General features: G+C 51.6%; 52 protein-coding genes (2 of these 52 only partly in view). 4 read left to right on the top strand and 48 right to left on the bottom strand.

Annotated features, from left to right (window positions below):
* Together NSQ46_RS14510 and NSQ46_RS14505 are read right to left on the bottom strand one after the other, a co-directional pair.
* Window positions 1-728, bottom strand: partial view of a hypothetical protein gene (locus tag NSQ46_RS14510; RefSeq protein WP_342576905.1) — the 5' portion only. The gene continues 496 nt to the left of window position 1, outside the view; 728 of the gene's 1,224 nt are visible here — the first part of the coding sequence; its start codon is at window positions 726-728; its stop codon lies off the left edge, out of view.
* Window positions 725-1,471, bottom strand: a complete 747-nt coding sequence (locus tag NSQ46_RS14505) for an ATP-binding cassette domain-containing protein (RefSeq protein ID WP_342576996.1) — start codon at window positions 1,469-1,471, stop codon at window positions 725-727. The genes NSQ46_RS14510 and NSQ46_RS14505 overlap by 4 nt, the downstream gene beginning before the upstream one ends.
* A gap of 289 nt (window positions 1,472-1,760) precedes the next feature.
* On the opposite strand from NSQ46_RS14505, the gene NSQ46_RS14500 reads away from it, so the two are divergent.
* Entirely contained in the window at window positions 1,761-2,192 is a 432-nt protein-coding gene (locus NSQ46_RS14500) for an N-acetyltransferase (protein ID WP_007128230.1), read from the top strand.
* Between the two features lie 118 nt (window positions 2,193-2,310).
* Here NSQ46_RS14500 and NSQ46_RS14495 read toward each other — a convergent pair whose 3' ends face one another.
* From NSQ46_RS14495 to NSQ46_RS14475, 5 genes are all read right to left on the bottom strand, one after another.
* Window positions 2,311-3,240 (bottom strand): NAD(P)-binding domain-containing protein, encoded by a 930-nt coding sequence (locus tag NSQ46_RS14495; protein WP_028405117.1) that lies wholly within the window; start codon window positions 3,238-3,240, stop codon window positions 2,311-2,313.
* A gap of 124 nt (window positions 3,241-3,364) precedes the next feature.
* Window positions 3,365-4,228 (bottom strand): NAD(P)-dependent oxidoreductase, encoded by an 864-nt coding sequence (locus tag NSQ46_RS14490; RefSeq protein ID WP_007128232.1) that lies wholly within the window; start codon window positions 4,226-4,228, stop codon window positions 3,365-3,367.
* A 263-nt stretch (window positions 4,229-4,491) separates the two neighbouring features.
* Window positions 4,492-5,067, bottom strand: coding sequence for a TetR/AcrR family transcriptional regulator (locus NSQ46_RS14485; protein ID WP_034273151.1), 576 nt, complete (start codon window positions 5,065-5,067; stop codon window positions 4,492-4,494).
* A gap of 75 nt (window positions 5,068-5,142) precedes the next feature.
* Complete coding sequence (locus tag NSQ46_RS14480; RefSeq protein WP_342576904.1) at window positions 5,143-6,135, bottom strand: formylglycine-generating enzyme family protein; 993 nt, start codon at window positions 6,133-6,135, stop codon at window positions 5,143-5,145.
* A 90-nt stretch (window positions 6,136-6,225) separates the two neighbouring features.
* Window positions 6,226-7,686 (bottom strand): sulfatase, encoded by a 1,461-nt coding sequence (locus tag NSQ46_RS14475; protein ID WP_342576995.1) that lies wholly within the window; start codon window positions 7,684-7,686, stop codon window positions 6,226-6,228.
* Window positions 7,687-7,936: 250 nt separating this feature from the next.
* On the opposite strand from NSQ46_RS14475, the gene NSQ46_RS14470 reads away from it, so the two are divergent.
* Together NSQ46_RS14470 and NSQ46_RS14465 are read left to right on the top strand one after the other, a co-directional pair.
* Entirely contained in the window at window positions 7,937-8,719 is a 783-nt protein-coding gene (locus NSQ46_RS14470) for an AraC family transcriptional regulator (RefSeq protein ID WP_341341934.1), read from the top strand.
* A 64-nt stretch (window positions 8,720-8,783) separates the two neighbouring features.
* Window positions 8,784-8,891, top strand: coding sequence for a YjcZ family sporulation protein (locus NSQ46_RS14465; protein ID WP_232239309.1), 108 nt, complete (start codon window positions 8,784-8,786; stop codon window positions 8,889-8,891).
* 158 nt (window positions 8,892-9,049) lie between these two features.
* On the opposite strand, the gene NSQ46_RS14460 is transcribed toward NSQ46_RS14465, so the two are convergent.
* The 5 genes from NSQ46_RS14460 to NSQ46_RS14440 all read right to left on the bottom strand — a co-directional run bounded on the left by NSQ46_RS14460 (window position 9,050) and on the right by NSQ46_RS14440 (window position 15,252).
* On the bottom strand, window positions 9,050-10,177 hold the full coding sequence (locus NSQ46_RS14460) for a GntR family transcriptional regulator (protein WP_007128237.1): 1,128 nt from the start codon (window positions 10,175-10,177) through the stop codon (window positions 9,050-9,052).
* A 183-nt stretch (window positions 10,178-10,360) separates the two neighbouring features.
* Complete coding sequence (locus NSQ46_RS14455; RefSeq protein WP_341341933.1) at window positions 10,361-11,953, bottom strand: extracellular solute-binding protein; 1,593 nt, start codon at window positions 11,951-11,953, stop codon at window positions 10,361-10,363.
* 74 nt (window positions 11,954-12,027) lie between these two features.
* Window positions 12,028-12,924, bottom strand: a complete 897-nt coding sequence (locus tag NSQ46_RS14450; RefSeq protein WP_007128239.1) for a carbohydrate ABC transporter permease — start codon at window positions 12,922-12,924, stop codon at window positions 12,028-12,030.
* Window positions 12,925-12,964: 40 nt separating this feature from the next.
* Window positions 12,965-13,924 (bottom strand): ABC transporter permease subunit, encoded by a 960-nt coding sequence (locus NSQ46_RS14445; RefSeq protein ID WP_341341932.1) that lies wholly within the window; start codon window positions 13,922-13,924, stop codon window positions 12,965-12,967.
* Window positions 13,925-14,202: 278 nt separating this feature from the next.
* Window positions 14,203-15,252, bottom strand: coding sequence for a 2,3-butanediol dehydrogenase (locus NSQ46_RS14440; RefSeq protein WP_341341931.1), 1,050 nt, complete (start codon window positions 15,250-15,252; stop codon window positions 14,203-14,205).
* A 382-nt stretch (window positions 15,253-15,634) separates the two neighbouring features.
* Between NSQ46_RS14440 and NSQ46_RS14435 the strand changes: the two genes are divergently transcribed.
* On the top strand, window positions 15,635-16,663 hold the full coding sequence (locus NSQ46_RS14435; RefSeq protein WP_007128242.1) for a LacI family DNA-binding transcriptional regulator: 1,029 nt from the start codon (window positions 15,635-15,637) through the stop codon (window positions 16,661-16,663).
* 515 nt (window positions 16,664-17,178) lie between these two features.
* On the opposite strand, the gene NSQ46_RS14430 is transcribed toward NSQ46_RS14435, so the two are convergent.
* The 36 genes from NSQ46_RS14430 to NSQ46_RS14255 all read right to left on the bottom strand — a co-directional run.
* Window positions 17,179-17,799, bottom strand: coding sequence for a flavin reductase family protein (locus NSQ46_RS14430; RefSeq protein WP_007128243.1), 621 nt, complete (start codon window positions 17,797-17,799; stop codon window positions 17,179-17,181).
* Between the two features lie 117 nt (window positions 17,800-17,916).
* The gene (locus NSQ46_RS14425) at window positions 17,917-19,197 is read right to left on the bottom strand and encodes an FG-GAP-like repeat-containing protein (protein WP_007128244.1); all 1,281 of its coding nucleotides are present in this window, start codon (window positions 19,195-19,197) and stop codon (window positions 17,917-17,919) included.
* Between the two features lie 76 nt (window positions 19,198-19,273).
* Window positions 19,274-20,071 (bottom strand): polysaccharide deacetylase family protein, encoded by a 798-nt coding sequence (locus NSQ46_RS14420; protein WP_007128245.1) that lies wholly within the window; start codon window positions 20,069-20,071, stop codon window positions 19,274-19,276.
* A gap of 101 nt (window positions 20,072-20,172) precedes the next feature.
* Complete coding sequence (locus NSQ46_RS14415) at window positions 20,173-22,431, bottom strand: rhamnogalacturonan lyase (protein ID WP_007128246.1); 2,259 nt, start codon at window positions 22,429-22,431, stop codon at window positions 20,173-20,175.
* A complete protein-coding gene (locus tag NSQ46_RS14410; protein WP_007128247.1) occupies window positions 22,415-23,185 on the bottom strand; it encodes a DUF1961 family protein in 771 nt (256 codons plus the stop codon). Before NSQ46_RS14410 ends, NSQ46_RS14415 begins: the two co-directional genes overlap by 17 nt.
* An 81-nt stretch (window positions 23,186-23,266) precedes the next feature.
* Window positions 23,267-25,867 carry a hypothetical protein gene (locus NSQ46_RS14405; RefSeq protein WP_342576902.1) on the bottom strand — a complete coding sequence of 867 codons (2,601 nt, stop codon included), beginning with the start codon at window positions 25,865-25,867 and terminating at the stop codon, window positions 23,267-23,269.
* 262 nt (window positions 25,868-26,129) lie between these two features.
* Window positions 26,130-28,454, bottom strand: coding sequence for a helix-turn-helix domain-containing protein (locus tag NSQ46_RS14400; protein ID WP_007128249.1), 2,325 nt, complete (start codon window positions 28,452-28,454; stop codon window positions 26,130-26,132).
* 325 nt (window positions 28,455-28,779) lie between these two features.
* On the bottom strand, window positions 28,780-30,375 hold the full coding sequence (locus NSQ46_RS14395; protein ID WP_007128250.1) for an extracellular solute-binding protein: 1,596 nt from the start codon (window positions 30,373-30,375) through the stop codon (window positions 28,780-28,782).
* A 118-nt stretch (window positions 30,376-30,493) separates the two neighbouring features.
* Entirely contained in the window at window positions 30,494-31,378 is an 885-nt protein-coding gene (locus tag NSQ46_RS14390) for a carbohydrate ABC transporter permease (RefSeq protein ID WP_007128251.1), read from the bottom strand.
* A gap of 20 nt (window positions 31,379-31,398) precedes the next feature.
* Window positions 31,399-32,361, bottom strand: a complete 963-nt coding sequence (locus tag NSQ46_RS14385) for a sugar ABC transporter permease (RefSeq protein WP_028405132.1) — start codon at window positions 32,359-32,361, stop codon at window positions 31,399-31,401.
* A gap of 225 nt (window positions 32,362-32,586) precedes the next feature.
* A complete protein-coding gene (locus NSQ46_RS14380) occupies window positions 32,587-33,585 on the bottom strand; it encodes a hypothetical protein (protein WP_007128253.1) in 999 nt (332 codons plus the stop codon).
* A gap of 259 nt (window positions 33,586-33,844) precedes the next feature.
* The gene (locus tag NSQ46_RS14375; RefSeq protein WP_341341928.1) at window positions 33,845-35,164 is read right to left on the bottom strand and encodes a HAMP domain-containing sensor histidine kinase; all 1,320 of its coding nucleotides are present in this window, start codon (window positions 35,162-35,164) and stop codon (window positions 33,845-33,847) included.
* Window positions 35,165-35,181: 17 nt separating this feature from the next.
* Complete coding sequence (locus tag NSQ46_RS14370) at window positions 35,182-35,859, bottom strand: response regulator transcription factor (protein WP_007128255.1); 678 nt, start codon at window positions 35,857-35,859, stop codon at window positions 35,182-35,184.
* A 185-nt stretch (window positions 35,860-36,044) separates the two neighbouring features.
* On the bottom strand, window positions 36,045-36,593 hold the full coding sequence (locus tag NSQ46_RS14365) for a cysteine hydrolase family protein (RefSeq protein WP_342576899.1): 549 nt from the start codon (window positions 36,591-36,593) through the stop codon (window positions 36,045-36,047).
* Between the two features lie 61 nt (window positions 36,594-36,654).
* Window positions 36,655-37,029: a helix-turn-helix domain-containing protein gene (locus tag NSQ46_RS14360; protein WP_007128257.1), complete on the bottom strand. Its 375-nt coding sequence runs from the start codon at window positions 37,027-37,029 to the stop codon at window positions 36,655-36,657.
* 145 nt (window positions 37,030-37,174) lie between these two features.
* Window positions 37,175-37,786, bottom strand: a complete 612-nt coding sequence (locus NSQ46_RS14355; RefSeq protein WP_342576898.1) for a GNAT family N-acetyltransferase — start codon at window positions 37,784-37,786, stop codon at window positions 37,175-37,177.
* 4 nt (window positions 37,787-37,790) lie between these two features.
* Window positions 37,791-38,402 carry a TetR/AcrR family transcriptional regulator gene (locus NSQ46_RS14350; RefSeq protein ID WP_342576897.1) on the bottom strand — a complete coding sequence of 204 codons (612 nt, stop codon included), beginning with the start codon at window positions 38,400-38,402 and terminating at the stop codon, window positions 37,791-37,793.
* A gap of 329 nt (window positions 38,403-38,731) precedes the next feature.
* Window positions 38,732-39,400 carry a DUF998 domain-containing protein gene (locus tag NSQ46_RS14345; protein ID WP_342576896.1) on the bottom strand — a complete coding sequence of 223 codons (669 nt, stop codon included), beginning with the start codon at window positions 39,398-39,400 and terminating at the stop codon, window positions 38,732-38,734.
* Complete coding sequence (locus tag NSQ46_RS14340; RefSeq protein WP_342576895.1) at window positions 39,393-39,824, bottom strand: hypothetical protein; 432 nt, start codon at window positions 39,822-39,824, stop codon at window positions 39,393-39,395. Before NSQ46_RS14340 ends, NSQ46_RS14345 begins: the two co-directional genes overlap by 8 nt.
* Before the next feature lie 36 nt (window positions 39,825-39,860).
* Complete coding sequence (locus tag NSQ46_RS14335) at window positions 39,861-39,989, bottom strand: hypothetical protein (RefSeq protein ID WP_007128262.1); 129 nt, start codon at window positions 39,987-39,989, stop codon at window positions 39,861-39,863.
* Window positions 39,990-40,455: 466 nt separating this feature from the next.
* Window positions 40,456-42,222 (bottom strand): sugar-binding domain-containing protein, encoded by a 1,767-nt coding sequence (locus NSQ46_RS14330; protein ID WP_342576894.1) that lies wholly within the window; start codon window positions 42,220-42,222, stop codon window positions 40,456-40,458.
* Window positions 42,223-42,258: 36 nt separating this feature from the next.
* Window positions 42,259-44,733, bottom strand: coding sequence for a family 43 glycosylhydrolase (locus tag NSQ46_RS14325; RefSeq protein ID WP_342576893.1), 2,475 nt, complete (start codon window positions 44,731-44,733; stop codon window positions 42,259-42,261).
* A 5-nt stretch (window positions 44,734-44,738) separates the two neighbouring features.
* A complete protein-coding gene (locus NSQ46_RS14320; RefSeq protein WP_007128265.1) occupies window positions 44,739-45,575 on the bottom strand; it encodes a carbohydrate ABC transporter permease in 837 nt (278 codons plus the stop codon).
* An 11-nt stretch (window positions 45,576-45,586) separates the two neighbouring features.
* The gene (locus NSQ46_RS14315) at window positions 45,587-46,483 is read right to left on the bottom strand and encodes a sugar ABC transporter permease (RefSeq protein WP_028405137.1); all 897 of its coding nucleotides are present in this window, start codon (window positions 46,481-46,483) and stop codon (window positions 45,587-45,589) included.
* A 93-nt stretch (window positions 46,484-46,576) separates the two neighbouring features.
* A complete protein-coding gene (locus NSQ46_RS14310) occupies window positions 46,577-47,962 on the bottom strand; it encodes a sugar ABC transporter substrate-binding protein (RefSeq protein WP_007128267.1) in 1,386 nt (461 codons plus the stop codon).
* A 129-nt stretch (window positions 47,963-48,091) separates the two neighbouring features.
* On the bottom strand, window positions 48,092-49,168 hold the full coding sequence (locus NSQ46_RS14305) for a GntR family transcriptional regulator (RefSeq protein WP_007128268.1): 1,077 nt from the start codon (window positions 49,166-49,168) through the stop codon (window positions 48,092-48,094).
* Between the two features lie 193 nt (window positions 49,169-49,361).
* Window positions 49,362-50,267 (bottom strand): metal ABC transporter permease, encoded by a 906-nt coding sequence (locus NSQ46_RS14300; protein WP_007128269.1) that lies wholly within the window; start codon window positions 50,265-50,267, stop codon window positions 49,362-49,364.
* Window positions 50,268-50,270: 3 nt separating this feature from the next.
* Window positions 50,271-51,203 (bottom strand): metal ABC transporter permease, encoded by a 933-nt coding sequence (locus tag NSQ46_RS14295; RefSeq protein WP_007128270.1) that lies wholly within the window; start codon window positions 51,201-51,203, stop codon window positions 50,271-50,273.
* Window positions 51,204-51,206: 3 nt separating this feature from the next.
* The gene (locus tag NSQ46_RS14290) at window positions 51,207-51,935 is read right to left on the bottom strand and encodes a metal ABC transporter ATP-binding protein (RefSeq protein WP_007128271.1); all 729 of its coding nucleotides are present in this window, start codon (window positions 51,933-51,935) and stop codon (window positions 51,207-51,209) included.
* Between the two features lies 1 nt (window position 51,936).
* A complete protein-coding gene (locus NSQ46_RS14285) occupies window positions 51,937-52,905 on the bottom strand; it encodes a zinc ABC transporter substrate-binding protein (RefSeq protein ID WP_040738227.1) in 969 nt (322 codons plus the stop codon).
* Between the two features lie 388 nt (window positions 52,906-53,293).
* Entirely contained in the window at window positions 53,294-53,890 is a 597-nt protein-coding gene (locus NSQ46_RS14280; protein WP_007128273.1) for an AAA family ATPase, read from the bottom strand.
* A 23-nt stretch (window positions 53,891-53,913) separates the two neighbouring features.
* Window positions 53,914-54,126, bottom strand: a complete 213-nt coding sequence (locus tag NSQ46_RS14275) for a GNAT family N-acetyltransferase (RefSeq protein ID WP_312889613.1) — start codon at window positions 54,124-54,126, stop codon at window positions 53,914-53,916.
* 197 nt (window positions 54,127-54,323) lie between these two features.
* A complete protein-coding gene (locus NSQ46_RS14270) occupies window positions 54,324-54,521 on the bottom strand; it encodes a hypothetical protein (protein WP_007128276.1) in 198 nt (65 codons plus the stop codon).
* Window positions 54,522-54,809: 288 nt separating this feature from the next.
* The gene (gene csaA, locus NSQ46_RS14265) at window positions 54,810-55,139 is read right to left on the bottom strand and encodes a chaperone CsaA (RefSeq protein WP_007128277.1); all 330 of its coding nucleotides are present in this window, start codon (window positions 55,137-55,139) and stop codon (window positions 54,810-54,812) included.
* Between the two features lie 148 nt (window positions 55,140-55,287).
* Window positions 55,288-56,202, bottom strand: a complete 915-nt coding sequence (locus NSQ46_RS14260) for an arylamine N-acetyltransferase (protein WP_040738127.1) — start codon at window positions 56,200-56,202, stop codon at window positions 55,288-55,290.
* Window positions 56,203-56,350: 148 nt separating this feature from the next.
* Window positions 56,351-57,671, bottom strand: the 3' portion of a protein-coding gene (locus tag NSQ46_RS14255; protein WP_342576892.1) for a PLP-dependent aminotransferase family protein. 107 nt of this gene lie beyond the right edge of the window; the window shows 1,321 of its 1,428 coding nt (coding positions 108-1,428); the start codon falls outside the window, past its right edge; it ends in the stop codon at window positions 56,351-56,353.

Below are 57,671 nucleotides of genomic sequence, written 5' to 3'. Positions count from 1 at the left end.
AGCATAAACGCCATGAAACCCGCAAATATACATAACGCCAGCGTATTGTATAAATAGCTTTTATGCGAGATTAGATACCGTACAATGTACCGCAGGAACGAAGAGCTTCGAAGCGGTGCCGCTTGGTTATCCTTCATCCTCGAGACCTTGTAGAATCGGTAAGAATCCGTCCGATGCAGCACGAGCCCTTGGAGGATGGTGCTGATCAGCAGTCCCGTCAACCGATAGGACGGCTCGGGGAGAAGACAGAGGGCTGCTTGGATGAGCAGCAAGAGACTGGCAGTTATCCTTTTACCGCTGTTCATCTGGGCGAATATTACGAAAGCAGTCAGGCCCGCATTCAAAAAGCTAAGCAGAAATGCCGGTATATAAATAGCCGTAAAGGACGAAAATGCCATGTAAAATACGAGAATGTACGAAGTCTTGGTAACCAGGGTGTATAGAGCAACCGCATAAAAATAGGCTGCATTGAACATGCCTGGCGCAAATGGAAGCATGAACGCTCCTTTCAGCTTCCTCCGGTTATCGTCCGATGCCAAGGTCTTCAGTACGATACCAAACGTAAATACGGTTATGGCCGTCATAAATACGAGCAAGGACACCTCATAATGGCGATCCAGGCTGCTCAGCGCCGCAAAGATCGCGGCTAAGGCTATGGCATGCTTCCACAATCGGTCGTAACGCGCCCCGAGGAGCTTTTTGGCGAATCCATGAAATGTCGAGATCACTTGTTCAGTACACCTCTAATGTGCTCGGGATCCATCTCTCCTTGCAGGAAAGTGTGACGGATTGATCCGGCTTCCAAAATGATGATGCTGTCCGAGGTTAAGCACAGGCTCTCAAGTACGTGGGAAGAAAACAAAATCGTCCCATAGCTCCTGTATTCATTCATCAACCGGTACAAAAACTCCGTGCTCTCAAAATCCAGCCCGTTGACCGGCTCATCCAGCAGCAGCAGCTCCGGACGCAGTGCAAATCCCGTGATCAGATAGGCCTTCCTCCGGCTGCCCATCGATAATTGGCCCAAGAACGCGTTCCGGTATTTCTGAAAGTTGAATCCTTCAACAAGTTCATCCAAGGTATCGTGACGAACTTCTCGTCCGTAGGACCGGAACACATGTCTCACATATTCCTCGAACGTGAAATACTCAAACGATTCGTCCTCCGAGAACACGGTATACCGGTTTCGCTTAAACGCAAGGCTGGTCAGCGATGCATCCTCGTTCCTCCACTTCAGCCGCTCAAGCGAATAATGCCGGTGAATGCCGCTCAGAACATGGATCAACGTGCTCTTGCCGGCTCCGTTCAATCCTACCAAACCGATGATTTGATTAGGGCCGATTTCCAAATGAAGGTTCGAAATGACGGCGTCCGTTTCCGTCCGGTACCAGGCGCAAAGTCCGGTCATGCTTAACAAATGCTGCTGCTTCCCGTCATTGATTGCGGAATTTCCAACTTCTCCAGCCTGCATAAACAAATAGAACGCCTCCTGCTAGAAATAATAGAGCCAGCGGATACGATTGTTGGATAATACGTTGAATGCCAATCCCGATCCAGAGCAGGCCCATCCCGATACGAAGAACCATTTTCATCCCGATCATTCCTCTCAGATGTGATTTATTTGTCTCTTTATGTGATAAATATATCACCTTTTATGCAGATGGTCAAATGGCTTCCAGGTTTGACACGGTGCAGGAAAGGTTTTACAATACGGGGCATGTGTCCTAAAATACGATGTTTTATACTGGAGTGAATACGATATGCAGATTCGATTGATGACGGATAACGATATGGACAGCGTTATCGACATTTGGCTGGCTGCCTCGAAAGAAGCCCACCACTTCATTCCCCAGGAATACTGGGAGTCCAAAGAAAAGGACATGCGGTCCGTGTATTTACCAATGGCCGAAACGTATGTGCTGGAAGAAGCAGCCGGAATAGTCGGCTTTATATCGACCGTTCAGCATGCCTTGGCTGCTTTGTTCGTTCATCCTCGCGAGCAAGGCAAGGGGTATGGGTTGGCCCTGCTTCAATCCGTCAAGGAACGCGGCCCTAAGCTCGAGCTTAAAGTGTATAAAGAGAATGAGAACGCCTTTCGTTTTTATTCCCGCCACGGCTTTTCTGTTGTTGAAGAAACGGTTGATGAGGATACCGGTCATGCGGAATACGTCATGTCCTGGGAAGAGCGTTAATCGGGTATATTCCCCTTCAAATGCTTCTTCGCTTCATTCGCTGATCTTCGTGAATGGAACCCATCAAATAAACCCACTGATCCTGAGTGATCAGTGGGTTTAAATAATTCGGATTTATTCAGGCCGATGGAGCGGGCTTCTTGAATACTTCGATCAGACTGGTGAAGCTATTCCCCGCTTGACCATTAGCCACACCTCGCTTGAACACCTCTAAGACAGCTGCGGGAAGGGATGCGTCGATGCCGGCATCCTTGCTCGTATGTACAATGTGATCGACACTCGCCACGCCCATGCCGAGCCGGTCTACATCCCCTGGATGCTCGCCAGCATCGATCCGAGGCGTATAGAACTCGATGAACATCGGCAGTGATTTCATCGTCTCAATGGCATATGGGCGGATCTGCTCAGCCGTGAGGCCATTCGCGCCAGCAAGAGAAAGGGCATGCAAATAACTGAGCATAGAGGTCCAGAACATATCCATCTGAATCTGATAGTACAGCGCTGCAAGCCCCGGATCCTCGCCCCGATAGTCGGCCCCCGTCAGGACCTCAAGCGTCTTTTTATGGGCATCAAAAACCTCTCTTGTACCGCTGTAGTATGTTGAGGATTCCGCTTTGCCGATACCCGATGGCGGGACCTGAACGCCGCCCGTTAGGTGGCGTGCTCCGCGCGCTTCGAGCCACTTCGCCGCCTCTCTTGCTTTTTCCGGAGTGTCTGAGCTCAGGTTGACGAAGACTTTACCGCTCAAGTCCCTTGCAGCCTGTTCTAGGATCGCGTACATCGCGTCATAATCCGTGAGGCTGAGGATAATTAAATCATTCGCAGCTATCGCCTCGTCAACACTAGACGCTTTAATGGCACCCTTAGCTGCTAAAGCGTCCGATTTGCCGGCAGTCCGGTTCCACACGGTTACCTCATAGCCCCGATCCAGGAATACGGCTGCCATCGCCTGGCCCATCGGGCCCAGACCAATTATGGTTACAGATGGACGGTTACGTTCCCCTGCTGACGTCGCTTCATGTCTTGAACGTCGATCATTTTGATTCATACAACATAGCCTCCTTAAATATACTAATCAAACAAAACAGTTTTGTTTCCACTTAGGCGAGTGTTCCCCTATTTTTGATCTCAACCCAGAGTGTTTCCACGCAAATTCAAACATTTCATTTCACTTAACGCAGCACTTTGACAAGCGCGCCAAGCTCTTCGTTTCCATATCCTGAATCCACAGCTTTTTGGAAGAGGCCCAGGGCGAATGTTGGAAACTCAGCGTTGATTCCGGCCTCCCGCGCTTGTTCCACGAACATTTTTACGGTTACCAAACAGGTGTTAAGTGAACTTTGCGGCTGATCAAACGTATTGGATTGAATCATATCCCCTTCGTATTTGATCATTTCTCCCATTGCTGGAGAGATCGCAGAGATCATGGACCCGAATTCATCTACGCGCAGGCCATCGGATTCAATGATGCGCGCCGCATGAAAGAATCCCATCATGGAACCGAATAGCGTAGACAGAAATGCCAGATCCGTTGTGGATGCTGCGCTGACCTTTTCTCCCAGGTAGGGAACGTTTCCAGCCAGACTCTTGAGCAGGGCCTCACTTTTCTCGTAAGCCGATTTCGAGCCTGATGTAAAAATTGTCGTGTCCGGTCTTCCAATTTGCGGTGGTGTGGCGGGGATGGCCCCATCCAGATAATCGGCTCCATGCTCCCGTGCCCATGCTGCATTATCTCTAGCCTCTTGGGGAGTCCCCGTGCTTAGCTGCACGAACACTCGGCCGGCGAGGGCTGCCGTAACCTCAGGTGTGTCCAACACGCTGTAAGAGATCTTGTAATTGGCTACACAGACGATCGTTACCGGACTGGAAGCTACAGCAGAAGCTGCATTGGGAGCTAGAATTGCCCCGTCCCTGACGAGAGTTTCTGCTCTTTCAACCGTCCGATTCCATACGGTAACGCGATGACCATTTCGGAGCAGCGCCTGTGCGAGGGCGGTACCCATTGGTCCTAAACCGATCACTGTTACATCACTCATATAAATTCCTCCAATTTTCCATTAGTGAGACGAAACTGTTTTGTTTCGTTTGAGAAAACAATACAACACGGTTCATAATCGTGTCAAGATATTTCTTCCATGTCTATGGGAAAGGGAAGATTCCATCCCAATGATGCAAGGCTTGATTGCTTATCCGAGCGATATCCTTTATCCACTTCAGCCCCGTTCGTTCATGTCCCTGTCAATTTAAGGCGCAAAAAAAAACCTAAAGCCGTTAACTCGCTTTAGGTTCGTGGTTAAATCTATTCGTTCGTTTGACCAAGATATAATTCAATCAAATGTGTAGATAACGCCTTAAGCTGTGCCGCAGGTCCCGAGAATCCATAAACCGAAACGGAGGACAACGCGCCGTTAATGACAAGCATTAGTTGATCTGTCAATGTATCGTCATTCACACCGGCCAACTGTGTCAAACGGGATAAACGCTGACGTATGGCACGATTGTACTCTACAGCAAGTAAATGGACTGGGTGATCTTCTTCGGAAAATTCAGCAAGAGCATTTAGAAAATGACAGCCTCGATGATAACCCGGCTCGAGCATCTCGATGGTCGCATCGATCAAAGCTAATAACTGCTCTTTAGGTTTCCCCTCTTTTTTGGCGATCACTTCATCAAAATGCTCCCAATTGATATGATCCTGTTCTTGAAGGTATGCCATGACTAAATCGTCCTTGGTCGGGAAATGACGATAAAGCGTGGCTTTGCTCACACCGGCTCGTTCAACAATGGTATCGATCCCAACGGAACGAATGCCTTCGCGGTAGAACGACTCTGATGCCACGTTAAGAATATGCTGGCGTGCTGAAGCGCGTACCATTTCCTTCACCTTGCCTTCTTTGTGCATACTAAACAAAACATTTCTGTTTCGATTCGAATTGTAGCATGTTTTCTATCATCGAGGCAAGGAATCTCTTACAACTCGGAAACCGCAATTGCCCGTCGAGCTGTCGGGCGTATTCCCGCTGCGGGCTGCCACGCGGTACCGGTTGCAATAGGATCTGTGACACAGGTACGAGCCCCCGCGCATAGACCTTCTTCCGGTTGGCTCTGCGTAGAACGGATTACTGGCTGATGTTTGTTGATGATAGGACGGGCTGAACCAATCGCCGCACCATTCCCACACATTGCCGGACACGTTATACAATCCGTAACCATTCGGTTTGTAGGCATCAACGGGCGCCGTCCCGATATACCCGTCGCTGGCGTTGTTTCTGATCGGAAATTTGCCCTGCCAAATATTGCACTGGTGTTCCCCATCCTGCTTCAGCAGATCGCCCCATGGATAGGTCCTGTCCTCTAACCCCCCGCGCGCGGCATATTCCCATTCCGCTTCCGTCGGGAGCCGCACGCCGGCCCACTCGCAATACGCCATGGCGTCATTCCACGAGACATGTACCACCGGATGGTCCATCCGGCCTTCGAGAGTCGAGTCTGCTCCCTCGGGTGCAGCCCAGTAAGCGCCTTCCACCACCAGCCACCAAGGCGCTTCTTGCGGAACCTGCGTCACTTTAGCTTTGGTCTCATCTGAGGCCAGCAGTTCAAATACGAACGACCATCCGAATTTCTCAGCTTCCGTTACATAACCGGTGTCCTCTACAAAGCGTTGATATTCCCTATTCGTTACGGCATACGGCGAAATTTCGAATCCGGAAACCGTAACGCTCCGCGCCGGCCCTTCACCGTCACTTGGGAAGCCTTCTTTCGAATTCGTGCCCATCATAAACGTCCCCTCAGGGATTGCTATCATGTCCGTATGAACATCCGCTTGAGACGGTTTATGGTCAAGGCTTTCACGCACCATGACAGGTTGATGTTCCTTCGGATCGGCTTCCGCAAGCTGAACGTTCGCTCTGGATCCCGTACAGCAAGAATGATGTTCTCCCACGCTCGATTCCTCCTAATCCTTGATACAGAGAACAGGACAACCATATTAGAGCGGTTATCCTGCATCCATTCACTGCTACATCGTTTTCTATTATACAAACTCCCGAGGATGACGTCGCATCAGCTCCGGTACCGCTTCTCCCCGGCCTGTATTCTTTAAGCGCTCAATATATCGCGGCAGATGACCTTTGGCATGGTAAGGTCCCCCCTCTTTCATGACCGTCCACAACGGATCCACGTCAAACGGCATCGTGGACATCATCTGATCATGCCACTCATTCAGTAGATAGACCGCTTCCCTGCAAAGCTCCGGTCGTTGAGACGCTTGGTTATGCTGTTCATGGACATCTTCGGAAATATGGAACAGCATCTCTTTGTCGAACAGGTGATAACCGTCGTGATACGTCCGAATGTAAAGCCATTCTCCAAAACGAACGCTTCGCTGACAAACATGGGCGCATTGAGATACCACCAGATACTCCCTGCCGCTCCCATTCCCGGTCCGCAGGCTCTCCGCGTAACTGATGCCGTCCCAGCTTGCAGCCGGAGCGACGTTCAGGTAGTCCGCCATCGTAGGCAGTAGATCCAGATGATAATGAAGCGCGGGGTCCGTAATTCCCTTCTTGATCCCAGGTCCCCGGATAATCATCGGAATGCGGCACGTTCCCTGATCCGCCGTACCATGTTCTCCATAAATCCCAAGCTCCCCCATGTTCTCGCCATGATCCGCAGTAATGATAATGACCAGATCATCCATGACTCCCTTATTCTCCAGCAATTCGAAGATTGCACCGATATGCTCGTCCATATGGCGAATGCCGCAATCGTAGCCGTCCACCATCATCCGCAAATCCTCCATCGACTTGATCTCCCCTGGATGTCGCGGATATTTGGGGGATACTTCACTATTATACATGTTAATTTCGTTTGCTCCATGCGGGCCGACCTTCTTCCGATGCTCCTGAAGCACCTCTTCCGTAATCCAAGCAGGCAGAGGATCATGCTCGAAGGGATTTCCCAGCGACTGGGGAGCACGATACGGTGTATGCGGATCCCAAAAATTCACGTATAGCATCCATTGGTCCTCATCCGCATGGCGCTCCAGCCAATCCAGAACGACTGGCGATACCTCTTCGGCAGACTCCATGCCGCTCTTACCGGTATTATAGATTTCATTGAAGCCCGCATAAAAGGTCCATGCCGAATGGCGTTCTCCGAACGGACTGATCAAGGCCGTCTTCATGCCGGCCCGGCGGAATATCGCGGGAAAGCTCTCCGTTACGAGCTTGTCGTGAAAGTCGCGGGCAATGCCTTCATGCCGCACGTCGGCAGCCGTGCCCCCATGACCGACGACGCCGTTATGTATGCCGAACTTGCCGGTCATTAATGCCGTTCTTGAAGGAAAACATGGCGCGTCCGAGGTATAGTAATTGTCAAAACGTACGCCTTCCGCAGCAATCCGGTCAATATTGGGCGATGTATTGCGATGATAACCGTAGCAGCCGAGATGATCCGGTCTGGTTGAATCCAAATCCAGCAGCAATACTCTCATATCCACATCGTTCCCTTCCTCTTCGTTATCCACTTCCGACTTGTTGAAGCTACAAATAAAATGGTCAATGTGTCGTTGCTTGAAATTATAGGCCGCGATGCATGCGGAGTCGATGTACATTTCGCTGGTTTGGTGTACGATTCCATTCCAATTTTCATACAAGAAGATCATAGAAGCGAACGAAATTCTACTCAAAGCAAGTATAAATATGCTAGGCTATAGGTATAAAATCACTGCGAGGTGCTCGAATGTGTTCCAATTGATGAGCGTGAATTTTGATGATTACATCCCAAATTGGCGGACACAGCTGGAGACGATTGCATACAACGTCCTTGTTGTAGTAAGAGCAGGCAAGGTAAGATACGAGATCAACGGAGAAGAAGTGATTGCGGAAAAAGAAGACGTGCTCTTTATCCCTCAGTCTACCAGAAGAAGCGGCGGCAATTGGAACGATACCCCGCATCAGAAGCATACGATTCTATTTACGCTGGATCGCCAAGAGCCAACTGGAATTCCATTTCTGGACGCAGGGCAATTCATGAAATTCAACCTTACGCATATTCAATATGCCTATCGCCGCTGCGAGCGATTATACGAGGAAATGCGGGGCGGCAAAAGCTACCGCACGATGATCTGTCGAGGCATCATGCAGGAGCTGATCGGGATGCTGGCCCGTGAGCTCGAAAAGACTGAGCTTGCGCCCAGCAAACGAAACTACGCGGATACCATCAAATCCTATCTGCTGGAGCATTATCGCGAATCGATAGAAATCGATGCATTGGCGAGATTAATCCATCGCTCTCCGGGCTATGCCGCGGCCCTTTTCAAAGAGGTGTATGGTCAATCTCCGATTCGATATATGCATCAGCTGCGGGTGCAGGAAGCCTGCAGCCTGCTGATTCACTCGGACATGAGCATCACACATATCGCAGACTATCTGGGTTATTACGACACTTCCTATTTTTATCGGATGTTTAAAAAACACACCGGTTTCTCGCCCTCAGACTATGTACAACAACACAACTTACTTTAAACCCAATCAAACATATCAACCTAAACATAGTATTAAGTATTCGGAGATGAGAGGAGGTTTCCTTGTGGGTGAAGTAAACGGATATGGCGGAGGCTACTCCATAGGAGCAATCCTGGTTCTCTTTATTCTTCTGGTTATCATTGCTAGCTCCTTTGGTTTTGGCATTGTTTAATAGGGAAACCTAAACTCACAGCATAGGCTCGGCAAGCACCAAGAACCCGCCGATCATTATCGCGCGGGTTCTTGGCATATACAAAGTTTAAGGTGTGGAAATATTGCCTGACTAATACATAGGATCGCGCGTGCTGAAAGAGATTTCCTTCATCCTCTCTAATCGGGGAGCCCGCTTCGCGGCGCAACAGCCGTTGTTCCTCGCTCAACCAGCTTGACCGGCACCAGGATTTTGCCCGAGGCTTGCTTGCCCATTTCCAGCCAGTTCACGATAATCTCGGCGGCCTGGCGTCCGATTTCATAAAAGTTTTGTTCAACCGTCGTCAGTGGTATGATGACATGCTCTGTGACCGGATTGTTGTCGAACCCAATAATCGAAATATCCTCCGGAATACGAATTCCTCTGTCCAGACAGAGATTCAGCAGGTTGGCGGCGATAAGATCATTCTCGGTCTGAACGGCCGTGATGCCCTCCGCACGGTAGGAATCAAGCAGCTCGTTATAGAATCGCTCCGCGCCGACTTGTTCCCGGTATCCCTTCATATTCAGCCAAATATATCGGCTGTCAAGAGGAATCCCGTGATCCTTAAGCGCCTGGCAATAACCGAAATACCTGTCCCGGACCGAGGAAGTAGATTCAATGCTTACAGCCGTCAGGAATGCGATTTTGCGGTGGCCGAGCTCGATGAGTCGGGATACCGCCTGGTACGAGCCGCTGTAGTTGTCTGATACGACCGCTCCGAGCGGAAGGCTGTCGAAATATTTATCAATGGTAATGATCGGATAGTCCTCCAGCGTAAGCCGGTGAAGGATATCATAATTCGTCTGATCGTTCCTGGGATACAGGATGATTGCCGCTATTCCTTTTCGCGTCAGCATTTCCAGCAGATCCCGCTCTTTCTGGGAGTCGTAATCGCTTTGATGAATGCTCAAGTAGTAGCCATTCGCATTCAGCCAGTCCGATGCGCCGCGAATGTACCCCATCGTGCCCCGGTCATCCTCCGAGGGCAGGATCAGGGAGATCATTTTTCCGGTGCCTTCCTCTCTTCCATCTTGCCCGCGGCTTCTGGGTTTGACGAAGCTCCCGCTTCCTTTAATCCGGTAGATCAAGCCTTCCCGCTCGAGCTCTTCGAGCGCTCTTCTTGTCGTAATGCGGCTCACGCCAAAGGCCGAGCTCAGCTCGGCCTCCGTGGGCAGCTGGGATTCGGGAGGGTAGCGGCCCGAAACAATTTGTGATTTCAGCTCGTCCATCATAACGCTGTACAGCGGTTTATTGTCTTTGGTCAACTTCGCTCTCATCCCATCTTTAACGTACTTGCACGTATCTCGCTTGTTACGCTAAATTATAGCGTTTCTAACATCGGCATGTAAACTCGCTGCACGGAAATCGCCCGCTGCCGTACGCCCATACCGGGCAAGCGATCGTTTACACAGCAGTCTCGGCAATCGCTCGTGAACAATGCCATAGGATCATTTGACGTTCAAATATCGTTCGTATTGCGTACGCTTGATTTCCAGGTACTCCTTGGCCCCCATCTTGTCGAGCGTCTTGACGTATCCGTCCCAATCGGTATCCAAGCTGGCCTTCCCCGTCACGAACTTGACCCTCATTTCCTGGATATATTTATTGATATCGGTCAAGATTGCGCTCGTCGTGTTCGCTTCCTCATCTGTAGGCACGAAATCCGGCCACAGCTCCTTCGGGGCGAATTCATCCAGCTCAGCCGGGTCCGCCTTAATCTCGTCGGCTACCGTTGTCCCTCTTGCAGACATCCGCAGCTCATCGTCCGGCTCCACATAAGGGTAATACGCACCGTACACATTGTCGACGTATTGGAACGCCCCGAGCTGCACGCCTCCCTTATAATTCAAGATGTCTTCCTTGTACCTCGGCTTGCCGTCTACGAGATCGTATGTTTCGCCCTCTAACCCGAAGGTGCCGAAGTTGATGCCCTCCTCGCCGTAGAAGTAATCGATCCATTTGATCGTTTCGACCGGATGCTTGTTTTTGTTCGTTATGATGAATCCGAATATGCCTTTGGCAGGCGGTCCGAGCGTGCCGGCAACCTTGTCTCCATTCGGTCCTTCCAGCGCGTTAATGCCAACGTACTGCTCGGCAGCCTCCTTGCCGATATATCCAGGGCCTTCCCATACGAAGGAGCCGATCTTTCCGCTCGCGCCGTCCGCCGACCATTTGGCGTAGTCGTAGCCGGTCGTGAAATTTTGCTGCGCAAGGGAGCCGTCTTTATACAAATCGCTCATATACCGCAGAAGCTCCCGGTACTTCGGATCGTTGAACGTCGTTTTCACCTGTCCATCGGCGTCCTTGTACAAATATTGGCCGAACGCCTTGGCGCCGCCTTCTCCCATGCCGTAGCTGCCTGCGAGGAAGCTTTCCAGGAAGGTCCAATACTGCGTCTCAAGGACCCAGCCCAGGCGGGAATCATCCTTCTCTCTTACCTTCTTCAGCGCCTCGCGGAGCTCTGCGGTCGTCTTCGGAACGTCAAGTCCGGCTTCATCCAGCCAGGATTTATTGATATATAACCGGACGGAATTAAATGCCTTCGAGAAGTCGACATAGGGCAGCGCGTAGATGTGTCCGTCGGACATCGTGATCGCTCCCTTGATGTCCGGATTCTCGTTCAGCAGCTTTCGCAAATTAGGTGCATGCTCCTCGATCAATTCCTCAAGGGGTATGAACAATCCCTGTTTGCCGTATTTCATCAGCTCGTCCGTTCCGAAGGCGATGCGATAAAATGCATCGGGAAGATCGTTGGAGCCGAGCATGACGTTTTTCCGCTCCGTTACGGCTGCGCCGGCAAGTTCCTCGAACTCGACCTTAATGCCGGAGATCTCCTCGTATTTTTGCCACATCCACAGCTGATCGGCCGGAGGATGAACATCCGTATAACCGCGCTTCACGATATGCAGTGTAATGCTTCCCGGATCCCCTTCGGTATCGGAAGGCTCCGGAGAAGCTTCGCTCCCGGACCCGCCGCAGGCGGACAGGAGCAAAGAGAATGTCAGGGTCAAGGCAAGCAGAAATTGAAGTCTTTTTCTCATATCAACAATCCCCTCTTTCCATCTTTATGAGGTCCAAGCCAAGAAATCGGGCGGTTCCTGCTTGAATCCCCGTGTTATCCCTTGATCGCTCCCACCATGATGCCTTTCTCGAAAAAACGCGACAGCAGCGGATACAACAGAAGCAGCGGCAGTGCGGACAGGACGACAATCGCATACTTCAGCCCTTCCTTCACCATCATCTGGTCCGCATACTCAGCCCCGACCGATATGCCGGCCATCTCCTTGAAATCGTTCTGCACGAGAATTTCCCGCAAAATAAGCTGCAGCGGAAACTTCTCCCGATCCGTTAAGTAGATCATCGCATCGAAGTAAGAGTTCCAATGGCCGACGCCGTAGAACAGAAGCATGACGGCAATGATGGGCATGGACAGCGGGAGCACGATTTTGTACAGCATCTGAAAATCGCCGCAGCCGTCCACATAGGCGCTTTCTTCAAGCTCGATCGGAATCCGCGTCTGGAAATAGGTGCGCATGATGATCATGTTGTAGGCGCTGATCGCCCCCGGCAGCACAAGCGCCCATACCGTGTTCAGCAGCCCAAGCTGCTTATTGACCAAATACAGAGGAATCAGACCACCGCCAAAAAACATCGTAAACGCAAACAGCATCGTAAACAGACCTTTACCGTAAAACCGTTTGCGGGACAGCGGATAGGCGGCGAGCACCGTCATGATCAGGTTGATGGCAGTTCCCAGGAAGGCATACAGGATGGTGTTCAGGTACCCGCGCCATATTTCGCCGTTCTCAAACACCTTGGCATACGAATCGAGATTGAAGCCGGCCGGATATAACAGCAGCGGCTTGTCCCAGATTTGACGCGGATCGGAGAATGAAGCAAACAGCACGAACACGAGCGGATACAGAATGATGACGGTGACCAAGACGGCGAGCACCAGAATGACGATATCCGCGATTTTCTCGCCAGGCGTTCGTTTGATGTTCAGCAGCACGACATAGGTTCCCTCCTTAACATACAGTCGGCATTCTTCCCTACCATAAGCTGGTTTCCCCGGCCTTGCGGGCTGCCGCATTGACGATAATCAGGATCATGAAGTTTATGACGTTGTTGAACAGGCCGACTGCCGCGGAGAAGCTGTACTGGGTGTTAATCAGCCCGCTTTTGTACATATAAGTCGAAATAACCTCAGAGGTTTCCAGGTTCATCGGGTTTTGCATCAGCAGGACTTTCTCGAAGCCGACGCTCATAATGCTTCCGGCGCTCAAAATCGATAAGATGACAATGGTCGGCAGGATTCCGGGAATCGTAATATGCCAGATGCGGCGGAACTTGCTGGCACCGTCCATGTAAGCCGCCTCGTATAAATCCGGGGATATGCCGGATATCGTAGCGCTGTAGATAAGTGACGACCAGCCGATTCCCTGCCACACGCCGGACCAAACATACAAATGCCAAAAGTTAGATGGTTCGGCTAAAAAATCGACGGGTTCTTTCCCGAGAGAAACCAGAATGGAATTGAAAACGCCGTTCGTCGGCGAGATGAAAAAGAACAGGATACCGACTGCGACCACGACGGAGATGAAGTGAGGAGCGTAGGAGATGGTCTGGGCGAATGAGCGGAATTTGCGGCTCCGCAGTTCATTGAAGAGCAGCGCCAAGAGAACAGGTGCCGGGATGCCGACGAGCAGTCCATACAGGCTGATGCCGATCGTATTTTTCAGAATTGTCCAAAAGTAATACGCATCAAACAGCCGCTCGAAGTGCTCCAAGCCGACCCATGGGCTGTTCCAAATGCCTAGTCCGGGCATAAAATCCTTAAACGCGATTTGAACGCCGTACATCGGCCAGTAGTGCCAGATCAAGAAGTAAAGTACCGCCGGAGAAATAATGAGATACAGTCCGACATTTCGCTTCAGCTGCTTTTTGACATGCTTCCATTTGCTCGGCCTCTGTACGGGCTGTGCGGATGCCGAGGATAGGCGAGCGTCCATTTGTGGCCATGACCTCCTTCTTGAAAAAGGTAAACGCGGCGGAGATGTTTGTCAGCGTAAGAAACACAGATGTTCATCTCCTGAATTCAGCAATTCATCATCCCCTTCCTATATTTGTTATGATATGTTGTTATGTAATTTCATAGTTGTTATAACACATTCTAGGTTCGATTCCCTGGATCGTCAAGATCTAATCATTTAAAAGATTGGGAGAAATGAAAAAAAGACCGCGTTGTTAAGCGGTCTTTCTGTTATCGTATTACCTCGCGAGCCTTGAATTAATGGGCACTGACGAGAATCTTTACCTGGTTCTTTTCCTTGAGCAGCGCCTCAAATCCATGCTCCACCACTTCATTTAGCTTAATCTTCTGCGTAACGAGCTTCTCTGCCGGGAAGAAGCCTTTCTCCATCAGGCTGATCACGGCCGGGAACACGTCACGATAGCCGATAATGCCGGTGATGCTCCGTTCTTTCATAACAATATCGTTCGGAATGATCGGCGCAGTGGTTTCGAAAATGCTGACGATCATAATCTGCCCGCCGATCTTCGTGGAATGGATTGCCTGAGTGAGAACGGGAGGAACGCCGGTCACTTCGAAAGCGACCTCGACACCCCCGCCGGTGCGCTGCTTCAGCTCCTCGACGACATCGCAGGCTTTCGGATCAATCACGATCGCCCCTAACTCCGTCGCCTTCTGTTTCCGTTCCTCGGACAGCTCTACGGCGTAGATATCCGAAGCGCCTGCAGCCTTCAGCGCCTCGATGACAAGCAGTCCGATCGGCCCGGCACCAAACACGACGGCGCGATCGCCGGCTTTCAGCTGGCTCTGGCGTACTGCGTACAAGGCAACGGCCGACGGCTCAACCAATGCCCCCTGCTCATACGAAACACTGTCGGGAATTTTGTGCACCATATGCTCATCCGCTGCGACGAACTCGGAGAATCCGCCTCCGCCGCCGGCCAGGCCCAGGAAGCCCATTTTTTCGCACAAATTGTATTTACCTTGACGGCATGCCTCGCAAGTCCCGCAGGAAAAAACAGGTTCTACGACGACGCGGTCGCCGGCTTTAAAGCGAGTTACTCCCTCCCCGACTTCAACCACTTGGCCCGAAAATTCATGGCCCATAACGACCGGTGCCTGTTCTCCGGTAAGCGCATGCGGGGTTGATTCAGGTATAAAAATCGGTCCGGCTACGTATTCGTGGAGGTCGCTTCCGCAAATACCGCACCATTCCACCTTGATTTTCACTTTACCTTTCGTTGCTTGAGGCTCCTCAATGTTCTCGAGCCGCAGATCCTTCACACCATGCCAGCGCAGTGCTTGCATCGTCTTCATCTCCTTATGAGTTCGAAAATAAAAGAATGAAATAGGAAACGTTTCCGAAATCAAATATGTCATAGTTTCGCTATTCTGTCAAATCTTCTTCCTTGAATTGTGAAAGGTGATATAGCATGTCAAGGCTCTTTGTCTGTAGCATGCCATAAATCGCAGTTTCCCGGTATTCCAATGGATCTCAATTACCGCCGACAATCGCCGTGAAGTTATATTGTCATCTTCAAAACACCTTCTTATCCCCCAACTCCCCATCCTCCCCCGTCTTTAGGAAATAAGGAAGCATGCATGCTATAATAGAGGTGATTGCCTCAATCATCCAATATTTTCGTACTCATACAGGAAACGTTTCCGATAGAGAAAGGGTTAAAGGATTATGACGAATTCAAAAAAAGTAACCATTGAGGATGTTGCCAAAAAAGCAGGCGTCGGTATTGCCACCGTCTCCAGAGCCATCAACAACAGCAAAGGAATCAGTCCGAAAACAAAGGCCATGATCATGCAGGTAATCGAAGAAATCGGCTTCAGTCCGGATACGTCAGCTCAAAGCTTAAAGGTCCGTCAGACGTATCAAATCGCCTTGGCCGTCCCGGACATCCGGAACGCCATCATCCCGGAAATCGCCTGGTCGGTCGAACAGACTGCCAAACAGCACGGGTATCGGGTTGTTCAGATTAATACGGCCGGCAACGCCCGGAACGAGCTCGAAATCGTGCGGGATATCAAGAAGCTGCACGTGGACGGGCTGATCATCATGCCGCTCGCTTACCCTAAAACGCTCGGAGATCTGATTAGCAAATCCAGCCTTCCGGTATCCATCATCAATTATGGCAAGCAGCTCGGCGATGAGTACAAGGCCGATATCGTCGGCCTCGCAAGGCAGGAAGGCAGACTTGTCATGGAGCATCTCATCAAGATCGGGAGAACGCGGATCGCTTATGCCGGCGCGCCAAAGGATAAAATCGAAGAACGTTACTGGGCATATGAGCAGTCGTTGAATAAGGTCGACCCTTCCCTCGTTTATTTCGGAGAAGATTTCTCTTTCGAGACAGGCGTCCGCGCGGCGGATTACTTCTACGGGCTTAAACATATGCCGGACGCGATCTATGCCGTCAACGACATGGTCGCCATCGGCATTGTTAACCGATTTAAAGAATTGAAGATCAAGGTTCCGGAAGACGTCGCTGTCGTGGGCATCGACAACAACGCGTGGACCACGGTTACTACGCCGCAGATCAGCTCTGTTTCCATTATGGGTGACGAGGTGGCGCGGCTTGCCACGGAGCTGCTCTTGAAGCGTTTGCGGGAACGGAAAAGCGGCGGCTACGAACGCGTTCAGTTCGAACCCCGACTGATCGTGCGGGAGTCTAGCGTATCCATCACCCGAACCACCGCCGAGGAATAAAGATATGACGAACTTGCGTGTGAACAATAAGAAAGACCGTGCAGCAGCTGCTGCACGGTCTGTTCTATGATTGCTTGAGTAAGGTTCGAGAAATGATCTCTGTTCCCTTTCCAAGCGATTTGGCGAGACCAAATGTGCTTTTTCTCACTATGCTGTGTCAGAGAAGCTTGCTAATAAGTAGCCGTAGATCATCGATGAGTGTGTCTGGATTTGACATGGCAATCATATGACTCTCACTGCTCCGATCTCGGGGATTTTCATCCGTATTCTTCGGCCATCCGTCATATTCTGTAAACCTCTCAATAAGGTAACCCAGCCTGCGCATTATCTCGGTCCAGACGCGGGCGACGCGTTTGCTGCTCCACGGAGCCTCATCTGCCGGCTCTGGATAAGCGGAACAGGCGAACCCGGGAAGTGAGGGTGCCACGATGTGTAACGCAATCCTTGGAGCTTCCCTTTTTGCTCAACTCTTTTTGTACGGGTTCCTTGATTCTTCGATGATCGTGATCTTTCATTTATACGGACCGAGGTCCGAATACCGGCGCTAACTTCGATGCAGAAAGCTGCTCGCTTAGCCCGAAATATTCGCAAAAATTCATGATCATCGGATTCCATTTCGAAGGATCGATATAGTTGGACTCTCCATCCATAAGAAGCCCTTCTTCGATATGCACTTTTTCAATGTAAACTTCCATGGCAACAAGCGAACTTGGTTCTTCAAAAGGGTGGACCTTCACAAGCCTGGCTTCCAGGTGGATGGGACATTCCTTGACGCGCGGTGCGTGAACGAGTTCGGACGGAAGTGGAGTTAGCCCGGCGATCCCAAACTTATCCGCCTCATGCTGATATCCCCTCTCGGCTTTAGATTCCGGCACAGGATTGCGACCGGTCAATAGCGTCAATTGATCGATTGCGGGAATCAAGTCAACCGACGGAAGATTCAGCACGCACTCGCGCTCACGGATCAGATTTTGAACGGTCTGGGATTTGCTGCTCATCCCAAGCATGCATGATTGATTGAGCCACCAGGCGGAAGACATTGGAGCCAGGTTGGGCGTGCCGTCTTCGTTGACCGTGCTGATCAATACGACCGAAGTGCCGAAGTATAGGATTTTGGGCTGGATTACTTTATGCATGACAGACACCCTCTCTCCACTATGATTTTTAAGTAATGTATCACGAGACCATTTATGGAAGATAGGGTTTTGGAATAAGACCGCAAGATCTCGAAATTGGACCGGGGATTCGCCACATCAACTAGAGAACAGCGGAACTTCCCCGCCCGGATACAAGGTCGAGCTGGACAGCCGTTTCGTCTGCGGCAAAGGAATACCCGAAGCAGGCTCGCTTAAATCTGCACTTTTGCTCGAATAGATAGACGCTGTTTCATCGCTGTAAATAATGACTTGCTCCATACCGCTTCCCCATAAGTCGGCATGGACGGCATATCCCTCGTCAGGAAACTCCGCGATTGCATTCATGTGACCGTCATACAAGGTGGGAAGGACCCCTCCACCGCGCCGATAAGCCAATATATAGTCCAGGGCTCCTTCCGCCCATCCGCGCAAAGGCTCGATAATCGTTAGCCAGCCTGGTGTTTTGCGGTCTTCTTTCCAAACCTCCCGGCCGCTGCCGTCGAGCAGGAATAAGGCGTCCTTGCCGACCAAACCCTTCCCGTCGTCCTCTCTCACAAGCCGGTCCAGCCCCGCAATTTGCAATCCAGGCAGGTCGCTTCGGAAGCGACCGAGCGCGATGTGCTGCGACTCGATGGAGCCTTCGTATCGCCATAGCTCCCTCCCGTTTCGGTCATACATGACCGTGACGCTGCCTCCGATCACGATCTCCGGGTCTCCGTCGCCGTTCACGTCGCCGATCCAAATGCAATCGGCATGGTCATCCAAATCGCGGCAGCTCCATAACGGCGTGCCGTCATGGTCCAACAAGGTATAACCGGCCATCACTTCATCATACCCGTCCCCGTCCAAATCGTAGACCCAAGGGAAGTGGCCCGGATTGCCCTCATGCGTCCATAGGATGTTGAAATGATGGTCCATTGCCCACATGCGGCGATAACGATCCTTTAGGATGATATCCCGCGTATGCGGGCTTCCCGTCAAATTCGCAACGATAATGCAGTCATGCGCCTCCGGATCCGGCAGCTCATGCGATGATCTGACGCTTCCGTCGTACCCGTTAATGACCAAGAGACGGTTCTCCATAACGCATAACACCTCTAAATGACCGTCTCCGTCGATATCGACAATTTGAGCGGGATAATCCGAGCCTTGACTGCCGGCGCCAGGATCCGGTTTGCCTGTTTGCCACAGCAGATTCCCCTCCAAATCGTACGCAGTGAGGCACTGCACCTGATGGGGAATGTAACGCACGTCCTGGCGGTTGTCGGGTTGAACGAGCAGCATCTCCATCCGGCCGTCTCCGTTTAAGTCGCCAAGCAGCATTTTACACCGCGGACCTGCTGCCCGAATATCCAGCCTCCCGATGAGCAAAGGATCAATTGCCTTCCCTTGGTTCATCCGATATCCCTCCTTTTGATGAATGATCATGAAAAATCCTCAAAAGCTCCCTCCAACTGCCATTTCGGCACTCCCGCTAAAGCTTGATCTGCTCTCCGCCTTTCACTTCGACAATCTGTCCATCCACGTCCAACCAAACGCTTAATGCTGACGGGTTATAGACGAAATCCAACGCGGCTGCAAACTTCAGTCCTTCGAATGCTTTCGTATAATCGACTAACTCGATGTTCGTGCAATACCAGATTTCCGGTTTACCTCCTACATAAGCGCAGAACTGTTCCATAAGTTCCCAATTTTGATCGTGATCGAATTCGTAGCTATGCCCCCATACGTTCATCAGATACAAGTACTGCTTTTTATGCAGGCTCATGAAGGTCTCGGCGTGCTTCATCAAATCACGATTATGATGACAGGTCGGCTGCCATTCCAGGAAATCGTCCGGCATTCCGAAATGCCCTGAACTCGCAACGACTCTCGCATATTCTATCCCGAGGCCCGGCAGCATCTCTTTAATTCTGCGGCTGTAAGAGCCGTTCGGATACGACATCCCTCGAACCGTATACCCTACGATACCCTCCAAAATGCGCCGGTCTTCCATGACTTCATGCACGATTTGCTCATTCGGACAGCGAGCGATCGTCGGATGGGTCAACGTATGCGCCGATACCTCGTGACCTTCATAAAGCGTTCTGACCTCTTCTGCCCCCACCCTGTCCGGCGTTCCGAGCAGCCCGGAATTGATATGAAAAGTTCCTTTGAGCCCATGCCGGTTCAAGATGTCCACCAGCCGCCGATCGGCAAATCGTCCGTCGTCATAACTCAATGTCAGGGCTTTGTGCCTCCCTCCAGGAAAGCACATCATAATTTTGGTCATCCTGTTTCCTCCTCATCGGATATGCTCCTCGTGACGGATTATGCTTCCATTACGAGATATACTCCTCGTGAACGAAATATCCCCCTCGTAACGGGGGCCGATTACCTTCGCCTTGCGCGGGGAAGATACAATTGCGGAACAGGCACCATTCCCCAATCGATATCGGATGCAAAATAAAAGCTTGTATAACTTGGCTGGTTATATACGACATTCTGCCATGCAATTCCTGTCCGATATTGCGTATCATGCATCAACGTATACAATTTTCGGTCCGTTACTTCGGTGCTCAAGTAGATACGGATCGCCGAGCTATCCTTTGTTCGAACCAACAGCTCCTCTCTCCAATCTCCGAACACGTCCGCAACAAGGCATGGATTTCCCTTCGTACCGTTGTTGGAAACCGCGCCTTCTGCGGTAAGCAGCCTGCCTCGTTTCCAGTCGTCGATCGTAACCGGCTCGTCGAATCTGCCGTTGATGATCTGTGTGGTCATATCAGCCGACCATTTGATGCTCATGTTCGTGCCCGGTACCTGTGCCGCAATCCGTTCTCCCGTACATGTCATCAAGCCGAACGCTTCATCGCTTTCATAACCTTCGCTGCACCATGTTTGAAGGCCGCGATGATTCGGTTCAACCTGCCCGATCATTCCGCGCCCAACGTCATCGATTGCGAAGCCGCCGTATAACACCTCGCCGGTTGCCGCATCACGCAGCGTATATCCGTAGGGTCCCGATGCGCCGCTTTCATGGACCATAAATATCTCCAACCCTTGCCGATCCGGATCTATATTCGCTACATGAAGTGCATCGCCGTGACCCAGCTTGGAGATTGCGCCAGGCTCCTTGCTTTCCGGGGGCATTTCAGCCCGAGAGCTGTATAAAATCGTTCCGTCATGGTCGATGGTTGCCGCCCCGTATATAATTTCGTGGCAGCCATCTCCGTCCACATCTGCAACGCTTAATGAATGCGCGCCTTGTTTAGCGAGGCTGCCGAACTTCTCACTGCGGCCGTCCTCTAGACCAAGCGTATCATGAAAAGGGTTATTCATCGAAACCCAGCCGCTGTCGACGAACCACTTCTCCTTAAGGCGCTTTCCATCCCAGGAATAGGCTGCGACGGCGGCCCTGGTATAGTAGCCGCGGGCAAAGATCGCAAACGGTTGTTTGCCGTCCAAATAGGCTACGCCTGCCAGAAATCGGTCCACGCGATTACCGGGCTCGATGCGGTTCCAAGCATAATCCCCCCACATCAGACCGTCATCATGCCGCCCCGGCTTATAGGGGATCGTCTCCAATTCCTCGCCCGTATGCCCATAAAATACGGTTAAATATTCAGGCCCATCAAGAACGAATCCCTCGAATGACCGCAAATTGTTGCGGCCACTCCGACTGGGAGCATACACATCGAGGAAGTAATCGGCGAGCCGTTCCGCATCCCCCCTGGACAAAGGGTAATCGTAACGTTGCTCGATCCCAAAGCATTCTTCCAGCGTGGAGGGCCATCGTCCGGCCACCACCTCCTCATGGGAGTGCCAGCGCATGAACACTGAGACGATATGCTTATAGTAATCCTCGCTGCTCATTCGATAGTCGTCCGAATGGCTGTATCCGGCAGCGATATCCTCAGGCGGCATCGTTACATAAGTTTCGGTGGTGCTCTGACCTGCCTGATTGTACCGGATGACCTTCGTGCCGGGTGCGGTCTTAAACATGAGCTCGGCTCTCCCGTCTCCGTCAAAATCGTAGACCAGAAACTGCGTATAGTGGGCACCTGCCCGAATGTTCACGCCTAGGTCAATCCGGTATAGCAGCGTTCCGTCCAGCTTATAACAGTCGATATACACCTGTCCGGTGTAGCCGGAGTGCGATACATCTTTCGCGTTTGAAGGGTCCCATTTGACAAAAAACTCATACTCGCCGTCGCCATCTACATCCCCTACGCTCATGTCATTCGCCGAGTATGTAAAGGTTTGACCGGTCGGCGTTATGCCGTCAGCCGGTTTTTGCAAGGGTATTTCGTAGTACGGACCTTCCCACGGATTGACATCGGCACTTCGGTCGACCTCTTGACCGTCGACAACGGCACAAACATAGTAAACCGAGTCTGGCGTCCCGCCGGGATCCAAATAATTGGTGCTGTCGCAGACAACTGCGATCAAGCTGCCATCTCGATACAGGTTAAAATCAGTTCCGGTCAGTCCGTTACTGCTAAAGCCGCTCACTTCATTCCCGAGCAATCGCCAGCTGAGAAATACTCCTTCGGATGTGACAGCTGCAACCAGCCCGCGACCCAGGTATTCCAGCTGAACCTCGGACTGATTCCTTGTTTCATTTTTGTACTGATCATGGTCGGTTTTCATAATTAGGCCCCCTCTCAATTGATGATTTGCCTGCGGCATACACGGTTAGATTTGCATATTCACCAATCAACGGGGCCATCTGGCGGAAACCAACCTTGCCGCCGGCGAGTTGCGGTCCGTACGTCTGACCGTCGTCCTCCCATGAGAACACCGGCAGGTCGTTAACGGCAAACGTAATGCGGTTCTTATCCTTGACGATGAGCATCCGGTAAGGGCCAACCGCGTCCATGACGCCAGGGATGGGATCCGCCCCTTGAGCGACCAGATGGAAGCCGTAGCTTTTTCGCAAATTGCATGTGTGAAACATCCGTTCTTCCGTCCACTTCCTCCGAAAGTAAGAGATATGGAAGGCATTCATTTCGCCGTGATGGTACTGGTCGTATTCCCCCGTCCGGGGCTTGATCGAAGGATCGAATAAATCACGCCCCTCCGTTCCGGTTGCGCAAAAAAACATCATGGCCAAGCCCGGCTCGCGCACCGGCCAAAAATCCCAAGAAATTGCGGCGTCTGCCGGAAAATCCTCAAGACACCACAGCACGAAATTGGCGCGCTGTCCCTCCTTCTCATCCAAGATGCTCTCGAGTCGCATTCGCCCCATAGGAAACGTGACAGAGGCATTCCCTTCCAATCGAAAATCGGCGACATGCTCGGGATCGGCTAGCGGGTTCACGTATATCTCCCTCCAGCCTTCAGGAATAAGCGAGCTATCGGCCGGTGCCGGAACTCCTGATTCGGTTGATTGATGAGGTTTCATCTTAAGTAATGCTCCTTTCTTCCAGCCACGGGCGGATTGCCAACTATTTTGCAGGGCGGACGTGCCGATTACCAGGCTTCTTTATATCTTGGCTTGTTGCCGTTCCGATACCGTATGGCCCGGGAGTGCGTCCGGGATCAGTTCCAGGCTGATGATCGTGTTCAAAGACCACTGCGACGCCTCGTTCGTGTTCATCCAGTCAATCTCCTTCAGCTCGCCGGCGTAAGTAACGTCAGCCGAGTCTTTCTCCAGATCTGTTGTAGCAAAAGGATGTGACAGCAGCGTCGACCAGGCAAAATCGGCTGTACGTCTGTCCTTTCGGTACCAAGCGCCGTAAGCGACGAGGGCCAGTGTCAGGACAGGGTGCTCAAACCGCTTCGTGCTGATTGCACCGCCGGTAATTTGATCCTTTTCTTCTTGCGTGAGATTATAGAACACACCAAAATCAGCCATCATCTCATCCCACTGCTTATCCTTCAGCATGCCGGACAGCTCGAACCACACTTGCGGTGCGCCCATGCATAACGCCAGATGCCGTCCCCAGTTGTCGTCGCCCATCGACGTAAGCACGCCGGTTATCGGGTCGTAACCGTAAGTCGGACCGGAGATCAGACCGAAATTCGCCTGTTTGATACATTGAATGCCGGTCAGCAGTTTGTCACGGTAAAATGGATCCTCTTTACGCTCCCAGCGGGTCATCCAGTTGGAGCTGAAGGCCGCCCAATCGGGACCGACCCGGATATGCGTCTTATGCTCGTCCTTTGGAAAATAGGCGCGCATCGGGTCGATATGAACGGTTGTATAATCGGCGTCCTTGGCCTCATCCATCATATCCCCGATTCGTTCGTCCCCCGTCAAATAATAATAATAGCGATGCAAGCCGGCCATGCTGATCCGGGCTTCCTTGCAGCCGCAGCCCCAATGGACGACGTTATGCCGGGAGCCGAGGCCTGCGTATTCACCGAAATGGTAGACGTCAACCTCGCTTGTATGACGCGTCATTGCCTCCGCCATCCGGAATATATCTTCGCGTCCCGAACGCAAAAACATCAGCCACAGCCACATGTTCGGGACCAGTTCGGTATTTTGCCACGCACAGCCGCCGAGATCATAATTCCAGACATGGCGGGCAGGGTCATAGCTGTGCATGAAATCGCCGTAATCCCAGAAGCCGTACCAGCGCCTCTGCTCTACCTCCCGTTGGTAAAAGGCGATGATCCCGTCCAGCTTCTCTTCGAGTCGGGCCTTTATGGGCGTTCCCCGGTCCGGCAAGCTCCAGATGCCAAAAGCGCCCCGGCTCCGTAAATAAGCCGGCTCGCATACAAGCAGCGGCGGCGAATCGTTATAACTCGCGTAGGCTTCCAGCTCAATCGGCGACGGCGTCGCCCCCCGGCACCAGATCGTCAGCTCGCTCGTATTGCCGACGCCGTAAGGCGTTGCGCGCAGCTCTTCCGCGCCTTCGTAGGAAGACTCAACATGCGTGCTCGTATCGTAATGGCGCATGTCCATGGCGGGAGCTTCCGGCGACCAGAACCAGGCGGTCAGCTGGGCCTCGTCCGCCGTGAGACCGTGTGCCTCCATGCCGGAAGGATGCTTCTGCCAGAAATTGCGCATCGCAAGAGCCAGGCCGCCGCCTGGCCCGCCGACATACGCGACCCCGCGCCCTCTCCGGCCTTCGGCGGATTTGAGCCAGCCGCACCCTGCCTTGGTCCGCTTGGCCATCAGGTAATGGTCAGCTGAGAGCTGCGCCATTTTATAGCCGTCCCAGCACGCGGAATCGTCCAGCAGATTCATGAAGTATTCATCGGCCATGTCTTCATCGGGCAGCAATTCCCCATTGAGCTGACGCTTGAACAGCTCCAAATATTTGCCATGTGTACGCCGCGTATGGAGCGTCTTCGGCGATTCGCTTACAAAACCGCTGTCGCCCGCGAACCGGACGTGGCGGTTATAGAGCGGCCCGCGCATTGGCAGCCCGAAACGGATGCCGAGTCCCTTCACGAAATCCTGGTTCGGATTGCCGTCATAAAAAAACGTATGCACGATCCGAAGCGACTCCAGTCCCGCGTAGGCGTACAGGCGAAGCGAAAATGGCAGCCATTCTCCGGTTCCATTGACGGCACGGTGACGCCCCGTCAGCTTAATGACCGCTCGGACCGGGCCAGCTTGCTCCAGCTTCGCCTCGTAAATCCGGGATTGATAACGCACTTGCCGGATCGTTCGGCTGCCGGTCAGCTCGCTTACGCTCTCCTTGATGGCAATTAACTCGCCATAGGAGCTTATGCTGATACCGTTGTGTTGAACATCGGCGATCATACGGCTGCCTGTTTTCGGTACCCGAAAGGAAATGACGCCTGTGTCGATCGTAAAGTCGTTCTCCGTCTCATGCACCGACAGCGAAGCTGATGTTGGCAATAGCCCGGGTTCTGCCTTCACTACCGCGCACCCATCAGGAGCGCCAGCCGGAAAAGCGGCCGCATGCGCCGTCCATTTCACGCTGCCGTCCGGCCAATATGCAGTCGGCCAGCTCTGCAGCGCAGGTGCGGTGCCGCCTTCCATATGCAGCGACAGCCGCTCGTCCCGCGAAAGCTCCCCTTCCTTCCACGGCATCCCCCACGTCAACCCTGCCGGAATAGGCGTGGCTGCCTTTAACCAACGCAGTTGTACCCGCGTGTCGTTCATGGAATCATCTCCTAACGTTTTTGCTCACTTCCGACTTCTTCAACGCCCTTATTGTAGTGAGCTGAGGTTTTCCCGGCAATGACACTTTCTTGATGACCTCTTCCGGCCGAAATTGCACGATTTCTAAAAGATTGCACTTTATTGCACGCGAAGGCTAAACGAGCTTCTCACAGGCCCTTCGCTTCGCAACAAAGCCGGCAGCGTTCGCATGATGAACCACTGCCGGCTTCTTCCCCGATGTGTCTTTTACGCAGCTTGCTTCCTACTCCGCCCGGCTTAGCTCGCGGTAACGGGTGGGGGTCATGCCCTCAAGCTTTTTAAAGATCCGGTTAAAATAGCTGTGCCGATATCCGACCTGTTCAGCGACCGTGTTGATTTTCATCTCCGAATCCCGAAGAAGCTCCTTCGCTTTTTCCATGCGCAGCTCGGTCAAATAATCGATAAAGTTCTTGCCGGTCACCTGCTTGAAGGATTTGCTCAGGAAAAACGGGTTCGTGCCGATGTGATCGGCGCAATTGTCGAGCGAAATGTCGCGCATATAGTTTTGCTGCATATAGATCATGGCTTGCTCGATCAGCCGTTTGACCTGGCCATCCGTCCTGCTTGTTAGCTCCTTCATGAAAGGTGCGATCACCTTCATCTGGAACCATTCGCGGGCGCCTGCAGGCTCTTTGATCTGAGATAGCTGCTCATACAGGTTGGCGCCCTTAAACAGACGATTTGGCTGAATGCCGGATACAAGAATTGCATGCTGGACGGAACCCAGCAAATGAAGCATCCCCTGCTGGACGTCGATCGCTTTGGCCTCTTTCACGGACAACGCTTTCTGGAACTCGACGAGCAAGGCGTTGGCGTCCGCTTCCTGCCCGGTCCGTAGCGCCTGAAGAAACTCCCGTTCCAGCGTGAACGGGTACTGCGGTTCGGACGAATCCTCAAAGTCCAGCTGCTCCATCTCGATGATTTGGTTGTCGTTATCGAATTTGCGGAAGCTGGCCGCGTGCTTCACGCCCTCGAATGCGAGCGGTATGTCGCTAGCCCGGGTGACAGCCCGGCTGATCGCTACGGTCACCACCATGTTGAGCAGCCGGTTAATCGTCCGCGCAAGCTCTTCGCTGAATGCTTTGATCGTTTCCGCACAGGGCTCTCCTTCCGGCAAGATCAGCAGCACGCCCGATCCGAGATCGTGGAAATTGATCGTGCTGCTTTGCTCGAAATAGGAATCCGCCAGCTCTTCGATCATGTTGACGGACGCAAAGGTGACCAGTCCCTCGTCCCCAAACTTGAATTTTCCTTCCATGCTGGCGATTCCGGTAAGCTGTACGTACAGCACGACAAACTGCTTGCCCCGCACCTGCCATTTATACCGCTCCATCCGTGACCGAAGGTCCTCCTCGGTATATGCGTACAAATAGCCCTGAAGCAGCTGATGGAGAAAACTCTCCTTCACGTGCGGCAGCTGCTCGACCAGCTTGGCGTTCAGCTCCCGGCTTTCCCGGTTTAAATGCTGCCATTGCCGCTCGATCAGCGTGAACTCGTCCTCCCGGCTTCCGCCTATCAAGGAGGCACTAGGCAGCAAATCCATCATCAGCCGTTTGACGGGCGAATACATACGGTTCGATGCAAGCCAAGCAAGGAGCACCGCCAGGAAGAGAGCGCTCAGGCTGACCGTCAAAATGACTTTGGATATAAAGACAACCGGCGCCGTGATATTGGTGATCGGCGAGGCTGACACGTACAGCCAGCTGTCCATGATTCGTGCGAAATAACCGTATGTAACCGCGTAGGTTTTATCGTTCCATTCGTACAGGAACGAGCCTTCCGTGCTCCCGTTCAATTCGATCTCGCTCCTGACTGCCATAACAAACGTCGAGTCGATCGTACTCCCGTTGGCGGATACGTAGAGCTGCCCGGCCGGCTCCATCAGAAAGTTCTCGCCGTCGGTATAAGGCGTAATGGTCCGCAGCGCCTCCGCGACCTGATCGTTGTCCAAGCGGACGATCAGGGCACCGATCGGTTTGGGGCTGCCCCCGGGAACGAGATGCACAAACGTCAGTTCCCGTTTTCCCGGCTGATCAGGGTCAAGCGCCAGCTGTGTCCAATACGTCGTTTTTCCCGCGTCAAGGAGACGATCGTAAAGCGATATGACACTTCCGTCATGCAAAGCAGAGTATTCCGGATAAAACAATACCGGCTGACTTCCGCGCAAATAGAGGCTGACGTTGCGAATCATCGTATTGGAGCCCTGCATCACCAGCAGCGTATTCGTAATATCGCGGGTCTTCTCGAAATCGCGCACGAAGTCGCGATCGCTGAGCGAATAATCGAAGCTCGTATCGAACGCCCAATGCGCCAGCATCATTTCGAGATTGGACAGCTGTTTATTGAGATTCTGCGACCGCTGCTCAATCTGGTTATTATGGAGGTTCAACAGCTCCTTTTCCAGCTTTCCCCCCGCCATGGAGTACACGAGAACCCCTGTTATGATGCCGGGAATGCCGGCAACGAACAGGAACATGATCAAGGTTTTCCTGTAGAAGCTGCCGGATCTGCCGGATAAGCGGGCCAATAACGTCTTCCATCCATTCATCGTCAGCTCACCAACCATATCTAAAATTAGTTTTGCCTTCCCACGTCAGGCGGACCTTTGATCTTTCAGATATGTAAGCGTATTCAATAACCGCGAAATAAAACCGTTTCCTTTCATTAGCATAACGCGGACCTCCCCATAAAGCCTGCATGTTTTCAGGGTAATTTGTTCAAAAAACCGAGGAATCTCAAATAACTCCACATCGTGGAGTTCTGGATGCAAAGCGGTTACTCTCAAGTTTCGGGTAAGTTGAACGGTTACATTCTATTGCGAAAAAGAGGCCACGAGGCCTCTTTTTCGCTGGAGCGACACGACTATGGACTGCTTAGGATTTGGATGCCGCGTACAGCTCGTTGATTTCCTTAACGTAATCGTCGCCGCCGGATTTTTTCCACAGTTCGATTGCGTCGCGCCAGCCCTGCTCGTCAATTTGGCCGACGATGAATTTAATGCGGGCGTCGTTAATAATATTTCCGAGCTGCTGCCCTTTTTGCGAGTATACTTCAGAAATGAACGGTTCCGCCGGATTGGCGACGATCGTTTCCCGGTTTTTCAGCTGAACCTCCGTTTGCTTCAAGCGAAGCGGGGTCTGGGCCACTTGCAGCCCCTTGCCTTCCGGAATGTAAGGCACCATCTGGTTAAGCCCTTCGACTTCCGATTCGAGCAGCACAGCGTCCGTGCTTCTTTCCAGCGTCTGATCATCGATCTTAGTATAATGCACGCCTTCAAGCCCGAAGCTGGTCAGCGTCTGTAATTCAGGCTCGTTCAGCTGGTCAAGGAATTTCAATATGCGGTCGACCTCCTCTTCAGTCTTCACGCTCGACTTCGGAATAGCCAAAAGACCGGCGAATCCGGAGGTAGGCAGGGTACGAATTTGTCCATCCGGACCGGCTACCGCTCCGAACACGTCCATGTAATGCTCTCTTGAGTCTTTGCCCGCAGCTGCATTCGCTGCTTTGATTTTGTCGTCGACTCGAGCCGCGCCGTCCACGACGTCGATAATGACGCCGGCCTGACCGTTAACGAGCGGATCGGTCCATTTCGCGGAGTCCATGACGGCAAAATCTTGGTTGACGAGCTTTTCGTCATACAGCTTTTTCATGAACTTCAGCGCTTCGAAGTATTCGTCGTATTCGAACTCCGGCACGAGCTGGCCGTCCTTTTCCCCCCAAACGTTAGGCGCACCGAACCACAGCTTGATCTGGTCGAAGCCCGCACCCCAACCGGCCGTCCATTTGACCATGACCAGACCATACGTGTCGTCCTTGCCGTTTCCATCCGGATCCTTCTCTTTGAACGCTTTCAGCATATCGTAAAATTCATCGATCGTTTTCGGCTCCTCCAGGCCGACGTTCTCCAGCCAATCCTTACGGTAATAAACGCCGTTACGGCCAAGCTCGCGCCCGCGATATACGCCGTACGTTCTGCCGTTGATCGAAGAGTTGTTCAGAATGATTTCGCTGGCCTGGCTAAGGTTCGGATAATTTTTGAGCTTGTCGGTCAAGTCCCAGAACGCCCCCGATTTCACCGCGCTAACGAAGCTTGGCCCCTTCGAGTCCGGCACGTAAATAATTTTCGGCAAATTGCCCGACGCGAGGGTAATGTTGAATTTATCAGCATACGAAGCGTTAGGCACCCATTCGAAATGAATGTCCGTGCCCGTCAGCTTCTCGAGCTCGGCCGCTACGGGACTATCATCCTTTGGATAGTTCGTTTTAAAAATCGGGAGCATAATGTTCAGATTATACGCTTCTTGCGAACCTGATGAAGCGCTTGCAGGCGGAGCTGCAGTCGAGCTGTTGGTTGAGTCCGTGCCCCCGCTGCTTTTGGTGGACGAGCAGCTGGCCAGCAATACGATGCACATCGTGCCTAGAATAAGAAATGTGGAAGCACGCTTCGCTTTCATTGTCTTTTTCTTCATTAAATAGCCTCCCTTTATCGTTAGAATCCTATTGCAAACCGCGCGAGCTCCAAGCAACCCCATCTTGCTGGTATAACTAACAGAGCCACGCGGATTCACACATTTGGAAAATAAAGCTCTACCCTTTCACGGAGCCAAGCAGGACGCCTTTGGCGAAATGCTTTTGCAGGAACGGGTACACGCACAGGATCGGGATCGTGCCGACAACGATCACAGCCATCTTGATCGATTGATCCGGCGGCTTCACAAAGTTAGGGTCCATCGAGTTCAGATCCCCTGCAGCCGCTTGCGATAGCAGAACGATCTGGCGCAGCATGACCTGCAGCGGCCATTTGTCCGGATCGTTGATATACAGCAGTGCCGAGAAGAAATCGTTCCAATGTCCGACGGCATAAAACAACGTAAATGTGGCGAGAACAGGCATCGACAGCGGCAGCACGATCCGCCACAAGAGGCCAAGCTCGGAGCAGCCGTCGATGCGGCCGGCCTCCTCGATCTCCTTCGGAATTTCCTGAAAAAAGTTTTTGACGATGATCAGGTTAAACGCGCTGATCGCCCCCGGCAGCATGAGTGCCCAGAGTGAATCCAGCAGCTGCAGCTCCTTGACGACGAGGTAAGTCGGGATCATGCCCCCGCCGAACAGCATGGAGAAGATGACGAGATTCAGCACCAGATTGCGGCCGTACAATCCTCTCTTTGCCAAGGAATAGGCCATCGTTACCGTAAAAAACAAATTGACGAGCGTGCCGATCACGGTCACGTACACGGAAACGCCAATGCTTTTCACAATCGTGCCTGTAGAAAAAATAAACTCGTAGGCATTTAACGTAAATGTTTTGGGTATGAAAAACACCGCCCTGGACGTCAGCTCCGCATCCGAGGCGAAGGAGCCCGCGATCACGTAAACGAAAGGGAGCACGGCAGCCAGCCCGAACATTGTGAGCACGATATAATTGACGGTGTCGAACGTGACGCCTGCCGCTGTTCTGTATTGCTTGGCCATGGATCATTTCCCCTTTCTTCTTAATAAAGCCCGGATTCGCCGAATTTTTTCGCCAGCCAGTTCGTGCCAAGCACAAGCGTTACGCCAACGACCGATTTAAACAGCCCGACGGCCGTGCTGTAGCTGAAGGCGCCTTGCGTGATCCCCATCGCGTAAACGTATGTGTCGAACACCTCGCCTACCGAGCGATTGAGCGGATTTAACATCAAATAAATTTGTTCGAAGCCGTTGTCCAGCACGCTGCCCATACGCAGAATCAGAAGAATTACGATGGTGCTGCGAATCGCTGGCAGTGTGATATGCCAGAGCTGCCTCCAGCGATTCGCCCCGTCGATCGTCGCGGCCTCGTATTGCTCCACGTCGACGGCCGACAGCGCCGCCAGGAAAATGATCGTTCCCCAGCCGCATTCCTTCCAGATCGTCTGCAAAATGATGACGGGACGGAACCATGACGGATCGGACAGAAACTGGATTTTCTCCCCCGTATATTGGTATAGCAGCTCGTTGACCGTGCCGCCCTCCGTGGTCAGGAACACGTACGTCAAACTCGCTACGATTACCATCGATATAAAATGCGGTACATAAATCATCGTTTGAATCGTCCGCTTAAAGAACGAAAGCCTTACCTCATTTAACAAGAGCGCCAATATAATCGGAGCGGGAAAAAAGAAAATGAGATTATAAAACGATAACAGCAGCGTATTGCGCAGCAGCATAAAAAACTCGGGGTTATTAAAAAACAGGCGGAAATGCTCGAAGCCCACCCATTCGCTCTTCAAAAAGCCGGTAAACGGCTGATAGTTTTGAAATGCCAGCAATACCCCCCACATCGGCACATATTTAAATACCAAAAAATAAAGCAAGCCTGGGAGCAGCAACAGGTAGAGCCATTTGTCCCTGCGCAGCCTTGCCGCGAAGCTCGTGCGGTAATCCGCCTGCTTGGACGTTTGCGGGAAGTCCCTTTGAGCCGTAGCTTGCTTCATCATCATCCACCTCCATATGTCGTTCATCGCCTCGCGAGCGGTGTGGCCTTATTATGCAGCAGCGCTTTCTTTTCCGGCAATGAGACATTTTTGAAGGCTGAAAGAGCCGTGGCGATCGGCATTCTTAAAGAAAGTGCAAAGTGTGCAAAAGAGTCAAAAGACTTCCGAACATAAAAAAGCTGGTAACCTTGACGAGGCCACCAGCTTCTCTAGCGCACGAAAGTGTTAGATCGCTTCATTTTCACTCGATAGAACCTGATGCTGTTCACTCATGGCTTGCCGCCGATCATGCAGCACCAATACAAGCATCATTCCCATCACGATGCCGAAGATGATCCCGGCCTGCGTGGTCAGCATCCGAAGCACCGGGTGCTCAGGTGAGAGCTGGGAATCCGTGCGAATCGCAGAGAAGAGATTATACGAAAATAACATGCCTGAAGATACCCATACGGCTGCCATCCGGGGGACAAACCGCCGTGATCTGCTGCGGGAAGTAAGGACAATTAATCCCCATGCTCCGGCGAAGGACCATGCGCCCGTGCTTAACGTCAGCAGATGCCACCACATGTCGCGCTCTTCCAATCTGGCCGGATCAATGCCGATCGTCCCTCCCGCCGCCCAGAATACCTTGATCATGCCAAGCAGGATACATCCTATGCCAACAAGTCTCCCCATGATTTGCTGCAGCCTCAAGGTATTCCCGGGCAATTGGCTATAATCCATCGAATTGCCGAAAGCCTCCGGCCAGCGTGACCTTGCATATCCTGCCATGGCGAGCGGAAGGCAAATGCTGACGCCAACCAGCGATAGCATAACGAATAATTGTTCCAAGGCCCATACGCCGGCGGCACCTGCCTCCTGATCCCGAAGCATGGCAGCCGGGCCCAGTACCGGAGCCAAGAGCAGCATAGGAACGAGCAGACCGGTACCTATCCATACAGGGATGGCAACCAGCCATGCAGGCAGACGCGCCCCCCAGGGCATGCTGAATGCTAATGCAAGCAGGATTCCGATCGCTGCTATTATGGCGGTAGCTGCGTTGATTGCTCGCCAACTGGTGTCGCCCATTTGTTCAGTCGGAATGAATAGCCCTAGCGTCCAAGCGATTTTAATCAGAAAATACGGCATCACCGATATGGCAGCTCCATAGCCATATCTGCGCCTCATGGTTGACCATTGTGAAACCTGCCTCTCTTTCAAAGCTGTTGTGCGATCATACCTCATGCTGGATCACTTACCTCCTTACACACGCTAATTGTGTATCCCATTCTATCTCCCGAATCGAAAAGTAAAGCGACCCCAAGGTTAAGATTAGGTTAATAATTGCATCATAAGGTTCACAGCGCTCTCGCATCATCGAGATGCATAAAAAAAGCTGCTTGCAAGTCATCACAAACGACTTATAAGCAGCTTCAATGTCAAAAAAGTCGGCATTCTTAAGGCTCTCTTAAGCAGGCCTTGTCTTCCGTACCCAATCTGTTAGCTATTTCGTTTCTTTCCAAATGGAAAACGTACACCCCGTGGAGCTGGATTCCATTTCCCACTGCATTCCCATCTCCTTGGTCATCAGCGAAACGATGGATAAACCAATACCGGCGCCTTTCTCAAGAGTCTTATTGCTTATTCCGGGACCTCTGTCTCTAATAATGAGAGTCTGCTTCTGACTTTTCTGACCATCCGTCATATGAACCGCGATGTACCGGCCCGCTCCGGCGTGACGCACCACGTTTTGAAACACATTGTCGAGAATCCGATGCAGCCACATGGGATCCGCAGCCCAGATCACCGGCTCGTCAGGGAGCTCGACCTGAACCTCGAAATCCTTTGCTTCAAATACAGGATACCATTCGGCCACTCGATTCCGGACCTCCTCCGTTATATCGACGGGCTGCATGCTTATGGGATACTTCCCTGCCGACAGCAGCGAATAGGACAGGAGATTATCCATCAGCTTATCGACTTCATTCAGCTTCCTTTCAATGATGGAAAGCGACGTTTGCCCATGGGAGGATTCCGGGTTATTGCGAACCGTATGGATATGCTGGCGGATGACGGTCAATGGGGTGCGAAGATCATGGGACACGTTTGAAATGAATTGCTTGCGCAAATCTTCCTCTTCCCGCTCCCGCTGTTGACTTTCCCTGAGTTCCCGCACCATGCGGTTAAAGGCTCCTTCGAGCTCTCCGATTTCGTCTTTTTTGCTAATCGTGACCTCATTCGGAATTTCATTCTTCCCGCTAACGCTCATCGCTGACTGCAGCTTGATCAGTCTTTTGCGAAGCTTAACGAAGAATAGCCAAGACAGCCCCACGAAGCAGAGACAAATTATGAAAAACAAAAGGATCAGCGGCAAATTTCCCGCGAGCGACATCTCTGCTGATAGGATATGGGATTCAGGGAGCCGCATGACCATAAACCCTTGCTTGGGATCGCCACCGATCAGCGAGGCTAAGGTAAACGATCCTGGTTTATGTCCTTGCATCTGAAGTGAGAGCACATCCTCATAATCCCACTGCGCTGGTGTATCCTCCGAAAGGTCTTGGACCGCCTGCGTTTTGCCCGACGGATCAACCCAGAATATTTCGGCATCCGGAAACTCCTCATTCAACTCGGCCAAGCGGTTAAGGATCGTATCCCGATCCGTCCCGTTCAGCTTCATGGCCTCTTGCTGCCATATACGGGTGATTTCTTCCGGACGGTAAATCGGATGATTGCTAAGGAGATAGCCCGGAAAATAAAACATCGCGGGAATGACCGGCCAAAGCAGCATAGCGGTCATAATGAGGATCAGGTACTTTGTCATTAACGAGCCTCGGATTTTCATGCCCGCACCCGGTATCCGACGCCGCGGATGGTCTCGATAATTTGGGGAGAAGCCGGATCCTGTTCGATTTTCTCCCGCAAATGGCGAATATGGACCGTTAATGTTTTATCCCCCGCCAAATGCGGTTCGCCCCATATCGCTTCATAAATCTGCTTCTGCGTTAAAATGTGATTCAAATGGTCAAGGAAATACATAAAAATATGAAATTGCTTACCTGTCAGCACAATCTCATCCTTCGATTCCGTGTGCCATATCCGGTTACGATTCCGGTCGATCGTTAAATGACGGATCTGAAGAAGTTCCGGTTCCGAAACGCCCGTGCGTCTAAGAAGCACTTGAATGCGGGCCAGCAGCTCATCCGGATGGTATGGCTTCGTCATATAATCATCGGCAAAAGACAAGCCCGTAAGCTTATCCTCAATGGCCGTTCTCGCCGTTAGCATCATTATGGGCAGCTCTGGCCTCTGCCGCTTGATCCGTTGACCGACCGTAAAGCCATCCAAGCCCGGCAGCATTATGTCGACGATAACCAAATCACAGCGTTCTAATGCTTCCTCTACGTCATAACCGGATGTCTTCCATATGACCTCATAGCCGTGCCCGCTTAAAAAGTCTCTGGACCAGGCACCGATCTCCTGATCGTCTTCAATATACAAAATCGTGAATGTCTTCATTCATCTCGGACTCCTAAATAGTGGTATATGAGTAGTCTAGCATATCATGGCTGTAAGGGAATGAAGATTCGTTAGAATTGCCAGAAAACATAAAACCACTGATCCAGGATCAGCGGCTTATGTATATCATTTATCATTTCAATTGTTCATGAGCTCTTCCATGTCCTCATAGGACATAGCCATAATCAAATCAGCTCGTACAGACTGCTAGTCTTCCTTACTTGCGCAAAGGTATCTTGTAATGATGCCATAAATGTTTGATGAACGGTTTGGGCTGGGATCACGGTTCCGTCCCATTCTATATCCCTGGTCGCACATGCATCGCTCAGCAACAATACTTCATAGCCCAAGCGACTTGCGCTTCTCACGGTAGAATCAATACAGATGTGGCTCATCATGCCGCATACGACTAACCGCTTGGCCTGAATGGATTCAAGATGCTGCTGCAGTTCCGTTTGATAGAAGCTGTCAGGGGTATGTTTTACAATCACCTTTTCGTCTGACCGGGGAGCTACTGCTGCATGAATGTTAATCCCTTCCGTACCGGGAAGAAAGAATGTTGCGTGTTCATCTAGCAGGATGCACTGAATATGGACAATGGGTAAATTCTTTTCCCGGAACAGCGTCAATGCCTCTTGAGCGCGGGCAGCTGCTTCATCGGAATTGTACAGCTCATTTCTCCCTCCCTTGAAATAATCGTTCTGAATGTCGACAATTACTAAAGCTGTATTCATCGTTCATGTCTCCTTTACTCGTAGTAAAGGTATTATAATATCGGGAATTACCACCCGTGAATTACCCACTTTTTTGTGGGTATGGGATGCCTTTTCGATCGAGAAGCTCGGTTTGCCCCAGCTCCACCATATATTCAATTCCGATCTCTTGCATGATCAAGACCGCATCTAACAATCTTCTTCCGCGTGCAGTGAGATAGTACTCTACGTGCAGCGGATAACCTTCCGTTTTGATTTTATCCACGATTCCGCAAGATTGGAGCTCCCTTAAATGCTGCAGCAGCATTTTTTGGGTGATCTGGTCAATTTCACGCTCTAGCTGCGCTAAGGATGTGTTCCCGTTCTTCAGCTGATAAATGATCATGGTCTTCCATTTGCCTTTAATAATGTCATGGACAATCTCCAGCGGGCAGTTACATACTTCTCGAATGATCATAAACTCACCTCTATGCATCATAGCCGGGTTTTCCGGTATTGTTCCGGCGTCATGCCGGTTGTTTTGGCAAAGGCTCGAAAGAGCTGGCTTCGGCTCGCATATCCCACGCACTGCGGCTTGTAAAGTGCCGATCCGTAATCGTCGATTATGCGTTTGAGCTCGGCTGTTTGCTGAGCCTTAACGAGACGATGTGATTGATCCCGATTTTCTTTGCCCGGTGGCTGGGGATCTCCCTGCGTTTGTATTCCTCGAAGCCTAATTTATTATAGAGCTTTATTGCTGCCATATTGGTATCGGCGACTTCTTCAATCAAGTAAACCTTATAAGATGTATGCTCAAGGATATGACGAATTAATTGCGTAGCAACGCCCTGTCCCCTGAATTCGGAAACTGTTCCTACAAATTCAATGGAGCCTACACCGGGTAAAGGGTTAACAAAAGGAGCTTCAAATTCCTTTTTCAGGAAAACGCTGGCTATGGTGCCTTTATACCAGCCTAGATGTTTGCGAAGCTCCTGTTTATCCAGTTTGATCGAAAGTGATGTTCCATTCGTGCAGGCAGCCATTCCGATCACTTGCCCCTTGTGTAATGCCACATAAAATTGATCCAGCACGAACATGTGGGCGAACGCTGCAGCAAGCTTTTTCGGATCCTTGGAGAAAAAACCTAGCCACTCCTTGAAGCCATCCGCAAATAGCTCCGATAATCCTGGCCTCACATCCAGCTCCGCCTGATCAGCCTTCACTACGGTTATCATGGGTTCACTCCCCTACCTTAAATAGAAATGCTGTCATGACCGACGGCGAGGGCATCTGAAAGTTGCTCTTGAGCAGGATTTTCATCTCGGCCAAACCCTGAATGGAGGCGTAAAAATAGACGGCCATCTCTTTCGCATCTCCCAAGCGGAACTCTCCAAGCTGCTGCCCCTTACGAATGAGCTGAGCCGTTGCATCAAGCAATCTGGCATTGACCTGGAGAATCTCCTCATGCAATCGGGAGTCCGTGCCTGCACTTGCGAACAGCGCTTGATTGATTAAGATCAGCAAATTGGCAAGCTCCTCCCCGTTCGACAGGTCGGTGTAAACTTCATCGATAAACTGGGCAATTAACTGCTTAGGGGATTGATCCGACTCGAATGAACGAATATTGCGTTTCAACCCTTCGACTGCATAGCCGACCAATTCGTTAAGCAACTGATCCTTTGTCCTGTAATGCCGATACAGTAACCCGATGCTAATGCCAGCCGTATCCGCGATGTCTTGAACACTCGTCGAGCCGTATCCTTGATGAACAAACAGCTGCATCGCCGCTGAACGGATCTTGTCTCTGGTGGCATTCCGCATTTCTTCATACTGCTCTTTGGTACGTGGCAAAATCATAACTCCTTTTTTGAGTGAGTTTTTACTCATTATAAAAAAGTTGAGCTGGAATTTCAACCCAATGAGTAAAAATAATCGTACTGCGAGGCCACCCTTTGCAATTCCGCTATCATATAACTTGATAATGACATAGCAAAAGACCCAAGTTCTTGTCGATATGTCAACTGTCCATGAACTTGGGTTTTCATCTAAATATAGAACTATATTAGAACAAACGCGGCTATGAACATAACGTTATCGTTTTGCAGATATCAATCAAGCGAACGCTGATGTTTTCGCCGGCTCAACTCCGCCTCCCGTTGGTATCAACGATACAAGCTTGCTCATGCCCCTCCCTGCTTGCGGAGTTTGAGCGCATGCACCCCGACGATCAAGAGCCATGCGATGTCGGCAATAATCAAGAATCGTCCGAACAGACCTGCCAGAATATCAGGACCAAACCGGCCGTCTTGAGGGATTTGCAGGACGAATGCGAGCATGGCGACGAGCGCAATCCCGGTACTAACGAGCAGCCGTCTACGAACGGGTCTCCATGGTTTGCTACGAGTTAACGCCAGGCTTAGCAGCAGAGCCGCGACCGGCGTATAATCGAGCATGGCGCCAATGGAATGCATCTTTCCGCTGAACGTTGCAGCCTCCGGGCTCACGGATATCGGATCGGTGACGAATACGGCCGCGATCAAGACGCCCGCCGCGCTTATAGCAAGGATAGCAAGCCCAATGTATCCCGTTATGGAGCGAATTTGCGGGAAAATTGCAATTGCAACGCCAATCTGTGCAGCAGCCAACAATCCAAATGCGACTTGCATGAGCCATCCAACGCTGCCAAGCGCATATTCGCTAATAAAACGCCATGTAGGATCGAACTCCGGCTCCAGCACATGCAGGCTGGCAAGAATAAGGACGAACAGCGTTCCACATAATACCGATCCGAAGGCGAATTTGGAAGCATTCGCAGATACCGGTTTTGCTGTAACTAGCAGTTTAGCCATTTGTCATCCCCCCAACAGTTGCAATTCTCCTCATCGACGATTCATATCCGCCGCCACCTGGATAGGTCCATGCGCCCGTATTCGTATTCCCGTCTGAACTGAATGCTCCCTTGAAGTAAGTATTCGAGCCTTTCTCGCCGGCCCAAATGATTAGCGTGTCCCCTTCCATTTCGTAAACATAATCGAATGTGTTGCCCATCGTATCATAATACCGTGATTTGATGTCATGGCTAGGTTCTTCGCCAAATGGCTTTAAATGCCCGATAATCTCAATGCCTTTCACTTCTTGTCCATGCTGCATAAGCTGAACGCGTTGTATCAAGAAATATCCGCCTTCCATCCATTCATAGGTTACGGTGCCTTCTGCCCCTCCGCTGATTTGCCATGTACCGACTAAACGATCCAGCGATTGAAGATCAGTCACTTTTCATTCTCCTTTCATTGTTTAATTGGTTATTTCTTATGATTGATCTTTCTTCTTATCGGCGATCATCCTTTTTAGGTAATTGTCCAGTTGGTCAAGCCGCTCGTTCCAGATGGTTCGATGGTTCTGCAGGTAGCTTGCGGCAAAACTGTTGATAGCCGTCATAAGTCATCCTCCTTTTAGATACTCGAGCAATATCCCTCGGAAAAGGCGAGACCCTCTTCCCGCAGATATGGGTAGAATCCAGCCAATCACCTAAGTTCTGGAGAGGTCTGGCATCGTGTCTGCAGGTTCTGCTCATGCACCTAATATACACATATACGTATATACATGTCAATGTATATAATTGATTTTCCAAAAATAATTGTTTCTAGTTCAAACTGCATGTAGGAACTCTTCCTTGAAAAAAACGGAACTTCTTAACTGGAGCTGGAATTCGTTTGATTTGTCCAAGCTTTGTTTATGAACGACGGTAATTTGGCTGGATCACAACAAAAAAATAAACCACAGATGTAATCATCCGTGGTTTACTTCCAGATAAAAGCTTTCGGCGTTAGGATCTGCGAATCTGAATCTTCAAGAGAGATTGCTCCCGGAGATTGGGTCGCAAGGCTTCAATGCTTCAAGTTGCTCATGCCAGGTTTATGCTTCGAATCGAGTCCATATTCACTTTCGGCTTGCGCTCGATTGTCAGTAAGCCGTTCACTTCCTGCTGCACGTCCGTAATTTGCGTATAGCAGAATCCGCACACGTAAGGCAAGCTTTTTATCGCCTGCGTAATGCCTTCGTAACGTTTCAAAAATTCCTCTTCGCTGCGAACCTGATTCCCGTAGCCCCAGCCCTCTTCGCTTGTAAAGGCGATGCCGCCGTATTCGCTGATAATGACAGGCTGACCGCGATAGCCATAGCCCTGCGCAAATGGGTATCGATGCTTGTTATGCGCGAACGCATTGCCTAAGAGTGCGTCTTTGTCCCGATAACGCTCTTCCAGCATGGCGCCCAGCTCTTCATAGTCGTGAAGCGTAATAATATCCGATACCGTATGCTCCCATCCGTCGTTCACAATCACCGGCCGCATTTGATCGAATGCCTTGGTCAGATGATAAATCGACTCCGTAAACTGCTGCTGCATGCGATCGGTAAAGATCTCGGATATTCCCCATGACTCGTTAAACGGTACCCAGGTAATAATGGAAGGATGGTTATAATACTGCCGAACGATTGCCATCCATTCATTCGTGAAGCGCTCCACGGCATCGTCGCCGAATTCGTAGGTTGACGGCATTTCCGACCAGACCAGAAGACCTTTGCGGTCGCACCAGTATAAATAACGGGGATCCTCCAGCTTCTGATGCTTGCGCACACCGTTAAAACCGAGCGCAAGCGTTTTGTCGATGTCTTCCAGCAGCGCTTCCTCCGATGGAGGCGTCAGATGCGTCTCGCTCCAATACCCTTGGTCCAGCAGCAGCCGCTGATAAAGCGGCGTATGATTCAGCAAGATTTGATCTCCTACGATCCGGATGCTTCGCATGCCGAAATAGGAATAGACGGTGTCGATCGGTTGCCCGTCCTGCTTAAGAATCATCTCGACGTCGTATAAGTTCGGATGATCCGGGTGCCAAGGCTTGATCTTCCATTCACCCGCCGCTTCGTTCACGACATTGACGTCGACCGTTACCGTACTGCGTTCGACGTTCGTTTCCGAAGATCGGATCAGCTTTCCGTCAAACCGGACGATCGTCTGAAGGGTTAATCCGTCGTAACGAAGCCCTGTATTCCCCAATTCATAACAGAAGTTCGCCGCCCCCCGTTCCAGCTCCGGCGTAATTTTCACCCTGCGGATATGGACCGGGTTCACGTATTCCATCCACACGGTCTGCCAAATGCCGGTGGTTTGCACGTACCAGCAGCCAAAGCTGTCCTTCATCCAGCGCTGCTTGCCGCGCGGCTGCATGCAGCTGTTGCTGTCCATAGCTCGAACGGTAATCCTGTTCTCCCGGCCAAGCTCAACCGCTTCGGTAATATCGAACGAAAATGCGGCATATCCTCCTTCATGCGTGCCGATCCTCCTGCCATTGACCCATAGAGTCGCCGCGTAATCGACGGCTTGAAAATGCAGCAGGATCCGCTTTCCCGCTGCCTCATTAGGAACGGTAACCGACCGCTCATACCACACGCAAGGATGGAATGTTTCGTCTCCTATGCCGCTGGCCTTCGTTTCAAATGTGAAGGGGACCGTAATTTTGCGGTCAGCATCTAATCGTTCGAACCACTTGCCGCTTTCCCCCTCCAATGCGTCGTCGAACCGAAAATCCCATTCCCCGTTCAGATTTTCCCATTCTTCACGTACCAATTGCGGTCTGGGATAGTCCTTAATATACTTGTGCGAGCTAGACATTCTGTTCCACTCTCCATCTTCTGTTAGTTTATGTTTCTATTTCACAGCTATGGACTCTACCGTGATGTCCCCGACCTCGATCTGCTCCGCATGAACCGACCGAATGCCCACTCTCCCCTGCATGAAAGCCCGCGGATCCTCGTACGTCAGGACCGGTTCTTTCCCGTCCTGCGCATAAACTCGGATTTCGCCGCGAACCGCCTCAATGCTTAAGCTTGCTAGCTCATTAGGCTCCAGCGAAATTTTCACGCTTTGCAGAAGCTCGGAATCGTAATTATGTTTGTACAGCTCAAGCTTCGTTGCGCTGACGGCAAGGAAATATCCCATCAACGAATCGCTCACTTGATCCCGGAAATCCGACTCGTTCGTCACTCGGAAGAGCACGCCCGCCTGACCGGACGGGTCATCGCCAAGCTTCACGGTCGTCCGGATGCGATAGTCGGTCCACTGAGGACTTCCTCCATACATCTTGGCATCGGAATCGGCTGTGCCGGCATACCTTCCATCCGTTTCAACCCATTGGCCATGAATATCCTCGGCGCTTGCTTGTTCCAGAACACCCTCGACCTTGAACTTTTCTTCATTGACCCGTTCAAGATCCATCGTTGTCCACTCCAGCGTTTGGCCGCTGTTCAATTGAATGGTAAGGCTACGAAACCCCTTTTCGAGCTTTAGCGATCCAACCCGGATTTTCACCCAAGGCTCGCTGCCGGAGTAATCGCTGCCATCGACTTTATAGCTTCCGGCTACCTTATCGTCCACAAGAACCTTGATGGCCGATGGATGCGCGCCGGACTTGACCGTCAGGTCCAGCCCATACGTGCCGGATTCGGAGACGTTCACCGCGTAGCGCAGCCAGTCGCCTTTTTCCGTCAGTGCGGCCGAATAGCTCCCATCCTCTGCGAGCTTGATTGCCGTTCCGTCCGAACGGCGCCATTCACTGGAAGCTGAGGGGTGACGGACCGAAAAGCCCCTGCCTTCGCCGCTTAAATAATGAACGGCCTCGATGCTGCCAGGAAGCGGCTTAGCCGTATCAAAGTCGCTGGTGCCGGAAGCGTGATTCGAGAACGCCGTATACGAAAGGCCCGGTTCGCCCTCCTCGTACAGATATCCGATTTTGCCTGGGCCGAACGAGTCCGCCGATTCATCCAGCCTCAGCATGCCGTCCAGATAAACCCGGAGCCGTTCTTCTCCACGCTCGACACGAATGGTGTGCAGCTTAGACCAATCCATGTCTTGAGGGATCTTCGTCTCGGCAAGCACCTGACGCCTTCCGTCCACCACGGTCCCCAAGGAAATCACGTTATCCTTCGGCTCAATTTCGGCGAATCCGTATTGATTCGCATCCTCATAGGCAAACAATGCGGCAGCGCGCTCCTGAGACGGTACCAAATTATATTCAGCCGTAAAGATTGGACCCGTGCTCTCCTTGCTGATGATTCGACCGCTCCCTGCTGTTTCTTCAGCCTCCCACAATGCTTCGTCGATGTCAGCTCCATCCAGTCTGTCGGCAAAGACCGGCCCTCTCGGAACAGGCTGTTCGTAGTTCGTCGGTCCGAGAAGCTCCATCCTGTCTCCATTGAAGACCAGCCTATCGATGTTCATACGGCGGACAGGCGGGCCTTCCTGGGATCTTCCCGTAAGGTTATGGTATACGAGATAATATGAATCCAGGTCGGGACCAAGGACGGTTGAGCTGTGGCCGAGTCCGTAGAAGTCCGGCTTGGTGCTGATGACGAGCGGGTTGTTGACCGGAACGGTATACGGACCAAGCGGCGAATCATGGGACACGGCATAGTTAATGCGATAACCTTTACTGAATACGTGATTGCCGGTATAGGTCATATAATAGGTTCCGTTACGTTTAATAATCATGGACCCTTCGGTCCAGTGGCCTAAGTATGGGCCCGGAATCGTTTGGCCTACCCCGAAATCGGCAGGACCGTTCATGGGAACGCCAACAATGCCCGAGGAGCCTGCATGCGTAAACAGCCAGGTTCCGTCATCGTCGATGAACACCGAGCCGTCGATGCTCATGCCGACATTCTCGGTGATTCGTTCGAACGGGCCTGTCGGCGATTCGCTCCGGAACACGAAGTGACCTCTGCCTGCCGGAGAAGTATAAAGATAAAACCAGCCGTTCCAGTAAATGACTTCCGGCGCATAGGCGCCGGTCGAGACGGGATCTTCGGTCACCAGCCCCGCATACCGCCAATCGACCAGATTATCCGACATCCACGCCTTGATTCCCGTCCGGTGATCCTTCGTGCTGACATACAGATAATAGCGGCCGTCATGCCGCAGCACGTATGGATCTCCGTTGCCGTAATCCTCCCATTCTTCCTCTAAGGATGGAAAAGGATTGGCATACGTTTGGTTCTTGTAAATTTCCATATCGACCGCCTCCGGTTTCGTGATTGTACTGCAACCCGACATTGCCAATCCGGCCGCTAATCCTAATGCTCCAAGGGATCTGGCGATCTTCCGCAGGCGCGGTATGCTTATCGGCATACGCCTCACCCCTTGATTCCGCTGATCGCCATCGATTCGATAAAGTATCGCTGGCAGAAAAAGAATACGATGATCACCGGCACCATGGCGATGATGGCGGCGGCCATGATCATCGGATAGTCCGACTGACCGATGTACATGGCCTGCATGGAAGCGATCAGCACCTGGATCGTTTGCTTCTCGGGCGTATGCAAGTAAATCAGCGGGCCGAGGAAATCGTTCCAAATGCCCATAAAGCTCAGGGCTGCTTGAGCCGCCAGCGCTGGCTTCATGATCGGCAGCGCGATCTTGAAGAAGATTCCCGGGAAGCTGGAGCCGTCGATCTTCGCCGCTTCGATCAACTCCGTCGGCATCGCGCTCTGCAGATACTGCCGTATGAAGAAGATGACGACGATGTTTCCGAACAGGCCGGGTATGATGAGCGGCAGCAGCGTATCTACCCAATCCAGCCTGGAAAAACCGATATATTGCGGAATCATGACAACGGAATAAGGAATCATCATCGTTCCGAGCAAACCGAGGAACAGCACCCCTTTATATGGAAACTCAAATTTCCCGAATGCATACGCCGACATGGCGGATACCAGCATGCCGACCGTCAGGACGATTACGACGATGATCAAGCTGTTCATAAACCCGTTAAGCAAAGGCGACTCCTGCCACACCTTCGCGTAGTTGCCAAACGTAAACGGATCGGGGATCCACTGCGGAGGAATTTCAAATACGTTTCGCCGATCCTTAAGTGAAGTCGATATGGTCCAAAGGAACGGCGCGACCATAAACACCGAGCCGAACAGTAACAGCAGCAGCGACCAGAGGTCGGTCCATCTTTCCCGTCTCACGATAATCCCCCCTAGTCCTGATAAACCCATCGATTGGAAAGCTTGAATTGAATCAGCGTGACGATGAAAATCAAAATACCCAGCACCCATGCAACCGCACTCGCATATCCCATGTTGAAATACTCGAACGCATGCTGGAATATGTAGTAGACGACCGTAGCGCCGCTATATTCCGGTCCGCCGTCGACCGCCAGCACATAGATTTGGCTGAACGACTGGAACGCCCCGATGATACCCATAACGATGACGAAAAAATGAATCGGCGTAAGCAGCGGGATCGTAATTCGCGTCAGCTTATGCCATGCTCCGGCGCCGTCGATTTCCGCAGCTTCGTAATACGTTGATGAGATCGACTGCAGTCCCGCTAAGTACAGCACCATGTTCCCCCCGATGCCGCTCCACAGCCCGATCAGGATCAGCGAAGGCTTCACCCACTCGGGTTTGCCCAGCCAGTTAGGCCCGGTTATCCCGAACACCTCCCACAGGAAGTTGTTGAGCAGCCCGTAATCCTGGTTCAAAATCCACTGCCACAGCAGCGATACCGCTATAATCGGCGAGATGACCGGCAGATAATAGATCGTGCGCATGAACGAGATGCCCGCGATTTTGCGGTTCATCAAGATCGCCAGCAGCAGCGACAGCACCATGCCGATCGGTATGCCGATCATCAAATACACGGTGTTATACAGAGATTTGAACACCTTTTCGTCGGCCAGAAGATCCTTATAATTAGCGAATCCCATCCACTGCGGATCGGACAGCATATCCCATTTATGAAAGCTAATATAGATCGAGAACAAGATCGGCACGAGGCCGAACAAAAGAAATCCGAGGACCGGCGGAGCGACGAACAGATACAGCCAAGCCAGTTCCTTTCTGCGATAGCCGCTGAGCAGCTTCGTTCCCATATTCATTCCACCTTCGCCTGTATTCCTTATGACAGGGCGTTGTTCATATAGCGGGGAGCGCCGGCAACAGCAGCCGGCCGCCCCCTTGCGCCATTATTTATTTCCCTTGTCGTACAGCTCCTGCATCTTCGGCTGGATTTCAGCCGTGAAGTCCTTGGCCGACATATCGCCGTTCCATACCTTGCTCGCGTTCTGATTAAATGCATCCATCCATTGCGTATCCTTCGAGAAGGCTATCACGTCCGGACGACCGTAATCTTGGATAATATCCAGAAATACTTGACGTGTTTGCGGCCCTTTATCCATTTCCATAAACTCGCCTTCGGCCATGTCGATCAGGTTGGGAACCGCTTGCCCGAGCTGGTAGTTTTCGCGCTGTCCTTGCTCATCCAACGACAGGAACGCCGCCAAATCGAACGCTTCCTGAGGGTGCTTGGATTTCGCCGATACGGCAAATCCCATCGAACCGAGCCAGGTCGCCGTTTGTCCCGTGTTCGGGCTTGCCGGCCATGCCGCAATATCCCAATTGAACGGCAGCTCCCAGAATGCCGGCTGATCCCAAGGACCCATCGCAAACATGGCCAGCTGTCCGTTAATAAAGCGGGTGTAAGCATTCATTGCTTGCTCAGCTTCCTGATTCGGGCTGACCTTATGCTTCAGATTCAGGTCGGCTACGAATTGCATCGCCTCATAAAACGCAGGCTCATTTACTTTCACGGTACCGGTGTCGTAATCGATGTACTCGCCGCCGTTGGCCCAAACCGCGGACTCCAGGCTGTATGCGCCAACCCCGTACTGCTCCGGCTTTCCGTCGCCGTTGTTGTCAACCGTCAGCTTCTTGGCTGCTTCGAGCATGTCGTCCCATGTCCACTCTCCGGCTGTTGCGGATGGATACGCCACGCCCGCTTGATCGAACAAATCCTTATTGTAGACAAATGCCCACGGGCCAACATCCTTCGGCAGTCCGTACAAGTCTCCGGTACCGACCTTGCTTCCGTCGAAGCGGTAACGGTCCATCGCCTGCTTCCATACGTTGTCTGGTTTAAACAACGTCGTCTGGTCCAGATAGGATTGAATATTGAGGAGCGTTCCGGCTTCTGCAAACCGATAGAATTCGGGCCCGCCGACGTAGAATACATCAGGCACCTTGCCGGAGCTGATCAGCGTTGTCATCTTCTGCGAGTACTCGCCCGGAGGCACCGATGTATATTTGACGGTGACATGCGGGTACTTCTCCTCGAAGGAAGCGATCAGCTTTTCGAAAATTTTCTTTTCGTTCGGATTGCCATGGCCCATAAACTCGATCGTCACGGGCTCCTTTTTGTCCGTCCCGGCGGCAGCCTCATTGCTTGGCGCCGAGCTGTCCGGGTTGTTGGAGGAAGCTCCGCCGTTTGGACCGCTTCCGCCTCCGCTGCAAGCGGATAACGCAAACATCAGTAACAGCATGATCATACCTGCAAATTTGCTCTTCGATTTCATGCGATTCCCCTCTTCTTCAAGGTATATTGTAAGCGCTTTACGAAGTCATAATAACTTATAACAATATACTTTTATATACTCAATTTATTATAAAATTGAAGAGATTGAATACTTCGCATAAGAATCGCTTTATTCCTTTACAAGCTGGACCGGCACAACGATTCTTCTAGCCTCAAAGGCCCCTTCAATCTGCTCGGTCAGCAGCTCGATGGTCAGCCTGCACATCTCCTCCTCGTTTTGCCGAATATACGGAACGTTCGGCAGATCCGGCGGATCGAACGTAATCAGCTCCAGATCGTCAGGCACCCGTCGACGTGAGGCGACAGCGGCTCTATAAACATTTCTGCACAGCTCCGTATTGGCTGTGATGACCCCGGTGATAGCGGGACTGCCGTCCAAAAAATCCTGAATGTGTTCGACGGATTGACCCGAAGCTATCTCATCCAACGGAAGGAGACACCATAAGCTTTTGTCGATCGACAATCCGCGCTCAAGGAAAGCCTGCTCAAACCCTTGCGCTCTCTCGTCCGTTACGGTATTCGTAATTTCCGGCGAGATGAAAGCGATGGACGAATGGCCTTTGTTCAGCAGATACGCGACGGCTTCCCTCGTGCCGTTAATGTTATCCGAGCTTACGCTGTACGTCTTGATCTCCTTCAAGAACCGGTCAATCAGGACAAACGGGAATCGATCCAGCGAAAGCCTCAGTATCGAATCGTTATATGTCTCGTTTTCAACCGGAAAAATGATCATGCCGTCCACTCCCTGCTTCAGAAAGGACGAAATGACTTTGGACTCCTCAAGCTGCGACTCGCGCGTAATTCTCAGCATCACTTCATACCCTGCGGCAGTGGCGTATTTTTCAATGTTATCCAGAAAGCGCTGGTCCACTTTGGTTTTCATCGTCGGCAGCACCAGCCCGATCCGGCCGCTTCTGCCTGCTCCCGCCGTCCACTCGCCCAACTGATCGAGCGCGGCAGCGTTCTCCGGCCTGCTCATGACAAAGGTCCCTTTCCCTTGAATCCGGACGAGCAGCCCTTCCTCCATCAGTCCGACCAGCGCGTTTTTGCTTGTAATTTGACTGACGCGGTACCGCTCGGACAGCTCCTTCTCCGAAGGGACCCGGTCACCTTCCCGCAGCTTGCCGATGGCGATCAGCCGCTTGATGTCTTCCTGAATTTTTTTGTACAGCGGCAAGGATTTCAATGCACATCACAACCTTTATAATTTAAATAGTATAATTAGTATATTAATATAACATAACTTTGTTTTTGTAAATGAAAAAAAGCACCCCCAAGAGTGGGTGCTTGATTATTTATATTTAATGGTCAGCCCTCCCCCTCCTAACTGCTCAGCTTCCAAGGATGGGGTCTGCGATGATCTAATGTGCCAAGGATGCTCACGAAACGGCATCGATTTGTTGTTCCTCTTGATCGGGCCGTTCATAACGATATAAATACCGGGACAGCACGCCATGCTTCGGCGACAGCAGGAAGCTTACAAGAAAGACGATCCCGGTCGCGAAAGCCATCGATCCCGAAATGGACGTGTCCAGCCATACGGCGACGTAATAGCCCGCGAAGGCAGAAATCACACCGAAGGCGCCGCTGAGCACCAGCATAATGGACAGCTTATCTGTCCATAGATATGCCGCTGCAGCAGGAGTAATGAGCATGGCGACGACCATAATCGCCCCGACGGCATCAAACGAGGCAACGGTTGTGATCGACACCATCGACATAAACACATAATGCAAGAGCACAACCGGTATGCCGATGCTGGCGGCTAAGGCCGGGTCGAAGGAGGTGATTTTCCATTCCTTGTAGAAGGCCAGGATGACCACCAGCACGACCAGCAGCACGGCAGCCAGCATGAAGGTTGCCTTAGGCACTTCGCCAAGAAGCGGTACATTCATGACCTCCCAGGGCACGAACGCAATCTCGCCCATCAGCGCGTGCTTGGTGTCCAAGTGGGCATTGCCGACCTGGGTAGCAATCAGAATGACGCCGATGGCAAACAATGTCGTAAACACCACTCCGATCGAGGCATCCTGCTGAACCCCCCGGGAATGAAACCACTGTACGAGGAGGGCCGTTAGAAGGCCGGTAATGATCGCCCCGATCAGCATATGAGGTCCGTTTAATTCCCGCGTAATCAGAAAGGCGGTTACAATACCGAGCAGCACGGTATGACTAATGGCATCGGCCATCATGGCCATTCTTCGCAATATGAGAAACACCCCGACAATGCCGCAGGACAAACCGACCAACGAAGCAGTAAGCAATATCCAGCCCGTATATGTCATCGTTTACTCCCCCTCCCTGATGGCCGGAACCTTGGTCCAGCTTGAGCTTGGATCCTCCACCTGCTTCTTCTTCTCGGATCGCAGCTGGAGTGCCTGAATCAGCAGCCCTTTCTCCGAGCCGAACACGAGCGACACGGTGAATAATACCGAGGAGGCTATCACGATAAACGGGCCCGTCGGCCAGCCTTTGCCGAGCGTGCTGATCAAGGTTCCGATCAGACCGGAGCCACCGCCGAAAATCGCGGACAGGATCACCATCGTTCTGAACGATTGCGTCCAGTACCTTGCGCTAACAGCCGGTATGATCAGCATTGCCGCCATCAGGATGACACCTACGGCCTGAATGCCGATTACGATCACGAGGACGAGGACCGCCATGTAGATCGCGTTCATCCATCGGCTGCTTAGTCCGAGCCCGCGGGCAAAGTCCGGATCGAACAAAAACAGCTTCCATTCCTTGAAAGCGACCGTCACGATCACGATGACCAACAGGGCTAGGGCAAGCATGGTAAAGACGTCTTTACGGACCATGGACGCGGCCTGACCGAAAATAAAATTATCCAGTCCGCTCTGGTTGCCTCCAGCCGTACGATTGACGATCGTGAGCAGCATGATTCCGAGTCCGAAAAATACGGACAGGATCATGCCCATCGCCGTATCCTCCTTGATCCGGCTGGAGGAGCGGATCCATCCGATTAACCAAGCGCCGATCAACGCGCTGACCGCGGCTCCGATGATCATGAACAGCAGATTTTTGGTACCGGTCAGCGCGAAAGCCACAACCACGCCCGGAAGGGCAGCATGCGAAAGCGCGTCACTCATGAGGCTTTGTTTCTTCCAATACGCAAGACAGCCGATCATGCCGGCCGCCATGCCCAAAATCAAGGTACTGAGCAGCACCCATTGTGTATTTGGAGACAGCAATGAATTCAACACATGTTACGCCTCCTTCATGAAGCGAAGGGAACCGCCATAGGCCCGGTATACGTTGTCCTTGGTGAACGCGTCCTCCGTCTTCCCGTGGGCAACGACGGTACGGTTAAGGAGCAGAACGTGATCGAAGTAATCCTCGACCGTCTGCAAATCGTGGTGGACAACCATCACGGTTTTTCCCGACATTTTCAAATTTTTCAGCGTGGTCATAATCGCACGTTCCGTCGCAGCGTCCACTCCGGCCAGCGGCTCATCCATGAAATACAGATCGGCGTCCTGCACAAGAGCCCTTGCCAAAAACACGCGCTGCTGCTGTCCCCCGGACAGCTGGCTGATCTGCCGATCCGCAAAATCGGCCATGCCCATCTGCGCAAGGGACGCCATCGCCTTCTCTTTATGGCTCTTGTTCGGCCATTTCAACCACCCGACGCGCCCGTAGAGTCCCATCATGACAACGTCGAGCGCATTGGTTGGAAAATCCCAATCCACCGATCCGCGTTGAGGCACGTAGCCGACTCTCGTCTTGGTCTGACTCAGCGTTGATCCGAAGAACGATACGTCTCCCGAGAGCTTCGGATGAAGCTCCAGCATCACTTTAAGGAGCGTGGATTTGCCGGCCCCGTTGGGACCGACAATGCTGGTTAACGAACCTTGCTCCACCTCGAACGAAACATCATGAAGCACCTTATTTTTACGATAGGATGCATGCAAGCCTTGAACTTTCAGCACACTCATCTTATTCACCGCTTCCTGTTAATGCATGATAAATGGTTTCAACGTTATGGCGATACATTCCGATGTAGGTCCCCTCCGTCGTCCCTGCTTCCCCCATTGCGTCAGAGAAAAGCTCTCCGCCTAGCTTCACGTTGAGCCCTTTCTTGGCTGCTCCTTCAATGACCGCGTTGATGGAAGCCGGGTTGATGCTGCTTTCAATAAAGACGGCGGGGATGTTGTGTTCAAGCAGCGTATCGATCGTCCCGTTGATGTCCGAAAGACCGATCTCATCCTCAGTACTAAGTCCCTGCAGCCCGACGACCTCCATGCCGTGCATGCGGCCAAAATATCCGAACGCATCATGCGCAGTAACGATAACCCGCTGAGCTTCAGGAATTTGACGGATCTTGTCTTTAGCTTCTGCCTTCAGTTCATCCAGCTTGGCGAAATAATCCCGCTTGTTTTGTTCAAAATATTCGGCATCATCAGGCGAGAAGGCTTTCAGCTCTTCTACAGCCGAATCCAGCGCCAGCTTCCATAGGTCGATGTCAAACCAGACATGGGGATCAATCGCCTTACCTTCATCCTCAAGCAGCTGATCCCTCGGGATCGCATCCGCAATGGCCAGCACCGGTTTATTTTTACCAATCTGCTCAAAGATCTCCGTCATATTTCCTTCGAGATGCAGGCCGCTGTAAAATACGACATCGCTGCCTTGCAGCTTCTGAATGTCTCCTTGCGTAGCATTGTATAAATGCGGATCAACCCCGGGCCCCATCAGGCTTTGGACCTCTACCCGGTCACCGCCGATGACGGTAATCGGCTCTGCAATCTGACCAATCGTCGTCACAATTTGGATTTTCTCTGCAGGATCCCCTGATGCTTGGTTCGTCTGCGGCTCACCGGAAGCACATCCGGATAGCACGAGTACCAGACTCAGCATGACCGCTCCCAGCATTTTCGTCGTTTTACTGAACAATTTGGTTTTCATCTTCCATTTCTCCTCCTCCAACGTATTGCCTTGTTCGAACATGACAATGTGCTTCTCCCGTCAATTCCATCCTGCATCAAACCAAATGTAATTCCTTGTACCAATTATTTTGCCTTAGGTAAACTTTAATAGCTATGTACAAAAAATAATCCATCATTAGGCATTTGTCAATACGATTTTGCCGTTCTTACGCAAACCACAACAAAATCAACGTCAAAATTCCTTGTGGTTATCCTTGTTTTTCGATTTTTTAAACGGATGCAAATTATTTAGAAGCGGTTAACTTATTTTCCTTTGATGATGAAAATACTGTATAAAACAAAAAAACGAAGCCCCTGGTCAGGTTCTTCGCTAGTTTCTGGTTTTATACTTGTATCTTTCGCTTAAGTTATCCTAAAAACCGAACATGGGAAAGCTTCGTTTTCATGCGGTCCAGCTGTTTTCTCGTACGGCTTCGACGATCGGGTAGCAGCTGAATGCCGGCATGTTCGGCAATCACCGAAACCACCTCATCGATGGATAGCCGATCCGTATCGATATGCTGCCGGAATACTTCCTGCGATAATCCGCTGATGCATCGGTCAATCTGCTGGGCTGCCCATGAATTCGCTCCTTCATAACGGCTACGAAGGCGCTTAAGGAGGACCTCCCTTGAAGCACACAAGGTAAAATGCCGAACATCCACACCGTCCCGGCGGAGCCTTCCTACGATTTCATCGAAATATTCCGGATTGGTTACCGTCATTGGCGCAATGATGATGCGGTTAGACTCCTGGTCCATGTGCTTGAACATGGCGTAATTAAACTCACGCCACATCGGGTAATGCTGGAAATCATCCCGCTTGGCATCCGGCGGCAGGTTTGACCGAATGAAATAGCCGGCATTTTCCGGATCGTACACATACGAATTCGGCAATCTGCGATGAAGCTCGTGTGCAGCTTGCGTCTTCCCGGAGCCGAAAGCTCCGTTAATCCATAGAATCATGGTTTACCTCCTGAATAAGGCCCTTATTTTCTCAAAAAATCCGGAGTTCTTGTCAGCGTCTTGCCATGATCCCGCACGAAGCCGAACTGCTCGTACAGACCGTGCGCATCCCTTGTTGCCAAAATGCCGAATAAATTTCGGTAATCCGGATGTCCGGTAATCGTTGCGATTAGCTTTTTGCCTACGCCTTGAGCCCGGTAAGCCGGATCCACGTAGACGTCGCATAACCAATACACGGTCGCCCCGTCGGTGACCACACGGGCAAAGCCGATTTGCCGCTCGTTATAATAAAACCGAGCCCTTCAATGAATCCAGGATTTTAGATCGGGACCGCTTATTGGCCCAATAGCTGTCATGCAGAAATCTTAAGATGGCTGCTGTATCCAGCAAGGAAGGGTCGCTGCTGATCGTCACGTCTTTGAGATCCAGGGGTTCATTCATGATGCAAGATCCGATCATTAACATGGAGCCTCTTCTGCTCCAGGATCTTTTCTCTCAGCCGATCGCATTCCTCGTTGATCCGAGCAACTTTGCGTCGCGTCAGAAAACGGAGAAAAACAAGCACCGCATACTGTGCAAAGGTCCAGCCGGATGACACCTCGTCGTCATGGTGATAGAAGCCTGCGTTCATGGATCCCCCTCCTAACCCTATGGGTTCATTTAGAAAACCTTCCCAGTTACCATCTTATGATAACCGAACGAATAAAACAACGCCCCTGGCGGCAATTCGCCATCCTGCTGTTATTGGCCGTCTCGTTGATAATTGTTTCAAAATAAGCGTTTCCCATCTCGCGGAGAAGATGATCGAGAACGCTTGCATAACATATCGGGTGGCATTCGGCAGCTATGGAAACAACTCGGTTCAACCATTTAAAAAAGGCTCCGAGCAGCTAAGCCCCGGGCCTTTTCTTCGATATCGTCATGCAATTGGGGTGCCGTCGGGCAGCTTGTATTCCGGCCGCAACAGGACAACATCTCCCTTCTCCGGAACTCCGCCCAAGACCAGCACCTCGGATTCAAAGCCTGCAATGCGTCTCGGCGGAAAATTCACAATCGCCGTTACCTGGGTGCCGATCAGCTCCCCGGCGTCGTATCGGCGCGTAATTTGCGCGCTAGTCCGCTTGATTCCAAGAGGACCGAAATCAATTTTCATTTTAATCGCCGGAACGCGGGCTTCCGGGAAAGGCTCGGCGTCCACGACGGTTCCAACACGGATATCCAGCTTCAAAAAATCTTCGATCGTTGCCATGTTGATTCGCTCCCTTGCAATGGTTACCGAAGTTTTGCCATGAACTTCGTATGGTGGGAATCATCATAACATCAGCAGCGGAAAGGCCGCAAGTTCGAGAACGGTTATAATCATTTCATCTGGGGGCGAGCCCAGCGATGAAGAAGGCTCATATGCTTCCAGTACGATATTTCTGCTCCTCCATCTCCCTTAGCCAACGTTCATGGAGTCTGGTAATTTTGTCCCATATCCCTTCACGCTCCAGCTCCGAATAATGGACGAGTTCCTCATGGAATAGATCGGCCAGCACTTCTCTCCACTGAGCCTTGCTTACGATTTCTGAGGAATGCATGCCCGCTTCATCCCATGACTTCAATATCCGGCCTTTGAGCTCATGGATTCTGTTCACGCTCCGCTGCCTTACAATGAACAGGTCGCGCCAAGGCGACTCGGGGGATCGGCTGTAGAATTTATGGTTAGCTGTGAAAACATCCAGGGTGTCAACCACATCAGGAGCATAATCTATCCCAACATAGGAATTGGCAGGATCATGCGTCAGACGCCAGCCTCCTTGTACCACAGCGGACTCCATGAGGCTGTAAGAGAACGGTCCTTGACGATATGTCCCATATCTTAACGGTATCGGTTCATAAGGCATATCACCTAATCCGACATCAACGATCCATGGCTCTTCTTGTCCGTCGTCATTGGCTAAGCTCACGGTAATCCCTAGATGAAATCCGTTAATTCGCGGCTCTTGCCCGATCGGCTGTACTCCCGCCCGATGCCACCGTACCTTATAACCCAAAGCCTGAAGCAGCGTGCCGAACGCGCCGTTCAGATGAAAGCAGTACCCGCTGCGCCGGCTCAGCATCAGCTGAATGGAACTCCGCACGTCCATAACGGTCGGTTTACCCGCAAAAATATCGACGGTTTGCCAAGAAATTCGCTCTACATGTGCTTGATGAAGCTCGAACAAAAACGCTTGTGTTGGAGCCTTTCTATCGTAAATTCCCAATCGGTTTAAATATGATTTGACTTCCGCATCCGTAATCAATATCTCCACTCCTCTGTGATCAGCCATCTGTAATATATGCTATATCGCTTCTGACCTTAAGGAAATGGTCAGAAAAGGCAGATTTAAAGAGACAGTTGCCGTCGCGCCTCAAAGCCTGATTTTACGCCATTTTCTTGATCACGGAGGTTAGGTCACGGGGTTACGCGGCGGTTCATTAATCAAGCGACCAGGCATTACGCAGCAGCTGGATTCCGTACTCCATCTCTTCCTCCCGCAACCCCGCAAATCCCATATATAGTCTCGGGTACTGTCCGGCATCCTGCGTTTGCCCGATCCACATCTTTCGCAGATCATAAACCCTTACTCCCTGTTCCGCCGCAAGGCGAATCAACTCCTCTGACGTGACATGCTTCTTAATCGTCAGCTGGATATGCAATCCCGAATACTGGCCGGAGATCTCCACATGGTTGCCAAGATAAGTATGAAGGATGTCAATTAGGTGTCGATGCCGCTTCCGATACAAGCTTCTCGTTCTGCGGATATGACGGTACCAATGCCCCTCCTTGAAAAAAGACTCCATCGCCCACTGCTCAACCCGGGACGGAGCAAAAAACAACGTATGCGGCATCTTCTTCAACCGATTCATCAAATCCGGCGGAAGAACCAGATAGTTCATCCGAAGCGTCGGCGTCAGCACCTTGGAGAAAGTTCCCGCGTAAATCACCCTTCCGCTCCGGTCCAGACCTTGGAGGGAAGGAATCGGCTTTCCATGGTAACGAAATTCGCCATCATAATCATCCTCGATGATATATGCATGGTTGTCCTCTGCCCATCGCAGCAGGCGTTCCCGCTCGGGGTATGGCATAATGCTCCCTGTAGGAAATTGATGGGAAGGCGTGACATACACCAGCTGTACCTGCCTCCGCTTTAACGCAGTGATCGATATGCCGGAGTCCCCGACCGGGATCGGTATGACCTGAAAGCCGTTCAAATGGAATTGATCACGGACAAGGCTGTAGCCGGGCTCTTCGAATGCCACCGCTTGGATGCCCTTAAGCAATTTGGAGAGAATCCCCATGCTGTATGCCGTGCCCGCTCCGATGACGACTTGCTCCGGCGTAGATTGCACGCCCCTTGAATTCCGCAAATAATCGGAAACCACCATACGAAGACCGTATTCGCCTTGCGGATCACCGTAATGACCGATTTCTTGCAGATGTTGGTCCAGCGATTCCTTGAGCATTTTATTCCAGATCCGTACTGGAAAAGCACCCGGGTCTAGTGCTGTCGGATTAAAATCAACTTGAACCGGAGGCAAGCTGTATTCCGTGCCTAGCACTGGTGCAGCCGCAGCAGGTTTAGCAGCCTCCCCGCTTATAGGTCGCGCCACTTCGCGTTGGTACGGGTTAACGGCATACAGGCCGGAACGGGGCTTGCTGATGACATAGCCCTCCGCCGTCAGCATCTGGTAGGCCGTTTCAATCGGGGTTTTGCTAATATTCAACTGATTTTGAAGCGACCTTACCGAAGGCAGC

Origin of the sequence: Paenibacillus sp. FSL M8-0142 (genome assembly GCF_038597315.1) — a bacterium.
GTDB classification, from domain to species: Bacteria; Bacillota; Bacilli; order Paenibacillales; family Paenibacillaceae; genus Paenibacillus_AQ; species Paenibacillus_AQ lactis.
Note: the sequence above shows the minus strand (reverse complement) of the source record. Positions and strands in the feature narration are given on the sequence as shown.

What these genes read in the sequence shown, in the direction of transcription:
- NSQ46_RS14400 (WP_007128249.1), bottom strand. Translation starts at nt 28,454, where the DNA reads ATGAATGGATGGAAGACGTTATTGGCCCGCTTATCCGGCAGATCCGGC.
- NSQ46_RS14370 (WP_007128255.1), bottom strand. Translation starts at nt 35,859, where the DNA reads ATGAAGACATTCACGATTTTGTATATTGAAGACGATCAGGAGATCGGT.
- NSQ46_RS14345 (WP_342576896.1), bottom strand. Translation starts at nt 39,400, where the DNA reads ATGGCTAAACTGCTAGTTACAGCAAAACCGGTATCTGCGAATGCTTCC.
- NSQ46_RS14360 (WP_007128257.1), bottom strand. Translation starts at nt 37,029, where the DNA reads ATGATCATTCGAGAAGTATGTAACTGCCCGCTGGAGATTGTCCATGAC.
- NSQ46_RS14325 (WP_342576893.1), bottom strand. Translation starts at nt 44,733, where the DNA reads ATGCCGATAAGCATACCGCGCCTGCGGAAGATCGCCAGATCCCTTGGA.
- NSQ46_RS14445 (WP_341341932.1), bottom strand. Translation starts at nt 13,924, where the DNA reads ATGGACGCTCGCCTATCCTCGGCATCCGCACAGCCCGTACAGAGGCCG.
- NSQ46_RS14270 (WP_007128276.1), bottom strand. Translation starts at nt 54,521, where the DNA reads ATGAACGCAGGCTTCTATCACCATGACGACGAGGTGTCATCCGGCTGG.
- NSQ46_RS14415 (WP_007128246.1), bottom strand. Translation starts at nt 22,431, where the DNA reads ATGAAAACCGACCATGATCAGTACAAAAATGAAACAAGGAATCAGTCC.
- NSQ46_RS14425 (WP_007128244.1), bottom strand. Translation starts at nt 19,197, where the DNA reads ATGAACCAAGGGAAGGCAATTGATCCTTTGCTCATCGGGAGGCTGGAT.
- NSQ46_RS14440 (WP_341341931.1), bottom strand. Translation starts at nt 15,252, where the DNA reads ATGCAAGCACTGCGCTGGCATGGTGTGAAGGATCTGCGGCTCGAGAAC.
- NSQ46_RS14290 (WP_007128271.1), bottom strand. Translation starts at nt 51,935, where the DNA reads ATGAGTGTGCTGAAAGTTCAAGGCTTGCATGCATCCTATCGTAAAAAT.
- NSQ46_RS14375 (WP_341341928.1), bottom strand. Translation starts at nt 35,164, where the DNA reads ATGACAAAGTACCTGATCCTCATTATGACCGCTATGCTGCTTTGGCCG.
- NSQ46_RS14485 (WP_034273151.1), bottom strand. Translation starts at nt 5,067, where the DNA reads ATGGTACGCGCTTCAGCACGCCAGCATATTCTTAACGTGGCATCAGAG.
- NSQ46_RS14405 (WP_342576902.1), bottom strand. Translation starts at nt 25,867, where the DNA reads ATGAACGACACGCGGGTACAACTGCGTTGGTTAAAGGCAGCCACGCCT.
- NSQ46_RS14260 (WP_040738127.1), bottom strand. Translation starts at nt 56,202, where the DNA reads ATGGCTGATCACAGAGGAGTGGAGATATTGATTACGGATGCGGAAGTC.
- NSQ46_RS14390 (WP_007128251.1), bottom strand. Translation starts at nt 31,378, where the DNA reads ATGGCCAAGCAATACAGAACAGCGGCAGGCGTCACGTTCGACACCGTC.
- NSQ46_RS14335 (WP_007128262.1), bottom strand. Translation starts at nt 39,989, where the DNA reads ATGACGGCTATCAACAGTTTTGCCGCAAGCTACCTGCAGAACCATCGA.
- NSQ46_RS14285 (WP_040738227.1), bottom strand. Translation starts at nt 52,905, where the DNA reads ATGAAAACCAAATTGTTCAGTAAAACGACGAAAATGCTGGGAGCGGTC.
- csaA (WP_007128277.1), bottom strand. Translation starts at nt 55,139, where the DNA reads ATGGCAACGATCGAAGATTTTTTGAAGCTGGATATCCGTGTTGGAACC.
- NSQ46_RS14280 (WP_007128273.1), bottom strand. Translation starts at nt 53,890, where the DNA reads ATGATTCTATGGATTAACGGAGCTTTCGGCTCCGGGAAGACGCAAGCT.
- NSQ46_RS14495 (WP_028405117.1), bottom strand. Translation starts at nt 3,240, where the DNA reads ATGAATCAAAATGATCGACGTTCAAGACATGAAGCGACGTCAGCAGGG.
- NSQ46_RS14500 (WP_007128230.1), top strand. Translation starts at nt 1,761, where the DNA reads ATGCAGATTCGATTGATGACGGATAACGATATGGACAGCGTTATCGAC.
- NSQ46_RS14395 (WP_007128250.1), bottom strand. Translation starts at nt 30,375, where the DNA reads ATGAAGAAAAAGACAATGAAAGCGAAGCGTGCTTCCACATTTCTTATT.
- NSQ46_RS14310 (WP_007128267.1), bottom strand. Translation starts at nt 47,962, where the DNA reads ATGAAATCGAAGAGCAAATTTGCAGGTATGATCATGCTGTTACTGATG.
- NSQ46_RS14420 (WP_007128245.1), bottom strand. Translation starts at nt 20,071, where the DNA reads ATGACCAAAATTATGATGTGCTTTCCTGGAGGGAGGCACAAAGCCCTG.
- NSQ46_RS14300 (WP_007128269.1), bottom strand. Translation starts at nt 50,267, where the DNA reads ATGACATATACGGGCTGGATATTGCTTACTGCTTCGTTGGTCGGTTTG.
- NSQ46_RS14385 (WP_028405132.1), bottom strand. Translation starts at nt 32,361, where the DNA reads ATGAAGCAAGCTACGGCTCAAAGGGACTTCCCGCAAACGTCCAAGCAG.
- NSQ46_RS14355 (WP_342576898.1), bottom strand. Translation starts at nt 37,786, where the DNA reads ATGATAACCGTAGTGAAGGCTGATCAGGCGGAGCTGGATGTGAGGCCA.
- NSQ46_RS14365 (WP_342576899.1), bottom strand. Translation starts at nt 36,593, where the DNA reads ATGAATACAGCTTTAGTAATTGTCGACATTCAGAACGATTATTTCAAG.
- NSQ46_RS14410 (WP_007128247.1), bottom strand. Translation starts at nt 23,185, where the DNA reads ATGAAACCTCATCAATCAACCGAATCAGGAGTTCCGGCACCGGCCGAT.
- NSQ46_RS14455 (WP_341341933.1), bottom strand. Translation starts at nt 11,953, where the DNA reads ATGAGAAAAAGACTTCAATTTCTGCTTGCCTTGACCCTGACATTCTCT.
- NSQ46_RS14490 (WP_007128232.1), bottom strand. Translation starts at nt 4,228, where the DNA reads ATGAGTGATGTAACAGTGATCGGTTTAGGACCAATGGGTACCGCCCTC.
- NSQ46_RS14430 (WP_007128243.1), bottom strand. Translation starts at nt 17,799, where the DNA reads ATGCATAAAGTAATCCAGCCCAAAATCCTATACTTCGGCACTTCGGTC.
- NSQ46_RS14435 (WP_007128242.1), top strand. Translation starts at nt 15,635, where the DNA reads ATGACGAATTCAAAAAAAGTAACCATTGAGGATGTTGCCAAAAAAGCA.
- NSQ46_RS14315 (WP_028405137.1), bottom strand. Translation starts at nt 46,483, where the DNA reads ATGGGAACGAAGCTGCTCAGCGGCTATCGCAGAAAGGAACTGGCTTGG.
- NSQ46_RS14505 (WP_342576996.1), bottom strand. Translation starts at nt 1,471, where the DNA reads ATGCAGGCTGGAGAAGTTGGAAATTCCGCAATCAATGACGGGAAGCAG.
- NSQ46_RS14475 (WP_342576995.1), bottom strand. Translation starts at nt 7,686, where the DNA reads ATGAGAGTATTGCTGCTGGATTTGGATTCAACCAGACCGGATCATCTC.
- NSQ46_RS14330 (WP_342576894.1), bottom strand. Translation starts at nt 42,222, where the DNA reads ATGTCTAGCTCGCACAAGTATATTAAGGACTATCCCAGACCGCAATTG.
- NSQ46_RS14380 (WP_007128253.1), bottom strand. Translation starts at nt 33,585, where the DNA reads ATGAGGTATGATCGCACAACAGCTTTGAAAGAGAGGCAGGTTTCACAA.